This window comes from Rhodococcus sp. JVH1, from assembly GCF_000280725.2.
Taxonomy (GTDB): Bacteria; Actinomycetota; Actinomycetes; order Mycobacteriales; family Mycobacteriaceae; genus Rhodococcus_F; species Rhodococcus_F jostii_A.
Genome location: NZ_CP166289.1, coordinates 7,626,521 through 7,682,651, shown reverse-complemented (window position 1 = coordinate 7,682,651; position 56,131 = coordinate 7,626,521). Strand labels below are relative to the sequence as shown.

Genomic DNA, 56,131 nt, shown 5'->3' with positions numbered 1-56,131 from the left:
GCGCCGACAGCTGCTGCCGGATCGAGGCGAATGTCGACTCGGATCGCGCACGCCTGCCCGGGCAGGCACTCCCCGTTGGCGCGCGTGACCGTGACGAGAGTGATCGGCCCCGCACTGCCGGGGGCACCGATGTCAACGGGCGGCGGCGGCCGGCCGACATCGATCGTCGCCGGCGGTGGCTGATCAGCCTGGGGTTCCGGTGGAGGCGGCGATACGGGCCGAATCTGATTCTGCTCCGAGGGATTCACGGGATTCAGGACGGCGTCCCATCCCCGGCGCAGCTCCGACCACACCCGGGGAGCCATCCACGCTGCAGCGACGAGTATCAGGATCGCGATCAGGCCGAGTGCTCCCTGCCGCCGCGACGGCCGTCTCCTTTTGCGATGCCACGGATTCCGGACCGGCGGAAACCAGCCTGACGGTGCGAGGGTGGAACCGGCCGCCACATATGGCCAGTCCCGGACGTCCGTCCGCTCCCCCACCACCTCGGTGTCAGGACGCGGCCGTCCCGTGGTGGCCGCGACGAGCCCGGCAAGTTGGCAGCGTTTCCTTCTCTCCTCGGCCGGGTCGACATCGGGTGCGATCGCCTGACGAACCCGGTGCACCAACGCATCCAGATCTGTTGTTTCGGCGAGCGATTCGTGCAACCGGTCGGCCAGGGCCGAACCGCGACAGTTCGTCGCAATGCTTCGGAGAAGTTCGACCACCGCCTCGTTCATGTCTCGCCGGGACGCACTGCCCGCGCACTCGATCGTGAGATGACCGGCATCGGACACCGTCACGTTCCGGAGGCGGAATGGGTAGGGCCCCTCGCCGCGCGCCAGTTCGAGCTCATGGAGCGCATCCGCGACGAGTAGCGCGGCCTGCGCTGGTGTCAACGCCGCCACCGCCAGGAGTCTTCCGACTGCGACACCGCGGACACGTGCATCGTGATCGATGTGTTCGGGCGGGTCGGATCGGGCATCGGCGGGTTCGGTTCTCCTCGCAAGGAGCCCTGTCACTGCTTCGATCATCGCGCACCCCGACGCTATGCCTCCCGCACGGTCAGGACGCGACCGGAGCGGGCGGCGGCGGACCTTGAGTTGGGCTTACTCGCTGCCGAAATCCATTACGCCTGCGTCATTCCATTTAACTCCGCGGCGTGCTCCGGCGTCCGAGAAATCGCTTCGTCCGCTTCGACACATTTCGGTGTCGTCGGTCCGGACAGCTGAGTCGCACCGCTGTCTGTCAGCTCCCACTCGGCGGTGACCCGAACGCGTGCATCACGACCGCACCCCAGTCCCGCCACATCGGGCACGGTGGAGGATCCCGGTGGTCCAGGAACCGGATCACCTCGTCCTCGAAGGCAGCCGAGGTGGGCAGCGACGAGTGTGCGGCGCGGACCGGGCAGCCATTGCGTTCGACGTCGAGCCGCCAGCCGTGCGGCATCAGGGGAAGATCGGCAGCCGAGGTGATACTCAGAACACGCACCTCCCCGGGCAGCGGCTCGTCGAGAATGGCCTGTGCGCTGCCCGCGGTGCCGAGCAGCTCCCGCGCCGCGGGCGTGTCGGGGTCGAAGTGGAAGAAGACGACGTCGGTCACCGGCGCCGCCCACCGCAACAGGTCGCCGAACACCCTGCCCCGTCGATCGCCATCCGGGGGTGGAAAGCCGAGCGGGGTCTCCGGAAAGACGCCCACCAGCACCAGCACATCGACCCGCGCCCGCCCGGTGGCAACCGCGTCCCACGCAATCCACGCGGCGTGGGAATGTGCGGCAACGGTCAACGGCCGCTGCAGGTTCGCGGTCTGTTCGGCAAACAACGCGACCTGTTCCTCGACGGGGCGCTGGGTGTCGGCAGATTCGTACGGGGCACCCGATCTGATCGGACACGTCGAGTCGCGCTGCGGCTGCCCGTCGCCGGGGCCGGCGTAGGAGAAGTAGTACACCTGATCGCATTCGTAACCCAGCCGGTGCACGTCGGCCCGGTGGATGCTCCCCTGCCCCGAACGCGAATTGATTCCGGACATCAGGAACAGTGAACCGGCCTGCCGGGGCGCGGGTTCCGGATCGTCATATCCTCGTGTCCGAACAAAGATCACCGACGCCGCCGTCACCACGACGAGCACGGCAGCAAGCGCCGCGACGGGCCGGGTAACCGGTTCACGGTCCATCGCCCACACCGTCAGTCCCGTCGCCGCAGCCGAGACCGGCACGAGCAGCACGGTGAGGGCCGGGGCCCGGTCGGCCAGAACGCCGAGCCCGAGGACCGCGGCGCAGTACGGCACCATCACCTCGATCCGCAGGCCGCGGCGCCACGCCCGCGCCATCGCCCCGCGCACGGTGACCCCGCCCTGCCACGGGACCGGGCCGAGTATCAAGACCAGCAGTCCGACCAGCGCCACCGCCGGCCAGAACGCCCGCGAGTACAGCGCCGCGTAGGCGGTCGCGTCACCGAGCGTCGCAAGAAGGACCGGGCCGAACGCCGCCGCGTAGAACATCGCGGCGAAGCGGAGGCGTCGGGCATCGAGTCCACCGAGAAGCCAGGCCATCAGCATGACCCGCACGGCCGACACCACGGCCAGCAGCACCAGGAACTGCGGCCACGAGGCGGTACGCACCAGCAGAAGTCGCAGGTCCGCGAACTGATCCAGCGGCGGCAGCGCGACCAGGTGCAGCAGTCCCGGCCAGACGGGAACCATCCCGCTCGCCGCGAGCACGACGACGAACACCGCGACGGCCGCCAACGGCAACCACCGCGTCCAGTTCGTCGACGTCATACCTTTCGCTGTACTCGCTGGTCGTGGTCCTGCACAACCCATGCGCCGCCCTCGCAGGACAGGTTCCCTCCACTGGGCCCGGACTGGGAAGCACTCTCAGCGGACGCAGGACGTCGTGCCGGACAACGGGATTCCGGACCGAGCATCCTTTGCGCGCGGTTCGTCGGATGTGTGACCGCATCACGGAGGATGATCACCTCATGGAACGTGCGGAGGCCGGAAGCCGTGGGACGCTCATGACGTTCGACCAGTTCGCGGACATCTTCCGGGACGTCGCCAGTCTCGGCGTCGTCCGGGAGGACTTTCACCGATTCGACGACGTCGTCACCGCGAAACTCTACGACCTGCTCCTCGTCGCGCAGGAGAGCGCGGCCGCCCAGCACCGGCACATCGTCGAACCCACCGACCTGCCGATCACCCGAGGCCTGCAGGAGAATATCGGATTGTTCCGCGAGCTCGGCCCCGGCCTCCGGGTAGATCCGATCGTCGAACGACTGGCCGACTACCCGCCCCTCGACGGCATCCTCGCAACCGAAACCCGATCGGGGCTCGCCGACATCACCGGCGGACTCAGCGTCGCCCTCGCGCGCACCTTCCGCGTCGTCTACCCCGAGTTGAGGACCGTGCGGGCACGGACCACACACTGGTCGGTGATCAGTACCCTCGTCGACCTCTACCTCTGACGTCGCCGACCGCGGCAGACCACTGTTCTTTCGTGACTTCGGAACACCCCCCGGGGTGCAAACATCCACCCCTGGATGGACGGCCGACCACCCCTTCAGGGGGCGGTGCCGGACCCCCCTTCCGGCGAAGACTGGTGTTCGTCCACAAGGGACACGGAAATTCACACACCACACTCAGGAGAAACGCAATGAACTCGACGAAGACACGCATCGCCGCAGCAGCCGCAACGGGCGCCGCCCTCGGACTGGGAATGTTCATGGCCCAGAGCGCCACTGCTGCCGCCGCACCCGCCCAGTCGACGTTCCCGCAAGTCGTCTCCCCCGAATCCGGACTCTCCCCGTACAAGGTCGAGGTCAGGGACCGAATCGGCTGCGCAAACGCGTGGCCCATGGTCGCCTGCGACGCCCCCGACGAAGACGTGCCCCCGCAGGTGACCCTCGTCGAGCCCGGCACCACGCTGGTCGAGCCCGGCGGCACAACTCTTTACGGCCCCGCCGCCGCGACCGTTGACTCCCAGCAGGGTGCCATCATCCACCAGGTCTACTACCCCCTCGAGCCCGACGACGGGGTGATCTCCCACTCGCTCGATCCCGACATGCCCTGGATGTGACACACGGTCGACACCGACTCACTCTGGATCGACAGCACTCTCTTGCGGCCGCCGGGGCCATTGGCCTCGGCGGCCGAGACGGGTGCGCTGACGCGCCCCGTGCGCATCTCGGAGTATTTAGAGAGACGAACCATCGATGACATCCGTATCCGCGAGGAGGAGGATGAAACAGACCAGTCTCGTCCTGATCGCGGAACGGGTCTCGCTGTGACGGGTCTCTATCGCGATTCACTACCCCGCAGTTCCCGATCGAACGTGAGGCGGCCCAGATGACGGCAGAAGACGTGGTGGGCGCGCAGATCGCCGATCAAGAATGTCAGGACTGCGGTTACAAACCGGAGCTGAAGCGAACGCTGGGCTCCTTTCAGGTGTTCGCGGTCTCGTTCGCGTTCATCTCGGTGGCGGTCGGGATCTTCGGCACCTACGATGACGTACTCCGAGACGCCGGACCGGTGGGGATCTGGCTCTGGGTGATCGTGGCGTTGGGACAGACCCTGGTGGCGCTGGTGATCGCCCAATTCGCGGCCCGCATCCCACTCAGTGGTTCCTCCTATCAATGGGCCTCGCGGCTGGCCAACCCGAAGATCGGCTGGTTGTTCGGTTGGCTCACCTTCTGCTACCTGGCACTCGGCGTGGTGACGGTCGACAACGCGATGGCAAGCTCCGCGCTCATGCCGCTGTTCGGCATGCAGCCCGACGAGGACACTGCGCGCGTGATCACGCTCGTCGTGGTGCTTGTTCAGGCAGTGCTCGTCGTGTTCTCCACGCGCCTCGTCGGGCTGATCACGTCGGGCGCGGTCGGGCTCGAACTGGTGATCGTGGTGGTGCTGGCGATCGGGCTCTTCGTCGCCGTGGCGATCTCGGGCGAGGGCTCGGTCGGCAACCTGACCTCGCGCGGTATCACCGAAGGCGCCCCCAATTACTTCGCCGTCGGCGGCGGGTTGATGGCTGCGATGATCATGGGGCTCGCCACGCTCGTCGGCTTCGACTCCGCGGCGAATATGGCTGAGGAGGCCAAGGATCCGTTTCGCAGCGTCCCGCGCGCGATCGTGGGATCGGTCGTCGCGGCGGCTGTGCTGGGACTGGTGTTCCTGATCGCGCTCACGATTGCGATCAAAGATATCCCCCGGGTGAGCGCCAGTGACACCCCGGTGGCGGCGATCCTGCGCGATCAGCTGGGTCCGGTGATGGAGAGGACCCTCCTGGTCGCGATCGCGTTCGCATTCTTCGGCGCCGGGATGGTGACCCTCGCCACCTGCTCGCGGATGGTGTTCGCGATGTCGCGCGACGCGCGTTTCCCTGCCTACCGGTTGATGCGCCGGGTCAACCCGCGCACGCAGACACCCATTCCGGCGACCATCATGATCGTCGTCGTCGGGGTCGTCCTGATGGCCGTGCTGCCCGGTGGCGCACTGCTGGAGTTGCTCACGGTGGGGACGGTCATCTCGGCGGTCCTCTACGGCGCGATAATCGTCCTCTATCTTGCGGTGCGGAGGCGACTGGATCGTAAGGAGGGCGCGTTCGATCTCGGGCGCTTCGAGCTGCCGGTCGCGATCGGTGCGCTGCTGTGGTCGGCGGTCGTGCTGTTCGTGATCGTGTCGCCCTCGAGTGCACTGACCTCGATCCTGATTGCGGTCGGACTGCTCCTCGCGGGCGGGTTGTACTTCGCGTACCTGTTGATTTTCAAACGCGAGGTACTGGACACCGAGCCGGGAGACGCCGATGTCTTCTCGCACTGACCGACAGATGAAGCCCCTGACTGCCACCACCGTGCTCACCGGTGACGTGGTGCGTGCCGGCGATTCCGGCTACGAGGCGGCGCGGGTGGGCTGGAACCGCCTGTATTCCCGCTATCCCGAGGCGATCGTGTTCTGCTGTGACACGCAGGATGTGGTCAACGCGGTCCGCTGGGCTCGCACGGAGGGCATCGCCCTGCGTGCCCGCAGCGGTCGCCACAGCCTCGAGGGCTGGTCGTCGATCGACGGCGGGCTGGTCGTCGACGTCAGTCGGATGAAGAGCATCGTGATCGACGAAGCGGCGCGCACCGCGACCGTCGGGACGGGGCTGACGCAGCAGGAGACGGTCGCGGCCCTCGGGCAACGCGGCTTCGTCGTTCCGACCGGCTCCGAGGGCGGCGTCGGTCTCGGTGGCGTGATTCTCGGGGGTGGCTTCGGACTACTGACCCGCAGCATGGGCATGGCGTGCGACAACCTGCTCGCCGCGGAGGTGGTGGTGGCCGACGGCGCGCGCTCGGCGAAGGTCGTGGAGGCCACCGAGCACCGCAACTCCGACCTGCTGTGGGCGTGCCGCGGCGGGGGCGGCGGCAACTTCGGGATTGCGACGTCCTACACATTGAGGCTGCACGAGCTCTCGAACGTCACATTCCTCGTCGCGAGGTGGACCGGTCACGACGACCTGGGCGCCCTGCTTCGCGTGTGGCAGCGCGACGCGCCGGTCGCCGACGAGCGGCTGACCAGCGCGCTGGAGGTCGATTCCACCGCGGTCGAACTGTCTGCGCTGCTGTACGGCGGTGCGCGGCGGGAACTCGAGGACCAACTTCGGTCGCTGCTGGCGATCGGCAATCCCGACGTGACCGTGACGGAGGGCCCCTGGCCGACCGTGTACGGCGACGTCGACAGGGGGCCGAACGACGTCGCCCTCTGGAAGTTCTACTCGCAGTTCGTCACCCGGCCTTTCCCCGACGAGGCGATCGATCTGATCGTCCACTACATGGCCAACACGCCCAGCCCGCCGAGCAATTTCTTCTGCTCGAGCTTCGGCGGTGCCGTCCGGCACGCTCCGCCCGGCGGGTCCGCGTTCCCGCACCGCGACGCGCTGTTCTACTGCGAGCCGGGGGCCGCCTGGAACGACCCCGCCCTGAACTCGACAGCACTGGGCTGGGCGGCCGACTTCTGGCGGGCGCTGCGCCCCTATGGCGACGGCGCCTACGTCAACGTGCCCAACGCCGCCGCGTCGGACTGGGAACGCGAGTACTACGGTTCCCACCGCGAGCGGCTGCGCGAGATCAAGGCCACCTACGACCCGGAGAACGTGTTCAGCTTCGAACAGAGCGTCCCCCTGTCGCCGGTTGACCCGTCCCGAGTCCTAGGCTGGGGCGATGGCGGTCAACCGGAGTCGCAGGGCCAGGGGCGCCCGTAAACGCAAGCGTCGGATGGAGAGTGTCGAGCACGACCTCACCGCGGAGCAGTGGAGTGCGCTCACCGAGGCGTGGGGTGGCTGCGCATACTGCGGCACGACCGACAAGCCGCTGCAACGCGACTGCGTGCAGGCGCTGTCCCGCGGCGGGCGTTACACCCTCGACAACATCGCCCCGGCCTGCGGCTCGTGCAACGCCAGTAAGTGCAACGACGAAGTCACCGGCTGGCTGCGGCGCAAGCGGCTCGACGAGCGCGCCTTCCTGTTGCGTCACATCGAAATCAAGACAGCGCTCGCGCTGCGATTCCCCACACCCCCGGACACCGAACTCGAGGTGCCGGAATCCACTGCCCTGTGACGACGGCGCCTGCTACTTGGTGCCGAAGAGACGGTCGCCGGCGTCCCCGATGCCGGGCAGGATGTAGCCGTGCTCGTCGAGTTGACGGTCGACGGCGGCGGTGTAGATCGGGACGTCGGGATGCGCCTTGTGCAGGGCGGCAACGCCTTCGGGACAGGTCAGCAGGCAGACGAACTTGATGGATTTGGGGCCGCATTCCTTCAACCGCTCCACTGCCGCCACGGCGGAGTTGCCGGTGGCAAGCATCGGGTCGATCACCACCACGTCGCGCTCCTGCAGATCGCCGGGCATCTTGAAGTAGTACTCCACGGCTCCGAGGGTTTTGGGATCGCGGTAGAGACCGATATGGCCGACGCGCGCGCCCGGCACAATTGTCAGCATGCCGTCCAGGATGCCGGTGCCCGCGCGCAGAATGGAGACGAAGACCAGCTTCTTACCGTCGATGACCTTGCCGGTGGTGAATTCCAGCGGTGTCTCGACGTCGATCTCCTGCATCGGGATGTCACGGAGGACCTCGTACGTCATCAGCGCGGAGATCTCGTTCGCCAGCCGACGAAAGCTGTTGGTGGAGGCATCCTTACGGCGCATCATCGTGAGCTTGTGCTGCACCAGCGGGTGCTCGATCACGTGTACCGTGCCCATGTAGTCGTCCTCGTTTCTTCTAGAAGACCGTGCCGTCGCTGACGATGTTCAGCGGCGGCAGCCCACCCCGCGAGCGCTGTGCCAGCGCGCGGCCCGCCGCCCAGGTGCCGCCCTCCAAGACGCAGGCCAGCGGCATCTCTCCGGGATCCACGCCCAGACGTGCGCGCACCAGCGGGGCCAGTTCGTCCAGCAGGGCTACCGTCAACGCGCGCCACTCGACCACCAATTCGTCTCCGGCCGTCCAGTTTTGTGCAGCCCAGGCCGGATCGTGCAGGCGGAGCACACCGGTATCGAGAAACAGACCGCCGTTGCGGTATTCGGGCAGGCCGGTCAGCTCGTCCAACCCGACCACCCGAACGCCCGCCCATTGGAAGGGCTCCAGCAACGAATAACTCAGCCACTGCGACAGTTTGTGAAACGGCATCCAGCCCCGCGTCAAGCCCGGACCGGCCACCGCGTCGTGGCGCCAGACGTCGCCCAACGGTTCGGCGTCGATGGCGTTGCCCGTAGGCCAGATGCCCGACAGCGACGTCAGGAGCTGCGACAGGATGTCGTGGGCGGCGACCGTCGCCGTGGCGGCACCCTGTGGGGCGACCAGCAGATCGAACAGGCCACCCGGCCGGCCGTGCGTGCCGAACACTTCGGGCTGCGCGGCGAGCGCCTCGCCCAGCCGCCGAAGCAGCAGCACGCGACCTTCGAGGCCCACCAACGGGTTGGATGGGCCGGCCTGGAACACCTCGGCCAGCCGGTCCGTGTCCAGCCCGCACAGCCCGGCAGCATCGACCTGCAGCGGGTGCGCCGCGTCGCTCGAGAACAGGCCGCCGAGGAACGCGTGCCAGCTCGCGACGCCCAGGCCCTCGGAACGGGCGAAGCGCTGCCCGCCGTGCACCTCGTGGTAGTGCCAGTCGGGACCGGCACCTGCGTCGAGAAGGACGCTGACCACGGCCAGGTCGATCATGGCGCGGGCGCGGCCCGGCGCGTCCAGCGCGGTCAGCCGTGCATCCAGCGCGGCCTTGCGGTCCACGCCGCCGGCTTCGAAATGGCGCCAGCGGCTGTGGTACGGAATTTTTAGGTCGGGATAGCGGGCACGCGTGACGTCGGCGACCTCCGCCGCGGCCGCTTCCAATGCGTCGTCGTCGACGCCGAACCAGAGTGAATCGCCCTCGCGCGCACGGGACAGCAGCTGTCGCGCGCGCTCCCGCACTGCCGACGTGGTACGCAGAGCCGCGGCCGCACCCTCGGCCCGCCCGGTGTCCAGAACGGGACCGACGCCGGTCACGCTCATCCGTCCAACTCCCGGCCCTTGACCTTCGCCAATTCGTCAGCGTCCGGCACAGCGCCCGGCGTGAAGTAGCCGGCCGCCATCTTGGCGTCGATCTCCACGCGCGCGTCGGCCGGGATCAGGTCCGCGGGAAGGTCCACTCGCTCCCCGACCTCGATACCCGAGCCGGTGATGGCGTCATACTTCATGTTGCTCATGGAGACCAGGCGGTGGATCTTTCTGACGCCCAGCCAGTGCAGCACGTCGGGCATCATTTCCTGGAAGCGCATGTCCTGCACGCCGGCCACGCATTCGGTGCGGGCGAAGTACTGATCGGCGGTGTCGCCGCCCACCTGGCGCTTGCGCGCGTTGTAGACAAGGAACTTGGTCACCTCGCCGAGCGCACGGCCCTCCTTGCGGGAGTACGCCACCAGGCCCACGCCACCGCGCTGCGCACCCTGGATGCACTCCTCGATCGCATGCGTGAGGTACGGGCGGCAGGTACAGATGTCGGAACCGAACACGTCCGAGCCGTTGCATTCGTCGTGTACGCGTGCGGTCAGCTCCACCCCTGGGTCGGCCAGGTCACGAGCGTCGCCGAAGATGTACACGGTCTGACCCCCGATCGGGGGCAGGAACACCTCGAGGTCCGAGCGCGTCACGAGTTCGGGGTACATGCCGCCGGTCTCCTCGAACAGCACGCGGCGCAGATCCGTCTCGCTGCAGTGAAAGCGCTCCGCCACACCCGGCAGGTGCCAGACCGGCTCGATCGCCGCCTTGGTTACCAGCGCAGCACCGCTGGGCAGCAGGAAGCGGCCGTCCGGGTGCAGGCGACCTTTCTGGATGGCCTCCATGATCTCCGGCAGGATCACATGCGCCTTGGTGACAGCGATGCTGGGGCGAATGTCGTGACCGGCCGCCAACTCGGCGGCGAAGACCTCGGCCACCGTGGCACCCCACGGGTCCAGGCTCACGATCTTGCCGGGCTCGCTCCACTGCGGGTACGGGCCGATGATGTTCGTGGGCGCGGTGTCGGTGAGGTCGGCCTTGTGATGACGCGACAGCGCGCCCGACGCCACCGCCAGTGCCCGGTAGATGCTGTACGAGCCGCTGTGCGTTCCGATCACGTTGCGGTGGGCGCGGTTGGTGGTGGTACCGACCACCGGTCCGCGCTCGGACGGCGTGGGTGCTCCCCAGTGGATCGGCAGGGCGCCGACACCGCCGCTGTGTGAGGTCAATCGGATGTGGCCGCCGGTGGGCTCGGGGGTGGCGGCGACGGATTCAGCGGACATGACGTTCCTCCGTTAAGGAAGGCCCGGCGGCACGGGATGCCGCCGGAACGTGTCTCCGGCGCCGGATGCTGCCGACCACCGGAAACCGAAGCATAACCACTCTTTCGCCACAATGTCGTGTGGCGAGGACGGCGGCGAGCGAATGCTGACGAGGTACACGGTGACAGGGCCTGGGATAGTGTCGCCGAGGTGACGAAGAATCGAGCGCGAGCCGTCGACCTGCGAACCCAGATCGAGGCGGACGACGTCTTCGCGCGGGGCGACGCGTTGCGGGCCACTGTGCCGTCGAGTGCGCACGAGAGCGCCGCGGTCGGCGCGGGACGGCCGGATGTGCTCGATTTCGTCGAGGCCAGCAATCGAGGAAGGCTGGCTAATCTGATCCCGCTGCGAATCGGTCGGATGATCGCCTCCCCGTTCGCTTTCTTCCGCGGCGCCGCCGGCCTGATGGCGGCCGACCTCGCAAACTCTCCGGTTACCGGATTGAAGGCCCAGTTGTGCGGCGACGCGCATGCGGCCAACTTCGGCCTGTACGGCACACCGGACGGTCACATCGTCATGGACATCAACGATTTCGACGAAACCCTCCCCGGTCCGTGGGAGTGGGATCTCAAACGCCTCGCCGCGAGCCTGGTCCTCGCCGGACGCGAAGGCGGTGTGTCCGAGAACGGCTGCATCGAGGCCGCCGAAGACGCCGTCAAATCGTATCGGCGCACCATTCGCGATCTCGCCGAACTGCCATTCCTTCAGTCGTGGAACGCGCTCCCGGACAAGTCGGTGCTCGAGCGGGCCAAGGCCGACGCTCTGCTCGACGACTTCGACAAGGCCGCGCAGAAGGCGCGGCGCAATACCAGCGAGAAGGTCGCGGCGAAGTGGACCGCCCACCTCGAAGATCACGAGACCGGGATCCGCCGACGACGGTTCATCGACGACCCGCCGGTCCTCACCCACGTCGATCGCGCAACCGCCGACGCCGTGACCGACGGTCTGGAACTGTATGTCGACTCACTGCGCGAGTCCCGCAGGAACTTGATCGCCCGATTCGCCGTGTCCGACGTCGCGTTCCGGATCGTCGGAACCGGCAGCGTGGGTCTGCGCAGCTATATCGCCCTCCTGCACGGTAATCGGGACGAGGTGCTCGTACTTCAACTGAAGCAGGCCCGGCCGTCCGCACTATCGGCGTACCTACCGGTCGACGAGCCGAAACACGAGGGCAAGCGGATAGTGCACGGCGCCCGGCTGGTGCAGGCGGAATCGGACATTCTGCTGGGCTGGACGACCATCGACGGCCTCCCTTTCATCGTGCGGCAGTTCCGAAACCTCAAAGGGGACATCGATCCAACCGGTCTCGAACAAGATCATCTCGACGACTACGGCCGGCTCGCAGGCGCCCTGCTCGCGCGTGCACACACCCGCTCGCTCGATCCGCGGGTGCTCGCCGGCTACTTCGCCAACGACACGGAACTGGACGAGGTGATCGGGCGGTATGCCGTCAGCTACGCCGATCAAACCGAAGCCGACCACGCAACACTGGTCGCCGCGGTGAAATCCGGGCGGATCGCCGCCGAGCCGGCCTGATCCGGCACGGCGGAACGGCCTGAAACACGCGAGCTCGATGGTGGCGACCCGAGAGAGGTCGCCACTCCCTCGAGATACGAGGCGCGGTTGCACCTCGCATCCACCCGAGCCGGACTGCCTCGGTTACGTGAGTGTGAGTGGCGACCTCTTTCGTCGCAACGAGAACGTACCTCGCACCTCCGACATGAATTCGCGCGTCCAGTGGTAGCCGGCCGCAGCGAGAAATGAGGGACAAGCAGTTGGTCGACTCCCCTACGGCACGTAGAAGATGCCTCTTGCTCCCACGTACTCGACCAGGTTCCCCATGGCGGAGGCGGTAACAACCCCGGTACCGGTGTGGGCAACCCCAGGCTTGTCTTTGGTCACGGAAGCAACACCCGATGTTCCGTTGGACAGGTTGGTCCAGCCAACCCACAGCACGACGGTTTCCATGAGTGCTGGGTCATGAAACGTCACGACCCCCGGCGCATCGCCAGTAACCGCAACCGGGACGTCGATACAGGCGGGGAAGCAATAGCCGAAAGTCCCTGAAGCCCACACGCGGGGTATCTGAAACGGCGCCGACACCGGCGCCGCTGTGGCCGCACCAGGACACCAGACCAGTGGAGTCGCGGCGAGACCCACAACCAGAACGGCCCTACGAAGAGACCATCGGCGACGGTTCATTCGCACGAGCCTCTCGTCCGTGAAAGCGACAACTCGGCACCCTCTCCGACGCAAGTACTTGCCTCATCGTAGCGATCGTTCCTGGTCAGCACGCGGAAATACCGGCGAACGCATCGGTCCGACGCCTGGTGCCACGCCCCACTGATTGCAGCGGGACCGGCCCGCAATCGGCACTGCGTTCAGGGCGGCGGCCTTCCGACGGACGCTCGGCCGGCACCGCCGCACGCTCGATTGCCTCCTGCCAGATATTCGACCCAGGAAGTGCACCGCATGATCTCCACCCGGTCGGCTCAATACTGATGCGAGTGCGAGCGCATCGCGCGTGCCGCCTGCAGGCTCTCACAGGACTCAGCACCGGCAGAGCGTCGGCACCGCCAGGTCATCCACCGGACTGACAAATCAAGCACGCGCGGCACCACGAGGTACACCGCGGTGGGAACAACGACACCGGTGAGCGACAAAGCCCGCAGCCATGTCGGCCAGGTGCTTGTGATCGGGCCCGACAAGGTCATCACGGTCATACCCAACGTGACGAGCGGGAAGATGGACACCCAAGTGACGACCACCCGCAAGTGGATGGACGGGGCCCTCGCCGGCACGAGATCCCGAGCGCGCCCGTCGACACGTTCCGTTCGCGGAGGCCGGCGCCTCGTGGTCGTCGGAGCGAAATGTTCGAACACCGTAGATGCGAGGGCAAGAGATTCCATCCTGAGGTAGCCCTTCTCGTAACTCCAACTATTCAGTTGCCTTGACCGTAGGGGCTGGACATGCAGATTGCAACCAGACAGTTGGAGTTGTCGTAGGATGCAGCCGTGGCGTGGGATACCGAACGAACCAAGAGACTTCTCATCGAGGCCGGGGTTGCAGAATTCAGTTCGTTCGGGTTGGCCGGTGCCCGTGTCGATCGGATCGCCGCGAAAGCAGGCGTGAACAAAGAGCGCATCTACCAGTACTTCGGCAAGAAGGAAGCCTTCTTCAGCGCGGTCCTCGAACATGAACTCGCAACCACGCTTGCCGCTGTCGAGCTGTCCGGTCACGGGGTCGTCGCCATCGCCGACTACGCCGGTCGCCGATTCGACTACCAACGCGAGCACCCCACTTTCACCCGTCTGCTGTTCTGGGAAGGACTCGAACTCGAGGCACCTGTCGCGGAAGCATCGCGACAGAAGCACGCTCAGGCGATAGTCGCCAGCGCGCGGGAAGCTGTCCCCGAACTTTCCGAGAGCGACGCCCAGGAACTGCTCATCACCGTGATCACCCTCGTCGACGGCTGGGTAGCTCTCCAGACCGCAGACCGACTGTTTTCGCCACCTCTTCCGCGGGGCCGCGACCGTGACTCGCGCCGACGCGATTTCATCGTGATGACGGTTGAGGCCGCCACGCGAGCCGCACTCACCCGAAGCCAGTCGGCCCGGACCCAACCCACCGCTGGCTCGCCGCGGATGGGTGATGCGGGTTCCGCATTGCGGTCCTCCCGAGCGGATCGAGCTGGCAAGGTCTAATCATGGCGTTCGGGTGGCGTTCGGTCACTGCAGAGTGGCCGCTGGTGATTCCACCGGTCTCCGTTGCGGTGTTGGGCGTGACCTGGGGCCGGAACATCGGCACGGTTCTGGCGCTCGTCGTGGCGGTGGTGCTGGTCGGTGCAGTGCTCGCCGCTGTTCATCACGCCGAGGTGGTTGCACACAAGGTCGGTGAGCCGTTCGGATCGCTGATTCTCGCTGTCGCCGTCACCGTCATCGAGGTCGGATTGATCGTGACGCTGATGATCTCGGGTGGCCCGGCGACGGCCTCACTTGCCCGCGACACGGTATTCGCGGCTGTGATGCTCACCGTCAACGGAATCATGGGGTTGTCGCTGTTCGTAGGCGCACGAAGATACGGGGTTGCGCTGTTCAATGCGGAAGGTACGGGCGCGGCACTGGCGACCGTAGCGTCGCTGGCTACCCTGAGCCTGGTGCTGCCGACCTTCACGACGAGCCGGCCGGGCCCCGAATTCTCCTCGGCTCAGTTGATATTCGCGGCAGTGGCCTCGCTGGTTCTGTACGGGATGTTCGTCCTCACCCAAACCGGACCGCATCGACACTTCTTCCTGCCCGTCATCCCCGACGAACCTGTGAACGTCGAGGACCGGAACGCGGCACCCCCGTCGGGCAGGGTGGCGGGCATGAGCCTCGCGCTGTTGGTGCTGGCGCTGTGCGCAGTCGTGGGATTGGCGAAGGTCGAGTCCCCCACGATCGAGGACGCAGTCGAGGATGCCGGATTGCCACAATCCATCGTCGGTGTGGTCATCGCGCTGCTCGTGCTTCTGCCGGAAACCCTCGCCGCGGTCCGGGCGGCGCAGAGAAACCGGATCCAGATCAGCTTGAATCTGGCCCTGGGATCGGCGATGGCCAGCATCGGGTTGACCATTCCGGCCATTGCGGTTGCCTCGATCTGGCTGGACGGACCACTTCTGCTCGGCCTCGGTCCCACCCAGGTGGTGCTGCTCGCCATCACCGTGGTGGTGGGCATGCTGACGGTGGTCCCGGGCCGTGCCACCCGCCTCCAAGGTGGCGTCCACCTGGTGCTGCTGGCTGCCTATGTGTTCCTCTCCGTCAACCCCTGACCGTCGCCCCGCGCGTCGCCGCTCGTGCAGACGTCACCAGCGAACCTCCCCGAGATGCGTTCGGGTAAGTTTCCGCGCATGGAAACCGCATCGTGGGTCGGCGCGGCGGCTGCGGTGCTGTTCGGTGCCACCACAGCCGCAGCCTGGCGGAAGGCAGCCCTCGCCGATCAGGCCAGGCGTGAGGCCGAAGTTGCGCTGGACGTGGCGCTCGAACAGGTCACCGCGTTGACCCGGATCGCCGAAGCCGCGCAGCGAGCATTCCCACAGCCGGAGCACGTCGAGTTCGAAGTCCAGCGCATCCGTGGCCCCGTCGACCGGTTCCGGCTCCGCAACGTCGGAACGGGTATCGCCACCGACGTGCGGTTCGTCGTCGATCCAGTCGAGGAGCAGAATCGCCGGATTCCCACGCCGCAATGGCTGCAGGAAGAACCAGTCACGTTGCTGCCGAAGGAGTGGGCCGACTTCGCCGCGAGCGCGTTGTCGCCCGTCAGCGGCTCGTGGCGAATCGTGTTTCCGGCGTTCGTCACCGTGATCTGCGACGAAGCCGGCGCTCCGCAACGGGTGGACCTGCCAACGGTTGTCGTTGCCGAGGACGGCGTGATCGGCTGACTCCGAGACCCGCACCTGGCGAGCAGCGGGGCCGTCAACGACTTTCCTGCCCCAGACGGTTCCCGACGCGATCGAACCATTCGAGTACCGCACGTTCGTACACGATCCCGAAGTCGAGCGTGGCCAGTGCAAATCGGTTGGAACCGTGGACCGCGGCGTCACGCTCGTACTCGGCGAGCTGACTTTCGTGCGCTGCGCGGTGCGAGTCCAGCATCGCGGCCAACCGCTCGGGCGGAAGGTGCGCACCGAACGCGACGGTGAGCAGCATCGGATACCGGATGTTCTCCGGCCCGGGGTCGCGCTCGATCCACTCCGCGAACGCCCGGCGACCGTCCTCGGTGAGCGTGTAGGGCTTGCGCTCTCGGGCGCCCCGTTCCCCCGCCTCGATCAACCCTCCACGCTCCATTGCGGCGAGCTCCCGATACACCTGGCTGGTCGTGATCGACCAGAACTTGCCGATTCGTTCCTGCGCGGTGACCACCAGGTCCCACCCGGTTTTCGATCCCTCGTGCAGGAACCCGAGGAGCGATGCCGCAGTGGCGTTGAGGGGACGGTCAGCCATGGCACGGTCCTTCGCGCAGTCGGGGGTTGACATTCCACTGTGGCATATCGATCATAGTGGTAGCGACATTCCACAGTGGAATGTCATCGCTGAGGAGGGTCCGATGCAGTACGCGGACAACATCCGGATATCCGATTCCGAACGCGAGCAGGTCGTCGGAGAACTCGGGTGGCATCTCACCGAGGGACGACTGACCATCGGCGAGTTCGACCAGCGGGTGGCACAGGTGTACCAGTCGACGACCCAGCAGCAGGCGCATCAGGTGTTGCGTGATCTTCCGTCGGCACCCCAGGCAGTTGCCCTCGCGCCACCCAGGGCGCCGACGGCCCACCGGTCGCGTCGTCGCATCCCGGGTCACCAGCGGATCGAGTGGCTCGCCTGGTTCGCCGCCGGAGGAATCAACATCGCGATCTGGGGTATCGTCTCGCTCGCTTCCGCTGTGATGATCTACCCGTGGCCGATCTGGGTGATCGGCCCGTGGGGGTTGGTGCTGCTGGGCAGGACGGTGCTCGGCCGCGAGGGCGGGTGCGGCAGGATCACCGATGCGCTGCACGATGACCAGACGAGAGTCGCAGTGAGTCGCTGAATCTCCGCGGACGAACGGCATGTCCATGTGCCGGTTCGTCGATTCGTAGTCGGCAACGAGGTCATCGGGCTCGACTCCGGCCGCGCAGCAGGTAGATCTGGTGCACGGTATCGAGAGGCCGTGACCAGGCAGAGCGGACATTGTCCTCGCCCGACGAGGGTCGCGAGGACCAGAAGATAGGTATACCCCCCGGTGATTCGGCCGATGCGCCATCTCCCCGTAGTGGGCGACGATGTGACCTGTCTCATACTCACGAACCGGGGTCGCCCGTTGGTCCGACGCCGCCACTGACGGAGGGTGCTCCCACCGATGAATGCAGAACCGATTACCTGCGGTGATTACGTCACGGCAACCTTCGCGCGTGATTTCGTCGCCGAGGGATTCGACCACGACGCCGTCGAACGCATCTACAGCGGTCTGTTCGACGAGTGGAGTCACGCCCTTGCTCAATCGGGTCTGTTCACCAACAGAACCGTCGCGGCCGCGCTGCACTCCTGGCAGGACGACCCACACTCCCTCCTCGACGCCCTGCTCGCGAACGCGGACGAGATGACCCTCAAGCGCTACGACCTCGTCTGGGAAGCTCTGGAGCGCGCCCATGTCGGTTCGGCCGAACCCCTCGCCGAATACGCATGACGCGGCCGCCCACGGCAGTGGCGCCGCGAAGTCCACCCGAGTCGTTCAACCCCACTTTCACAGACACCACCGACCACACCGACGAACGAGAACAATGAGCACCAACACGTATCCGACCATCGAAACCATCCGCATCGGGCAGTCCGGTCACGAATGCCGCTACTGCGGGCACGCCGTCGTCAAGGACGGCCCGGGCTACCGGCACACCACGACCGGTCAGTACCGCTGCGATCCGGCCAGTCGAGCAGTGAACGAAGCCCGGCTGTCCAACAGCTTGGTTCGGAGTTGAGCACGATGAACGTGCAAGCGATGCAGGTGAGCACGGCGCCCGAGGGGCTGGGCCGGTACCGCGACGCGGTCGATGCGCTGCACGCCTTCGACAATCCCGGCCGCCGAACCGACCCTCGCACGGCGCTGCTGTTCGACAGCCTCACCGATGATCTGATCGAGGCAGCCCAGACTGCGGGAGCGGGCGACACGGTGTCACAGCGCGACATCGTCGCCGTGATCGACACCGCGATCTCCCGCCCGCGCCCGTCGCTCTGAACCTTTTACGGCACTCAGGTGCGATCGAAGCGGGCCGGCTAGAAGTGGGCAGTGACGGTCAACTCGATTCCACTTCCCCGCCTGATGGTGTTGTAGATCGGGCAGGACGACGCGAATTTCGCAGCCAGTGAGTCGGCCGTCGGCTGGTCCACCCCGTGAATCTCGATGCGCACTTCGGTGAAATCGTAGCGAGTCGGGTCGGCCGTACCCCGCCGATGGGATGCGCGGACCTCGATGTGCTCGACGCGGATGTCGTCGGCCTCGGCGTTGGACTGGATGTTCGCCATTGCGCACGAAACGATTGCCGCCAGGAGCAGTTCGCCGGCCTGGATGGCCTCGGCCGGGCCGAACCTCGAATCCGAGACGAGGTGGTTCTCGCGGGCATTGAGAACGAATCGTCCCGGCACCCCGGACACCGTGTGCCCGGACACTTCCGCGACGCCGGAACTCACAGTGCGGCCTCGGCGCCTCGACGCACCCGGTTGACCCACTCCACGCTCTGCACTCGGGGTAGTCCGAGGTTCTCGCGCAGAGTGCTCCCCTCGTACTGCTTGCGGAACAGTCCTCGCTTCTGCAACTCGGGAACCACGTGGCGGGTGAAGTCCTCGAATCCTCCCGGCTGGTACGGAGCCTGCACCATGAATCCGTCGCAGGCTTTCCGCTGTTGCTCGAAATTCTATGACTACGTCATGGTATCTACTACGTTCTGCGGCAGGCGGATTGGTGAGGCTGCGGAGTGCCTGGGCATGTCGGTGGCGGGGTGCGTTGGGCGGCGTCGGCGGGTCGGTTGCGGTCTCGGCGTACCGGTGCGGGACACCGGATATTTGATCGCGCGGATCGGGACGTCTACCCGGGCAGCCCCGTGTCCGGGTTCGGGGCGGTGGCGCCGGATCGGGTGGAGGCGCTGGATAACCGGGTGCGGGGCTCCAGGACAAGTGGCATCGCTGGAAAACCGGGTGAAGATGCTGTGGGAGAGTGCCGGTGGTGTGGAGCACCCGGTCTCCGAGGCCCGCGCCGTGTAGACCTGGGCGGCGAGCGGGGCGCGGCCGGATGCTCGATGACGCAGCCGGGGGCCGATGCACGGTGGTGCGGGTGCCGTGGCGAGACCGGGTGGCCGGGTTCATCGGCGGCGTGGATCGAGCGTTCTTTGTCAGAGGTGGGGGTTACTGTCCGGGTTGCGATCGCGGCGATGAGTGCTGGTGGCTGACTCAGGGGTGTTGGTGTGTCGCTTCCCGGCCGGTGCCGACTGCGGTCGAAGCGGGATCAGCGCAGGCACCCGGGGCGATGCCGCGGCACGGCGGGGGTAGGGGTAACCGAAGAGTGGTGTGGGGGAGCACGAGTCCGGGTTTGCGGTGGCGCGGCAGTTTTCGGTGACCACCCGCGCCCACATGGCGGTCGACGACGCGACCGGTGAGCCGATCGGCCTCGACGACGTCGACACCCGGGTGGGGTGGCTGCTGGACCTGATCACCGCGGCGGGTGCCGAGTTGGTGTCACGGTTGTGGCAGCCGGCGACCTTCGATGTGCTCGCCGCCGGTCGGGACCGCCAGGACCGCAGACTGCCCGCACAGGGTCATGTCGCCGCGGCCCGCCTCGGCTGGAACCCGACCTACCCGGACGGGGTCTATGTGCCGTCGCGGGTGACCCGGGTGGTGACCACGCACGTGCTGGCCACCTTGCGGACCCTGACCTACGGGGACACCGCGATCGCATCGCTCTCTCAGCGATTCGACCCGGTCACCGGGGTCGTGGCACCGCCGACCGGATCGGCGGACCACGTGCCGCCGGGCTTCGCTCGGGGTGTGCGGCGCCAGCTCCTCGCACACGCCCACCGCACCGGCGGGGCACCGGCCGGCCGGGTGCGGATCACCGACCTGCAGGATCCACCGCAGACGAGCGCGATGGCCCGACTCTCCGCCGCCGACCGGCAACTCGCGCAGATCACCGTCACTGGTGACGAGCTGGTGTTGACGGTGAAGCTGCCCACCAACCCCGCCCCGGCGGGGCGGGCGCAGTGGCGGCGGGTGCGGCTGACCGCGGCCATCCCCGCCCACCTGCACGGCAGGGCGATCATCGGCTGGCATCTGCCGACTTTGGTCCTCGACCACCGGGGCCTGCTCTGGCGGTGCGCCGCGACCGAACTCGTCCCGGCAGGAGACCCGAGATCGGCCACCGTCGCGGTCGGGGTCGACTGGTCCCCGTCCACCCTCGGCGCCGCCGCCATCACCGCCGAAAACCCGGAAGGGCTGTCCTCGGATTACCGGGGCTTCACCTACGACGACCGCGGCCTCGGGATCAAGCTGGCGCGCCTGCAGGCCGAGGGGCAGCTGCTGCACCGCAAGGCGGCCCGGTTGACCCGACTGGCCGCCACCGCCCCACCGGAGGTCCGCGCCGAGCTGGAGGCGAAGATCGCCGTGCTCGACGCGCACCGCACCGCGGTGGGCGCCAAGCGTGGAAAGATCAACCGAGAACTCGCGTTCCACTTCGCCCGCCAGGCCACCGACTACGCCGTCGCCGCCCAGGCGCAGCTGATCGCAGTGGAAGATCTGACCACCCTCGAGACCCGCGGACACGGGCGGGTCAACAACAACCGGGCCGCGCAGTCCGCCCGCCGCCAAGCGGCCGCCGCCCTCGCCCACACCGCCGCCGGTGTCGGGATCACGGTGGTCTCGGTGCCCGCCCGGGGATCGTCCGCACTGTGTCCGGGCTGCGACGAACCGCTCGCCCGCCCCGGCGGCTACCACGACGCGTGGTGCCCGGGCTGCCGGGTCGGTGGCAACCGCGACCACGTCGCGGGGGTGAACCTGGCCAAACGCGCGCTGCTCGGCAGAAACAACGTCACCCGGTGGCGTGGGCAGCTGCCCGCCGTCCGGGGCGCCGAGCATGCGCCGGTGCGGCCATCGCGCGACGAAAATGCTCCCACCCCGCGTCGGCCACGGCACCGACGGGTACCGCAGCCTGCCCACCGTGACACCGCGGGTGGGGGTGACTCCGAAACAGCATGTTCCTGCACCACAAGCGTCGGTGTGGGACACGGTCAAACCCACACCACCGCACGGTGATGCGGGTAGCCGTGACACACGTCCATCTCCAACATCCGCCACGCAAGTGGCAGATAGTATGAGATCTACGTAGACGCTTGCTCCGTGGCATGGCGTTCGTGCCCGGACAAGGGAACTCGGTGGAGAGAGAATCATCGGCGTACAAACAGCTGCGTGAGCGGATCACCGGCGGCGCCGACCGGCCCGGGACGATGTTGATCCCGGCGACCATCGGCGCGGAGTTGGGACTGTCCCGTACACCGGTACGGGAAGCGTTGCAGCGGCTCGACTACGAGGGCCTGGTGGTCCAGGCGCCGCGAGGGTACCGGGTGCGCGAGCGCACACCCGAGGAGGTGCTCGAGATCTGCGAGGCACGGATCGCACTCGAGTCCGCGATCGCCTACTCCGCCGCGACCCGCCGCACCGAATTGGACCTGGCGCGGTTGAGCCGGTTGTTCGAGCAGGCAATCGAATCACCCGATCCCGCGACGAGCCTCGCGCTGCACAACGAGTGGCACAACGCTCTGCGCTAGCGCGGCCCACAATCAGACCATCGCACAGCTGATGGACCGACTCGACGCTCAGTTACGGGCCTACGACGCGGAGGAAGCCCAGGCCTCCTCCAATCTGCAGCAGATCGAAACGGAACACCGCGAGATCCTGACCGCCGTGCAGAGCGGCGACGCCGAGAAGGCGCGGATCCTGATGATCGCCCACCAGGCGCGGACCCGCGATCTGCGTATCGCAGCAATGGCCCGCCGGTAGATCGCCGCGTCATCGCGGAACCGGGCGTTGCCTCACCGTCTACTACCATGCTTCGCAGATGGGGATGCGCGGTCGGGGCGCCCGGTGAGACGAAGGATCGGCAATGACGAACGACCGCAGTGTGGACCCAAAATCTCGACCGTCAGCAGGGCGGCGGCGTCTGCCCTGGCTGCTACTGGCGGTCGTGGTGGTCGTCGTGGGAGCGGTCGCCGTCGTCGCCTACCTGCTGACCTCCGGAGCCGACGACGAAGCCCGCGACTTCTCGCCGAGTGCGGACAATCCTGACCCGTCACTGGGAATCGAAGGGGTCGTCACCGTCGACTATCCGCCCGCCGCCCATGTGCAGGCACCGCAGCGGGTGGCCTACGACCAGAGTCCCCCGTTCGGCGGTGCACACGACCAGTACTGGGCAACCTGCACCGGCATTGTCTATCCCGAAGCGATCCGCAGCGAGAACGCCGTGCACTCCCTCGAACACGGCGCCGTGTGGGTGACCTACGACCCGGACCAGCTGGACGACGACGACATCGCGGCTCTGGCAGCGAACGTCGAGGGCGAACCGTACACCCTGATGTCGCCGTACCCCGGTCTCGACTCGGCGGTGTCCCTGCAGTCGTGGGGTCACCAACTGAAACTCGACGACGTAACCGATCCGCGGATCTCCGATTTCCTCACGGCCTTGCGACAGAACCCGAACACCTACCCGGAACCGGGGGCGACCTGCTCGACGGTGCGGGGTGGATTCGATCCGGCCGACCCGCCGCCGTTCGATCCCTCCGCACCGGGTCCGGACGCCGTTCCGATCGACGGCAAGTAGCCGCGTCCGCAGACATTCCCGCACCACTTCGGACGAGATCGGGTTCCCGCGGTCGAAGCTGAAATTCACCTGCCGAAAATGTGCCCGGTTTGTCGATATCGCGATCGTCGATTCGACGAGTAAGTAGGAGCACATGAGGAGGTGAGAGCGATGTTGGCGGCACATCTGTTGTCCGGACTGACCAGCGAAGAGGTCGATCTGATCGTGGCGGAGGAACTGCATCTGCTCGACGCCTCCGCATGAGGGTCGTCGGGACCGTCGAACACGGGCATTGCTAGCCGGTCGTGCCCGGCCGGGGAAGATCTGCGTCGAGCGTGGCGGTGATCCGCTCACCGATCGAACGGAAATCGAGGTCGGTCACGAATCGGTGTGCCGGACCCTGCGCCGGAGCGATGCCCCACACCGCGGCCCGGCCGTCCTCGTGGAGCACCCGGGGTCGGGCGCCGACGGCGGACAGCATCACCGTGGGGTCGAGCATCACGGCGGCCGCGACGGAATCGTGCGCGGTGTAGATCGGGTCCTCGGAGCGATATGTGCCGGTGCAGTACCGGTGATAATCCTCGGTGATGTCGCGGACGAAGGTCGCCGTCTTTGCCACCACGGAACGAGCGACGAGATCGGCCCAGGCCAATCGGAGTCGGCCGGTGACATTCATTCCCACCCACGTAATCTGCCCAGGCGCTGCAGCAACCACCCTGGCCGCGACTGGATCGTGGTTGGTATTGGTGTCACCTTTCTCGAGGAATTGTGGTTGTTCCGCGGCCTCGACCTCTCTGCGGGAGACGGGTCCCATTCCGCCCATGATGGTGACCGAACGGAAGCGGGTCAGGATCCGTGGGTCGCGTGTGACGGCGGCGGCGATGTTGGCCAGCGGACCCAGGCACAGCAGGTCCACCGCACCGGGCCGGTCCTGCGCGACGCGGAGCAGTTGATCGACGGCGGACTCGGGCGCCGGGCCCACGCCCGGTGGCGGCCGATATCCGCGATCCCCGAGTCCGTCGAGTCCGTGTGGGGAGCTGGTGGCAGGTGGTGGCCCGGGGCGTGATTGCCCGACGCACACCGGAACGTCGCGCATGCCGGCGACGGACAGAACGGTGAGGGCGTTCCGCGCGGCCTGCCGTTCGGTGCAGTTCCCGAACACGGTTCCGACACCGACGATTTCGGCTCCGGCGTGCTGTGCAATGGTGAGTAGCGCAAGAGCGTCGTCGACGCCGGCGTCGGTGTCGACGAGTACGTAGCGGTCGGTCACTGCCGGTCCTGTCCCCCGTGATCCCTGATCGAATCGACTCGATCACCCTCGCGCGCAGTGTAACTGGACCGGTTCCCGGTCGTTCCGCCGGTCAATAGCTGAAGGTCACCGCCCCTTCGTCGCCGATCCACTTCCACATCGGTACCGTCCCGGCGAGTTCGGCATTGGATACCAGCGCGTCCTTGTCGAGGTGCTTGGCCTCGAAGCAGATCGGACACACCATGTAGATGCCGCCCGCGGTCGCGAACCGCGCCGCCAGATCGGGAAGCGGCGGACAACCTTCGCAGGCCACGCCCTGAATCGTGCCGTCGAGCGCCAGCCGTACCGCTTCTTTCGTGAGAAACATCAGCGTCTCGCGCTGTTGTTCTGCCGCGCCGACCGCGACCAGAAACGCAACCGTCACCTTCTCGGCGTCCTCGAGACCGGTGGTGAGACTGACCACTGCTTTATTGCTCATGGATTCGAGTCTTCGCCGCGCGAGGACTGCCGACAAGGGGGCTCATCGAGTCACCGGATTCGCACCTCGAGATCGGTGGCGGTTTTTTGTTTCGACCGCACCCACAACGGATTCGAGCCTAACCTGAAAAGGTGTTCGAACAGCGTCCGTTTCAGCAGATTTCGATGCCGTTGCGCCTCGCCGTCCGTCACGATCGCTCCACCAGGGCATCCGCCGCCGAACGTATCGGAATTCACCCGCGGATGTTGACTCGGATGGGAGCGGAGCCGCGTCAGCAGGCTCGCGTGAGCCACGGGGGAACGACCGCACTGTTCACTTTGCTCCCGGATACCGATGTGGACGAGATCGACACCATCCGGATAACAGCGGGGGGCTGTCGTCGACTCGGCGCGGCGCCGGGACAGACGGTGACACTCGACCGACGGTGCACCGCCTCCGCGATGACCGAGGAAGAGGCCGAAATGGGGGGTGAGTTCATCGAGCGGCTCGAAGACGACGGGCGACATCACCGTCTCGTGGTCCTGGCACCGCACGGTGGCGCCATCGAAACCCGAACGGATCAGCAAGCTGAACAGGTCGTCGCTTCGCTCGGATCACGCGATTCGACACTGTGGGTGTGTAAAGGGTGGCGACCGGTAGGCAATGCCTATCGTGCATGGCACATTTCCTCGACTGATCTCAGCGTGCACAGCTTTCCGCTTCTACGCTCCCTGTCGGCGAGACGATTCCGGTGGGCGCTGTCGTTTCACGGCTACCGAGGAAACGACGTCCTCATCGGCGGCCGCGCTCCCGCGCGGCTCAAGTCGGACGTCCGGAACGCGATCGCGAAGGCACTCGACGGAAGCGGTATCTGTGTTCGCGTAGCCGAACGCGGAGAACGACATAGTGGTGAATCCGCATCCAACCTGGTCAACCGCCTGACCATCGACGCTGCCGGCGGAATCCAAATCGAACAATCACGAGCCGCGCGGACACTGCACGGTCCGGCGATCGCTGCAGCGGTCAGCGAGGTCTACGACACCTGGATCGCCGCCGACAATCTTCGGTGAGACTTCACGGGCCCGCGGGAGCCCAGCACGGCCCGTCCGGGGGCGGGGTGTGCTGGTAACCGGGATAGCACGGCAGCACCTGCGGGGCTGGGGCGGGCGCTGGTGCCGGGGCAGGCACGGGTGCCGGGGCAGGCACGGGTGCCGGGGCATTCGCCGGTGGCGAGCCGGGTGGGAGGCACGGGCCGTCCGGGGGCGGGGTGTGCTCGTAACCGGGATAGCACGGCAGCACCTGCGGAGCGGATGCTCCCGGAGGGGGTGCGGGTGCCGGCACTACCGGTGGTGATTGCGGCGCCGGAGTCGGTATCGGTATGGCTTCCTCCTGAATGGGAGCCTCCGCAACCGGTGTTTCCGTCGGTGGTGGTGCTTGGACCGGCGGCTCCTGTTCGGCAGCGGTCGGGTTCGCCATGGCGGACGGTGACGATGACGGCGATGCCGGCCTTGCCGCGCTCGACGACGGCGTAGGCACGGCGACGTGAGGCGATGACGTTCCCGATCCGATGATCACGCCCCCGACAATCGCGGCAGCGACGATCGCGGCGAGCGCAAGTCCGGCGACGATCAGGCGGCGGTTCCGGTCGATCGGAGGGGTCGCAGGAGCGGGCTCGACGGCAGGCTGTTGCGGTGGCGCCGCGACACGAGCGGCGGCGGCGAGTTCGCCCACCGACCGATAGCGCCGCGCGGGGTCAGCCGCCGTTCCGCGTGCGATCACGGCAGCCATGCCGACCGGTGGCGTCGGGATCGCCGAGGTCGGGAACACCTCCCCGGTGAGGCACTCGTACAACACGCAGGTCAGACCGTAGACGCCCGACGCGGCCCCGAGAATCGTGGGGAGCCCGACGTCCGTGAGCTGGACCAGTCCCCCGTCCTGCACGACGACGTTCGCCGACGACACTTCCTGCTCGACCAGCCCGGCCACGCGCACGGCCTCCAGCGCCGACGCCAGTTGCTCGACAACGCCGACCGCGCGCGATACCTCCATCGGTCCGGTGGACTGAAGGATCGTCCGCAAGTTCGTGCCCTGGGTGACCGGCGTTGCGAGAAAGAGCCGGTTTCCGACCTGCCCGAAGTCGTGGATCGGCACTATGTGCGGGTTCCGGATCTGCGCCGCGATCCCGGCTTCCCGTTCGAACCGATCGCAGTATTCGTCGTCCTCGGTAGCATCCGGCGGCAGCACCCGCACCACGACCTGCCGGAACATGACGGTGTCGAACGCCGCCCAGACCTCGCCGCTCACATCCACCGTCAGCGAACGGTCCAGCCGGTATCTGCCGAATAGCGCTCCAACTTGCATTGCCACTCTCCGCCGATCGAAATTACCGCGTCTGCGGGTCCGTGCACCCGAAATTCTAGGCGGTGGGGGCCATAGGTTCTCGTTGGAGCCCGGTAGTGTGCTCGTATGCGCAGAACGCACCTAGGCTAGTCCCGGTCCGGGACCGCCCCGACTCAGGAGAAACCTGATGCGTACTGCATTCTGCAATGCCCTCTATTCCGTGTTCGATCACCGGATCTGTTGTGGGCGGATTCCCGAATGGACCGCACACGTCGGTCAGCCGTGGGATACCTACGACGTCGCACCGTGGAATCTGTACAACGTGATCTGGCGGATCCAGCACTGGATTCGCGGCGGCGTCGACGCTGATCGGTAACCTGATTCCGCTCTTCGGCGGCGCCCGATTTCGACTCGGGCGCCGCGGAAGGTACCCCGCCGGTCTTTAGTTCGCGTGGTTCGCGCGGGCGACGAGAACGTCGTCGCCTACATCGATGCGGGTGCCGAAGTCGCGGCTGATCCCGTCGAGAACCCGCCGCAGCCATTCGGTGTCACGTCTCGACGCGCGGTGCAGTTGCATCTGCCGAGACCTCATCGGCACCATTCGTAGCTCGAGCAGTTCGTGCGTGCGCGCGTCGAGCGTCACCAGATAGAGCAGCCGCAGATGGTCGCGGAAGCGTTCGTGTCCCCCGATGCCCTCGTAGTCGTTGATCAGGTCGCCGCAGCCGTACAAGATCGGGTGGCCGCGGTAGATCTCGACCGGCCGCGGGTGGTGAGACGAGTGCCCGAAGACAACATCGACACCACCGTCGACGAGCCGATGCGCGAATTCGACATGCGTGTCCGGCACGTCGTATCCCCAGTTCGAACCCCAGTGCAGAGAGACCGCCACCACGTCCGTGTTCCTCCGTATCAGCCGCGTCCGGTCGAGGACATGGTCTGCCTCGGCGGGCGTGGGTTCCGGAAGGTACGCGACACCCGGCCGACCCCGGCGTGCCGCCCCGTGCGACGAGACCCCACTCGACGGCAGTGCTGCGGCCCAGATCAGCAGCCGACGACCCCGTCCGGTCTCCACGACCACGGGACACCACGCCTGTGCCACGGTGCGCCCCGCTCCGACGGTCCGCACGCCGTTGCGCGCCAGCACGTCGAGGGTCTCCACGAGACCATCGGCACCGAAGTCGAGTAGGTGATTGTTCGCCAGTACGCAGACGTCGATCCGCGCAGCGGTGAGCACCCCCAGGTTCGACGGATGCATTCTGTAGTTGATTCCCTTGGACGCGAATCGAGCACACGTGGTGACGGTCGTTTCGAGATTGACGACGCGGGCCTCGGGCTCCGCAGCGTCGAGGATCGGCAACGCCTCACCCCACGGCCACCCGAACCCGACGGGGCCGGGGATCGGACCATTTCGCTTCTCCGCCAACGCGACGTACTCGCGGGCATCGCGGACGCAACGCTCCCTCAACTCCGGGTCGCCGGGAAAGGGGAGGATCTGGTCGACGCCCCTACCGGTCATCACGTCGCCGGCGAGGAACATCCTGATGGTGTCGGACATCGAAATCCTCAGCGACAGCACGAGTACCGGGACCATACTCGGAGACCGACATCACGGCCCGGAGTATGCACCCGCCGCTCGCACTGTCATCGAGTACGAGCGTCTGCTCGGTCGAGCTGAGAGACCCGTTGCGGGCTCAGCTCAAGGATGACACCGATATCACGCACCGACAGCCCCGATCGGCGCAGATGCGCCACCGCGGCCCGCGAGGCCCGCGCTGCACATTCCTGCGCGTGAGCGGCGGACTCGATCTGCAAGTGGGCCGCTCGGGCCTCCATGAGCGCCGCCGAATCCCCGATCTCGTAGTCGAGGACCACCTCGACGTCCTCGGCCGGCACATCCTCGACCAGATGCACAGCATCCGCCACCATGGCAGAAACCTGATCGAGCCGCCGCGCCTGGGTGAGAGCCGCCTCGACTCCCGGGACCTCCACCACCCACCAGCCGCCACAACGGGTGGCCTTCGCCGTCACCTTCATCACGAACCACTTCCTACCCGGCCCGCATCCTGCGAACCTCGCCCCTCCAACGACAAGTCTAGTCCCCCTCTACTGAGCACAACTACACGGACAGAAGACATTCAGCGTGCGTGACCGGTGGACGATCGACCCGTCGACGCCGGCACTCTCACCAGAAATCCAGTGCCTGTGCAGTCGCGGTGGACTCCGCATGGGTGGGCCGTAACGCACCGCCGATGGCGTAGACGGTGTGACCGACCGTTGCAACCGACATCCCGTGAGCTCCCGTGGGCATGGGCGGTAATGATGACCAGGTTCCCGAGTCGACGTCGTAGGCCTCGACGGTTGACAGCACCTTGGTCGGCTGTTCACCACCGACCGCGACGATGCGGCCGTCGATGAACGCCGCACCGAGCCCGCCGCGAGGAGTGGGCATGGCGGGCAACGTCGTCCACGTTGCCGCGGCGGGATCGAACCGTTCGACCGCGGCGGTGTTCTGGTCCGACGCCAGATCCCGCCCACCGATCGCATAGAAGTACGTACCATCCGACACCCCGGCCAGATGCTCCCGTGGAGTCGGGATGTCCGAGACGGTCGTCCACTTCGTTCCGTCGAACACCTCGGTCGTCGCCACCAATGCGCCGTCCGCCTGTCCCCCGGCGACCACGATCTTGTCGCCGACCACGGCCGCGGCCCCCGCCGCCCGCGGCTCGTTCATCGGCGCCAAATCCATCCACTTGCCGTTCCGCAGCGTGAGCACCCGGTCCGACGTGATCCCGGTGAGGTTCGGACCTTCCGGCACCCAGCCTCCGAGGACCACCAACTCGCCCCCGTACTCGACGGCCATCGCGTGATTGAGGGGAACCGGAAGGTCGGGGCCCGCCTTCCAGGTGTCGATGGCGGGGTCGTTCCCCTCGACCTTCGGGGTCGACCCCGCATTGTCGAGTCCGCCGAGCACCCAGATCGTGCCGTCCGCGACGGCCGTCGCCGTCTGCTGACGGGCGATCGGCGCATCCTTCAGCGGACGCCACGCCGGCGCCCACTGGGTCTTGCGTGGCGCGAGCTGGAGGGCCTCGGACACAGCAGTGGATTCGGCGTGTGTCGGTTTGATACCGCCGCCGACGGCATACACCGTGTTGCCGACCGCGCCGACCGCCATCCCGTGCCGCGGTGTGCGCAGAGCCGGCAGTTGCGACCACGTTCCCGCGACCACGTCGTAGGCCTCCACGGTCGACAGCACCCGAGTCGGTTCTTCACCACCGACCGCGACGATGCGGCCGTCGATGAACGCCGCACCGAGCCCGCCGCGAGGAGTGGGCATGGCGGGCAACGTCGTCCACGTTCCCGCGGCAGGATCGAACCGTTCGACCGCGGCGGTGTTCTGGTCCGACGCCAGATCCCGCCCACCGATCGCATAGAAGTACGTACCATCCGACACCCCGGCCAGGTGCTCGCGTGGTGTGGGGACAGGCGCGACCGTCGTCCACTTCGTGCCGTCGAACACCTCGGTCGTCGCCACCAGTTGACCGTTCGCCTGTCCGCCCGCGACCACGATCTTGTCGCCGACCACGGCCGCGGCCCCAGCTGCCCGCGGTGCGTTCAGCGGCGGCAGGTCCACCCACCGGCCGTCGCGCATGGCCATCACCCGATCGGAATCGACAGCGGTCAGGTTCTGACCTTCCGCTTTCCAACCGCCGATCAGCACGGGTTCGTCGTTGTAGGTGACAGCCATCGCATGATTGAGCGGGACCGGAAGGTCGGGGCCGGCCTTCCAGGTGTCGATGGCCGGGTCATAGCCCTCCTGCTGGGCGGAGACGCCGTTCTCGTCCAACCCTCCGAAGACCCAGATCGTCCCGTCCGCGACGGTCGTTGCCGTCTGCTGGCGGGCAACACGGGCATCCTCGACCGGTCGCCACGCCGCGGTCGGGTCGACGGCAGGAGAAGCGCCGGCGTCCTGCACGGTAGGTCGTGCGGTGCCTGGGCCGGTGGTTTCTCGAAGCACGAGGTACCCGCCGCCGGCCAGCACCAGCGCGACGACCAGTGCCAGGACGGTCAGGACCGCGCGCCGACCTGTGCGGGACTCTCCGATGCTGCCCGATTCTCCGGTCGGTGGCCAGGGCGGCGGGCCATTCGGCGGCCAGAACGGCGGTCCCGACGGATGGGAATCCGGCTGGAGCTGCTGGGTCGGTTCGCCCCACGGACGCTGACCGCTGTCCGAACCTTCGTAGCGGATTCGACGGTATCCATCGGCACCGGAATCCGACGGGTGCTCCTCAGTCGTCTGCGCGGCCTCCAGGGGTGCCAGCGCCATCGCGTCCGAACGCAGACCGATGTGTCGCTGAGCGGCTTGGAGTTCGTGTCCGAACTCCTCGGCGGACCCCGGCCGAGCAGCGGGATTCGTCGCCATTGCCCTCTCGATCACGGCGCACACGCCGTCCGGGATGCCCTGGGCGCGCAGGTCCGGCACCGGTTGGCTGCTGATCCTCACGAATTGCGCAACGAGTTCCTCCCCGGTCTTCCGCTCGAACGCCGCCCTCCCCGCGATCAGTGAAAAGATCGTCGCGCCCAGTCCGTAGACGTCGGACCTCGCGGTCGGCGATTCCCCGTTCAGCACCTCCGGCGCGGTGAATGCCAGTGACCCGGTAAACCCGCCGGTGGCCGTTTCGTACCCGCCGGCGATGTGCGCGATGCCGAAATCGGTGAGCTGCGGCTCGCCGTAGGCGGTGAGAAGGATGTTCGCGGGTTTGATGTCGCGATGCAGCGTACCGGTGCGGTGCGCCGTCTCCAGGGCTCCCGCCAGCTTCACCCCGATGCTGATCGCCTCCGGCCAGGGCAGCGGACCTTCCCGGCGTATCTGGACCGCCAGTGAATCGCGGGGGTGATAGTGCATGACGATGTACGGGCGACCGGCGTCGGTCACGCCGACCTGCAGTATGTTGACGATGTTCGGGTGACCGGAGAGCCCACCCATCGCGTACCCCTCCCGCAGGAAGCGTTCGCGGTTCTCGGGGTCCAGGTCCGAGGTCAGCACCTTGATCGCGACGATTCGCCCCAGTGAACGCTGCAGGCAGCGGTACACGACACCGAACCCGCCCCGGCCGACTTCCTCTGCACCTGCGAACCCGGCAGCGTCCAACTCGGCCACGATCCCGTGGCCGACTGCACGGACCGCCGCCGCCTGGGTCGCATCTGGGTCGAAATCGGCCATCGGGCGCCTCAATTCCGTCCGACGTCCACGACGTCGCGGCGACGCCCGCCGAGCCGGGCAGGCTTCGTGCCCACGTGCACACTCGTGTTCATCGCTTTCACCTCTGATGCAGGTCGACCAGACACGCCGATGCGTTCACCAGCAGTCGACGACGCGAATATCTTTCTGTCACAAGGGCGAAGCGGAGTCTTTTCGTCGTAGGTCGACGGGATCCGCCCTGTCCAGAAAGTATTCGACGGGCCGGGATCCGCGTCAAGATGACAATTTCCCCTCCCTAGGGTGCCTATCGGCGGCCGCGACTTCCTGCCACGTCGGCCGCTGTGCACCGATCGGGCTCTGCTGCCGTCCTAGAAGGTGCCGTCGTAGAGCGCGTAGCCGCCCGGCCCCGCAGCTTTCGCCCGATACATCGCCGAGTCCGCCCGGCGGACGAGTTCTTCGCGGGTGCACTCCGGATCGGACAGTGCGACACCGATACTGGCACTGATCGGCCAGTCGAGAGATTCGGCCCGGTTCAGGTCGGCGAGGCTTCCCGTGATCCGGGCGGCAATTGCCACCGCCTCCGGTGCACCTGCGACGTCCTCACACACCACCACGAATTCGTCACCGCCGAGGCGGGCAACGGTGTCGCCCGGGCGCACCGCCGACTATGCCTGGCGAGAACGATCAGTGCGTCGTCGCCGGCATGGCCGAGGCGCTCGTTGACGACCTGCACCAACGCGGCTTCGGCCTCGATGCGGCGGATGGCGGCGGCATACCCGGGTTGCGAACCCCTTCCCGGGGCGAACGTCGTCGGCGAGGGCTCGGGTCCCCGATAGGCCAGCACGGCGAGTTCGCCGCCTTCTGACCCGTCCCACACCGCCTGTGACCCCATCCACGATAAGCGGCGTCGACAACACCGCGGCGCTGCGGGCGTGGCACGTTGATTCCGCCTCGATGGAGGTGCACGATCGTGGGCATGCGCAGAGTGCGTTGGCCGGCATTCGCGCCGCCGGCAGCCAGTGGGACCGCAGTGCACGGTCCCACCATTCTCGCGTCCAAAACGCACATCACCCTCGACTTGCTGGGAATCATCGCTTTCTCGTCCGGAATCCATATCCGGCTCGCGCTGACCGCGACCGGGCGCGCCGCCGAACGTGCGCATCACGAGACACGAACGCTGTCCGATCCGACCGATCCCGACACCCAGTGGTCGTACTTGTCGGTGCTGCTGCAGCTGGGTTCCGTGGCGGGCGAAGCCGACCCCTACCTTCCGCGCTCCGGCTCGCCGCTGAAGTGGGGTGGGGTGCCTGCGTACCGCACGGAGCCGAATTATTGGCTCGGAACGTGTACACGCCCGCACGACATCATGATCTCGGCGGGGTGGCCGGAGATCGGTCTCGGTCCGACCTGTGTCACGGCCCTCCTCGAACCCAGCCCGTCCGCTGTCACATCCGATTGATCCGAAAGGTTCGGTCCTCTCCCTTTCCGAAGTGGTTGCGGCTAGCGTCGGAACGACGTGCCCCGACATGGAGGTTCACGATGCGTTTGTCCACGAGGAACCAGCTCGCCGGAACGATCACCGAGGTCACCCTCGGCAGTGTGATGGCCACGGTGAAAGTGAAGCTCGACGGAGGCGAGCAGATCGTCACTGCATCCATCACGAAGGAGGCGGTCGAGGAACTCGGCCTGAAGGCGGGGGTGGCTGCGACGGTGCTCGTGAAATCCACCGAGGTGATGCTTGCCGTCGAGTAGCCCGAATCCCGGCCTCAGCGCCCCGCGATCTGCTAGTGCGCCGAGGTGGTGAGGGAGTCGGGTGCTGTCACGATCTCGAACGGCATTTCGATGTGCGCAACCGTTCCGGATCGAGGTCCGGGGTGGACGGAGAAGCTGCCTCCCGCCGCGACGACACGGAGTTCGTGCGATGTCAATCCGATGTGGCCTCTACTGAGGCTGCGGTCGATCGCCTCTCGGGAGATGCCGCACCCGTCGTCGGTGACATCGAGGACGGCATGCTCACCCCACTGCGCCAGCTCGACCCGAACGGTACTGGCTTGCGCGTGTTTGACCACGTTGCTGAGCAATTCGCGTGCCGCGCTGAACAGCACATCATCAGCCGACGTGCGAAGGTCGTCGACCCATTCCGAGGTCAGGAGCTGAACCTCGAAACCGCCACGCGCCTGGGCCGAGCGGGTGAGATCGCCGAGGGCGCGAGCGAGACCGACGCGATCGAGCACAGTGGGATGCAGCTCGGAGACGGTCGCCCTGAGCAGGGTTGCGGATTCGGTGAGTGCGTGGGTGATGCGAGCGACCGCCTCCGGGTCGGCACTGCCGGTGAGGTCGTCGAGGTCCATCTTCGCGGCCAGGACGAATTGGAGCGCCCCGTCGTGGAGTTGCTCTGACAACGCACGTCGTTCGCGTTGTTCGAGACCCATCAACTCCGCGAGCAGGGCGGTGCGGTCGCGCACCAGGTGACCGATCGTCAGCACCCTGGACCGTTGAATTCTGCTGAGCATCACGGCGCCCGCACCGAGGACGGCGAGGGCCATCGTGCTGAGCAGGATGGAGGACCAGGGCTCTTCGTTCGACGCCATCGTCGCCCAGCTCGCGGCCAGGAACACCAGGACCGTCGGCACGACCACGGACGCACAGACCCCCGGGCGCAGCTGCGTGGAGGCCAGTAGCGGGATCACGAATAAACCGTTGCTCAGAATGTCTGCGGTCCAACTTTGTTGTGCCGCAATACCAGTCAACAGGGTGAGGCGACCGAGGACCGCGAGGTCGACGAACAGGGCGAGCCACATCGCGTTCACCGGCCCGGGACCGCCTCGCCGAGTCCACAGCGCGAGCCCGCCGGACCAGAGTGCGTAGCAGATCAGGACCGCGACGCACACGCCCGCGTCGTTCATGGGCGGGACGAACGCCAGCGTCAACGCGATGAAGAGCACCAGAACACCACGAAGTGCGAGCTGGAGATACGCGCCGCGATAGGCGTGCTCGAGGATGATGCGTTCGAGATCTGGGCTGCCGCCGAGATCCGCGGGTAGTACCGATGACTCAGCCATGGGACGGCCTCCTCGGCCGGGCGACTCCGACAGGAAGATGCGAGGACATCAACTGCCGGACCTGCGACAATGCCCAAGATTCTAGCACCGGCGAGTGCTAGGACCCCTGGCACTCGGCGGTCTACTCGCGGGCCCTGCGGACCTCGGCGAACTGCGCCTCGAGTTCGCCGTGCAGTCGCTGATTGTCCAGCGCCAGGGTGGTCGCGGCCCGCACGGCCGCCAGCAGCCTCGGCAGGTCGGCGACCGCCCGGTCGTACACCAACGCCCCCACCAGGACGCCGTCACGGATGAGGGCAGTGGCCTCGCGGGGATCGTTCCTCGGTGGCAGAACCTGGGGACGCCCCTGCGCGTCCACATACCCGTCGCGGGCGCGGGAGAACGACCACAACGCCAGGTCCGGGTCGCGTAACGCCGCCCGCAGCGCTTCGATGAAGCCGTCACCGAGTGGAGCGGTACCGATCTCGATCATCAGGTTGCGCACCGCGGCTCGGGCGACTCGGTAGCGCCACATCCCGGCCAGCACCGCAAGCGGGATCAGCGCAGTCGACGGATAGCGCAGAAGCAGCGTCCACGCATGCTGCGGGCTGTGCACCCACACGGAGACCAGCGGTGTCCAGGCGGTGGCGGCGGTCCCGAGCAGCGCGGCAATCCACAGTGGCGCCACGGCGGCCCGGTAGGCCGGTGAACCCGACCTCCACCGGGCGACCACCACCCCGATCAGAACGACACCGAGGGCGATCCCGACCGCACCGAAGATCACTTGCAGCGCCGCGAAGACCCTCGGGTCGTCACGCACCAGGAGCAGGTTCAACGACGGCGGATGGGCCGGGCTGACGCGGTGGGTGTCGAGGAATGCAAGCTCGGAGACGACGGCGACCGCGTAATACGCATAACTTCCGCCGACGAACCATCGCTCCCACCGGTGACGCAACCGCCCCCAGGGAAAACTGAACACGAGTTGGATCAGTACCGGGATATACATGTTGGTCAGCGCCGCGCCGGCCGTGAACAGGGCCGGGACCGTCGACAGCCGAAAGCCCTTCACCAGCCACAGCAGCCCGGCGAAAACCAGCAGCCACCCCAGGTTGTCCTGCGGCCGGTGCCACTTGGCGACCAGGCCGGCCGACACGAACACCACTCCGACGATCACGAACAACGCCAATTCCGTCGGACTGAACACGCCCCGGCACAACTGCCAGTCGACGGATGCCACCACCGCGACAGCCAGTGCGGCGGTCACCAAGGCGGTCGCGCTCTGCGCGCGAAGACTCACCGGGTGCCGCCCGCGAGTCCGGACAGTTCGAGGAACACGGGATCGATCCTCGCGGGGATCCGGATTCGGCACCATCACCACAGGGTGGGGTGATGCGACACCTGGGTGGACCTTCTCGACACCTCCGGCCCCTTATCGCCTGCAGTGGTCGACGCGGATCGATCGATGCCACGCGGCACACCGGTATTCGTGGGAACATCTCATCCGATCGATCCGGCAGACTGAGGAGAAAGGGGTGTGGTGCATGACCAGGATTCGACTTCGGCCCGCGGTGGCGCTGGCATCGATCGCCGGTGTCTCGTCCCTGTTTCTCGCGGCCTGCACCCAGGACGCATCGTCGACCGAGGGCACCGAATCGGCCGCGCCGAGTGCCTCCAGCGAGGCACCGCCAACGGAGGCACCGGTCAACGGTGTCGATGCGAAGGAGTACGCCTCCAGCGACGCAGAAGCCGATTCCTACGGCTTCGTCACTCCGTCAGGGAAATGGCTGTGCGCGATCATTCCCACGAAGAATCTGGCCGGATGCGCCTCTCATCCCACAGCGGGGCCATTGGGAGTGCCGGGGACTCCACAGATCGCCTCGCCGGACGGCGGCCCGCTGGCGGAGGCGAACCTCATCGCGGTCGAGGCGGGGAAGGAGCCGAGCTTCCAGAACTGGAACCAGGCTGTCTTTCCCGGCAACGCCAACGTCCTTCCCTATGACACCACGCTGGCGATCGACGGATTCAGTTGCAATGTGCAGTTCTCCGGCGTCTCCTGCAGGGAGGATGCGACGGACAAGGGATTCACCATCTCCACCAGCGGCTACGCGTTCGAGTTCACCCCGTTACCCGTGAGCCTCCCCAGCGCGAGCCCACCGCAGATCGCGCCCACCCCGGCCCCGCTCCCCCAGCAGGCCCGCGGATCGAATCAGTGTGGCCCCGTTGTCTATCCGGAGACGGGTAAACCTGCGACCGTGGTCATTGTGAGGGGCACACTCCGCTGCGACGAGGCGCACACGATGCTCACGAAGTACTTCGCGGCACCGGACAAGAGGGAACCGGTGTACAGCTTCGACGGGTGGGAATGCCGCCTCGCGGGAGACCCGGAATCCGCGGAGATCGGTTACACGATCAACTGCTCCGACGACAACGGGAACACCGTGGTCGCACAGCCGTAGACCGATCAACCCATGATTTCAGGTCAGTCGCCGCGAGACTCGACGCACGATGTCTACGCTGACGCTATGCACCCACCGAATGACCAGGCAGGTACCTGGGAAGGTTCGTGGCTCGCGGCGATGACGGTGGTCAAGAGCGCTCAGCGGGTTTTCACGCCTGAGAACCGCCCTCCCTCCGAGCTGATCCCTCTCGTCGAACCCCTGAGCCGGTTGGGTGATGCGCTCCGGGCAACACCGCCCGACCCCGAAGAATCCCGCCGTCGCGCCGCCGACCTGGTGGCCGATCGAGACCTGATCGAATGGGCATGTCAGCCGGACCAGCCCAGCGAGATCCGAGAGTTCGGGGCGACCTTGGCCTTCCTGTCCATGAAACTGACCACCTGAGTCTCCGGCTGTCCTCGCCGTGCGAGGAGCCCGGGCCGCTCAGAAGTCGTAATCCACGACGACCGGAGCGTGATCGCTCATCCGGCGGTCGGCCACCGGATCCCGATCGGTGCCGGCCGTGACCGCCGCCCGAGCCAGGTCCGGCGTCGCGAGGTGGTAGTCGATGCGCCAGCCGATGTCGTTCACGAACGACTGCCCCAGCCACGACCACCACGAGTACGGGCCGTCGACGCCTGGATGCTGCCGCCGAACGACGTCGACGAGGGTGCGCGGCGACAGGATCGAGTCGAACCACTCGCGCTCCTCCGGCAGAAACCCCTCGGCCTGATTGCTGCGCCGCCAGTTCCGCACGTCGCTACGGGTGTGCGCAATGTTGAGGTCACCCATCAGCAGAAGCTCCCTTCCCCGTGCGCGTGCCGTGCGCCGCGAGCGGGTCAGCTGTCGCGCGAACGCGGAGAGGAAACGCATCTTGCGGTCGTAGCGTGCTCCGCCGTCGGGCGCCTCCCGCATGCGTCCGGGCTTCTGCAGGTGGGCCGGAAGACCGCCCTTCGGCAGGTACATCGATGCCACGGTGATCGGCGCCTCGGCCAGGTCGACCTCGACGTACCGGCCCTGGTTCGCGAACTCTCCCAGACCCCGAGCCAACGGCTCCGGATCCAATTCGACTCTGTCGGTGTGCATTTCACCCGGCGCACGCATCAGCGCTGTACCACTCCACGTCCGAACTGCGACGGGCGCACGCCGGGTCAGAACCGCGACACCGTTGCGGCCCGCGACGTCGCCCTCGTCGTACGTGAGGTGATAGTGGCCGAACACCCCCGGCGGGATGGCCTCGGCACGAGCGCGCACCTCCTGAAGCGCGACCACATCGGGGCCGCGGTCGCCCAGCCAGTCCTCGAAGCCGCGCCGCTGCGCCGCGCGGATCCCGTTGACGTTGAAGGTCGCGATTCGCACGACTGACAGTGTAGGGATCCGACCGACGCATCGAATCTCGCCATAACTTCCACTCGCCGTCCGCCAGTTCTGCGGAGTTGGCCAATTTGTATGTGAACTCGAGTACGGGTTGCTAGCGTTCCCGTGATTGAGACCACACTGCAGGGGGAGATCTCGATGAGGATCGCGCGGATGCGACCAGGAAGTGCCCGGCGAGGTGTGGCTACCGCGGCCCTCGCGGTATCGGTCGTTCTCGGCGTCGCGACAAGCCCGATGCCTGCCATCGCGTCAGCCGAGACGTTCTTCTTCGACGACGTCGGTTCGACGGCCGTTCCGCGGGCGAACTGCGGTCCTGGTTCGCTGCCGGAGACCGGTATGCAGGGCGACGTTCCGGCCGAGGACCGGAACAACGGCCGTAGCACCCAGGGCTATCGATGCAACATGTCGTTGGTCGGAGGCTTGCAGGATCGCGGTGGCGGCCTGCTGTCCGTGACCTACGACCACTGCTCATACACCAGCACGTTCTTCCCCGGGAACCTGCTCAACCCCACAACGCCGGGCGTACAGGTGCTCGACGTGTCGAACCCCGCGCAGCCGGCGTTGTCCACGACCCTGAACGAACCGGCGATGCTGGGCGGAACCTGGGAAAGTCTGAAGGTCAACAAGGCACGCAAGTTGCTCGCGGCCACAGCGGTGCCGATCGCTGCCGGCACCGGCTACTTCTCCGTCTACGACATTTCCGACTGCGCCCACCCCCGGTTGCTCAACCGGGGTGCCGGTACCGACGTCACCATGCCGCTGCCGTTCATCTCCCACGAAGGCGGCTTCTCCCCGGACGGCAACACCTACTGGGTGTCCGGCCCCGCACCGGGATTCCTCACCGCCATCGACATCAGAAACCCGGCCGAGCCGCGGATCATCTGGCAGGGATTGCACGGACTCGGCGGACATGGATTCGGCATCACCCCGGACGGGAACCGGATGTACCTGTCGAATCTCGGTGGGATCACCGTCCTCGACATCAGCGCGGTGCAACGAGGCGACCCATATCCCACCGTCCCGCAGATCGCCACCTATCTGTGGACCGACGGCTTCTTCAATCAGCACAGCATCCCGGTCACATATGGGGACAAGCCCTACATCTTCACCGTCGACGAAACCGGCGGCGGTGGGATCAAGGTCTTCGATGTCGCCGACCCGGCGCACGCCGAGATCGTGCAGAAGATCAAGCTCGAGATCCAGATCCCGGCCAATACCGCCGCGAACCTTCGGTCGTCGCAAGGCGGCTCGGTGTTCTCCTACGATCCGCACTACTGCGTGGTCGACCGCCCAGCCGACCCGACCGCGCTCGCGTGCTCCTGGGAATCGTCCGGGATCCGCGTGTTCGATATTCGCGATCTGAGCCGCATCAGCGAGATCGCCTACTACAACCCGCCGGCACAGACCGGTAAGAACGTTCAGCTCACCAACTCACCGCACGCACTGTCCTCGCTGATCGGTGTCTCACTCTTCAATTTCGTTCCGCTCGCCCGCGCCGTCTTCGAGGGCAAGACGGATCCGCGGGTCGCGTTCGGCCCGCGCGCCGGAATGGTGGCGTTCGGCGACCTGTCCGCGGACTGGTGCTTCTCGCCTCCGGAGTTCCACGGCAACCAGATCTGGACCTCGTGCAGCGACAACGGTTTCATGGCGTTGCAGCTCGACGACGCCGTTTATCAACCACCGGTGAATCAGGTTTCGACCTATGGGCAGTGACACCACGCCTTCGTCGTTCCGCCGTCCGCTCGTCCTGTTGCTGTGCGCCGTCTTGGTCGGTGCCGCCGGGGTCGCCGCCGGAATGTGGCTGCAGTCGGAGCGCGCCACGAACCCCGGCGGGGTCCAATTGTCATCAGCGGACATCGGTTTCGCACAGGACATGTCGGTGCACCACGAGCAGGCCGTCCTGATCGCCCAGACGCTGCCGCGGGACGTCGATCCGCAGATCCGGGTCATCGCCGACCAGATCGTCGTCTCACAGACCTCCGAGATCGCGGCGATGCGCGGCTGGCTCAACCTTTTCGACGAGCCGTTCACCACCCCGCATCCGATGCAGTGGATCCACGGATCTGATCACGCCATGGGTGACCAGGGCGGCGCGCCCATGCCGGGAGCAGCGAGTATCAGCGAGATCACCCGGCTCGCCGGCCTGCGCGGCTCAGATGCCGAGACACTGTTTCTGCAGCTCATGATTCGGCACCACCAAGGGGGCGTCGACATGGCCGAGGCCGCCACCGACGCGGTTGCATCCGAACCGATCCGCCGCATCGCACGCGGGATGATCCGTGACCAGAGCAATGAAATCGCAGTAATGACTGCCATACTCGACACCCGAAACGCGAGACCGCTCCCCCACCCGTGAGGCGTCGAGGCTCTCGACCTCCCCACACCCGGAAGCCCATCCCACCGCGCGACGACGGTCGTCGCATCCACCCACTCCGCGTCCACCCTTGCCCGGCCGCGACGACTGTAGAAGCATTTCCGTAGACGGACGCCGACCAGCGGCCGCTGTCGCGACGGTGTCCCCTGAGGTCGCGATCAGTCCTGCCGACGGCTGCGGCAGGTCCGAGGAGGAAGCGTGGGAGCTGTGCTCGCAAGCATCCCGGCCATCGGCAGCCGACGCTACCGACGGAGAAACTATGACCACCGAAACCACTCCAGTCTCCATCCAGCGCGAACCGGAACTGGCCGGACAAACCGTCGTCGTGATCGGCGGCAGCGCAGGCATCGGGCTCGAAACAGCTCGCCGCGCCCGGGCCGAGGGCGCCGAGGTCATCCTCACCGGCCGCAATTCTGACCGGCTCGCCCAAGCAGCGACAGAGGTCGGCACGCGACGCACCGCGGCCTTCGACGCCAACGACACGGCCTCCTTGGCCAGGTTCTTCCACGACCTGCCGACACCGATCGACCATGTGTTGGTCACGGCCGGGGGCCCGCGCTACGCGCCCCTGCTCGAGATGGACTCCGATGAGGTGCGCGAACAGCTCAGCGGTCACGTGGTGCTGGGGCTCGAGGTCGCGCGCAACGCGGCGAGCAAGATGAGGCCCGGCGGCACGCTGATACTCATGGGCGGAACCGGCGGCCGGCGCATCGGTCACGGACTGGGGATCGCCTCCGCCGCCACCGCGGCACTGCCCCCGTTCACGGCGGCCCTCGCGCTCGAGCTCGCGCCGGTTCGCGTCAACCTCATCGCCGCCGGCTTCGTCGACACCCCACTGTCGGCATCGCTGCTCGGAGATCGACTGGACGAGCGAAGGAACGAATTGCGGACAACGCTTCCGATCGGCCGGGTCGTCGGCCCCGCCGACGTCGCCGCACTGGCCGTCCACATCATGAGCAACACCGCGCTCACCGGCGCGACATACGACATCGACGGTGGGCAGCAGTTTGTCTCGTGATGACCACACGACGAAACGTGGGTGGCTCGAAGGACCCACCCCGATCAATTCCCGACACAACCAGAGAGGCAACCCGTGAGCACAAACGAAGTTCAGACCAACGATTCGACCCGCACGCATGTCGCGCCGGTCGACATGAAGCTGGAGGTCGTCGTCATTCCTGTCACGGACGTCGACCGGGCCACCGAGTTCTACACCAGGCTCGGTTGGAGACAAGACGTCACACCGCCGGGCTCCGGCGTCGTCCAGTTCACCCCGCCCGGTGCTGACGCCTCGATCCACTTCGGCGCCGACCTCACCACGGCCGCACCCGGTTCCGCCAAGGGATACCTCATCGTCTCCGACATCGAGGCTGCCCGTGACCAGCTGGTCGCCGCCGACATCGAGGTGACCCTGTTCCACCTCGGCCCGGACGGCCCGGGCGACGGGCTGGACCCGGACCGTCGCAGCTACTTCTCGCTGGCGTCGTTCAGCGACCCCGACGGCAACACCTGGGTGCTGCAGGAGGTCACCACCAGGCTTCCCGGGCGTATCGACACCGCCGTCACCTCGTTCGGCTCTGCACGCGACCTCGCGACGGCGCTCCGGCGCGCGGCGGCCGCCCACGGCGGGCACGAAGAGCGCACCGGCGAAGAAGACCCGAACTGGCCCGATTGGTACGCCGAGTACATGGCCGCCGAACAGTCCGGGGCGGAGCTACCCACCTGAGAAGTTGGGGGCGACGGCCATCGGTACTGTGTCCCGCGCAAGGCAGGGCCATCTCGGAGCTCAGGACGGTTCGGCGAGGATCTCGTCGGCGGCGCGGCGGCCGGAGCGGATTGCGCCGTCCATGTAGCCGTTCCAGATGTCGGAGGTTTCCGCGCCTGCCGAAGTGATGCGCCCGACCGGCGCGGCCAGTGCCGTGCCGTACTGGGTTCCGCTACCGCGTGCGTCACGAACCAGGTATTCGCTCGTAGCTTCGCCCGAGTCACACCTCGTCGGCGGCGGGCGAATACCAGACCATGAGGGGCAAAACGCGCACACGGACCCCACTCGTGGCAATGATGGCATGCATCGCCCTGGCAGCGGGCTGCCAGTCGACCAGCGAGCACACGGGATCCGTCGAGGGAACAACGATCCCGTGGAGCAGGGTCCCCGGCGCACGGTCGGGCGGAGGTGCCCCGCCCCAACGACCGGATCCTCCCCCACCGACGGACCCGACTTCGGCGGCACTTACGCGCCGCCCTGGCGCGCCGAATACGTCGCCGAGGCAACACAACGCGGCAAGGAGACCGCGACACGAATCAACGGTCGATCGATCCTGCAGATCTATTTCTTCGACACGGACTCCTCGGCCGAGAGCGGGATCGCTGCGTACAACGGACCGAACCCGTTGCCGGAGCCCTCGGCGCACAGCGTCGTGGAGGTACACCTCACACCGAACTACGAAAGGGGCACCCAGTGGTTCGTCGGCCTCGGTACCGACTACCCGCAGTTCCAGGTCACGACACTCACGGAACCGGCGAGGATCGCCGTCGACATCCACGACTAGTGCCACATCCGGGCACTCGCTTCCCCGACAGAGATTGCATTCCTGGGGCGACACGAGCCTACTTTCGTGACAGATCGTCAAACTCGTTGACATACTTGAAGTGATGACTATCCGGATAACGTTAGACGGCTTTCACAAGGATGCGATCTCGATGCGAGATAACAGGCCCGCAGCCTCAGCCCTGCAGCTCTACCGCGCTTTTCAGCACCAGCACCCCCGAACTCCGGTCCCTGCCGACTACGTCACCGAATGCGGTTTCCGACTGGGACGTTGGCAGGACCGCCAGCGCATTGCCCGCATGCTCGGCACACTGCCGCCCCAGCGCATCGAGCAACTCGACGCGATCGGGTTTCTGTGGAGCGATGACGACGTCCCACTTCCGGCCGTGTCACGTACCGACGCCAAGCGGAGACGGATGCTCACCGCCATCGCCGCCTACCGCGAAGAGCACGGCAACGCACTTGTTCCCGCGAACTATGTCACCGCAGACGGTGAACAGGTGGGCCAGTGGCTCTACCGGGCGGTGAAGAAGTGGAGGGCCGACGCGTTGCCGGACAAAGAGCGTCGCACACTCTCCGTCCTCGGGGTGTCCCCCGGTCCACGACCACGAGGACCCCGGACATCAGCACACCTCGTCGGACAGGTGATGTGAGGCAGACTGCCCGTAGGCCGAATAGTCTTGCTGTACAGATGTTCGAGTATCACCGGCAACACTCGATAGCCCCCCCCAACGTGTCGGTGGCGGGTCCGCGCCGGCGGTCCATTGAGAACATGATGCGAGGAAGATGAGCTCATGGATGTGCCCCACCGTGTCGGTGTGCTCGTGTTCGACGGCGTGAAGATGCTCGACGTCGCCGGTCCATCCGAGGTCTTCACGGAGGCCAATCGACTCGGCGCCACGTATGAGTTGGTGTTGTGCTCGGTCGGGGCAGTCGACGTGACCGCGTCCACCGGGATGCGGATTTCCGTCGATGTCGATGCCGCAAACACAGGTCGTCTGTCGACCGCGCTGGTGATGGGTGGCGACCTTTTTCCGTCGACGCCGGTGAGCCCCGAACTCGCCGGTGCGGCCACCACGCTGGCCGGCAACGCCGACCGGATGGCCTCGATCTGCACTGGTGCGTTCATCCTGGCGGCGGCCGGGCTCCTCGACGGTCGGCGCGCGACCACCCACTGGCAGCACGCCGATACCCTCGCGCGCGGATATCCCCGGATCACCGTGGAACCCGACGCCATCTTCGTCGAGGACGGCACCATCTTCTCCTCGGCAGGTGTCACCGCCGGCATCGACTTGGCCCTGGCTTTCGTCGAACGCGATCACGGCACCGAACTGGCACGAGCGGTCGCCCAGTCACTCGTGGTGTTCCTGCAGCGACCGGGCGGTCAGTCCCAGTTCTCCCCCAGCCTGCGCGGGCCGCGGCCACGCACCGGACAGCTCCGCGAGGTGGTCGATGCCGTAATCGCGGATCCCACCGGTGACCACTCCATCACCCGGCTCGCCGCGCGCGCCAACGTCAGTCCTCGGCATCTGACCAGGCTGTTCCAGGACGAGCTGGGGACCACCCCGGCCAAGTACGTAGAGCTGATCCGATTCGACACCGCCAAAGCCATGCTCGATGCAGGACACACCGTGACTTCCACGGCGCAGCACAGCGGATTCGGCAGCCCGGAGACCTTGCGACGCAGTTTCATCCAGCATCTCGGGGTGTCGCCGCGGGCGTATCGGCAGCAATTCCACTCCACCCGTCGCTGAGAGCAGCCGACCGGACATGTCCCGATCTGTGCGGAAGTGGGCCGGAACGGCGGTTTCCGCCGCGCCTGACAATGTCACTGTGAAGTAGATCAGCCGCACCCCGCGGACCAGAGCTTCCGGAAGCGAGAAACGCATGACCGACACCGTCGCAGGCATCGAGATTCCCGACACCGTCGTGGTCAACGAGGCAACGGAACTGGTGCGGGAGGCCGCGAACCCGTTGATCTACCACCACTCCCGGCGTGTGTTCCTGTTCGGCTCACTCCGAGCCCGACATCAGAAACTCGCGTTCGATCCCGAGCTGTTGTACGTCGGGGCCATGTTCCACGACCTCGGCCTCACGGCGAAGTACCGCCGCGCGGATCAGCGATTCGAGATCGACGGCGCCGACGAGGCCCGCACCTTCCTCCGCTCCCACGGAATCGGCGAAGACGACGCAGACACGGTGTGGACGAGCATCGCACTCCACACCACCCCCGAGATTCCACTGCATATGGCACCGGAGATCGCGCTGCTTACCCGCGGCGTCGAACTCGACGTACTCGGTATCGGCTACGACGCGATCACCGACGAGGAACGCGCCGCCGTCGTTGCCTCCCACCCGCGGCCGGACTTCAAGAACGAGATCCTCGCTGCCTTCACGGACGGACTCGAAGACCGCCCGGACACCACGTTCGGCAACGTGAAGGCCGATGTGCTGGCACACTTCGTTCCCGGCTTCGTCCGGGGTGACTTCGTCGATGTGATCCTGAATTCCGCTTGGTCGGAATGATGTCCGTACCGGTTCTTCAGTTGACACCGCCCGGCAGATGACGTCGCAACAATGCCGCTGCCGAAACCCAGTCCAAGTTCACCATCTCGGCCGCCCGTTCATCACCGACACACCCTCGAACTTTGGCTTCGAAATCTGCGACGGATGCAGGTCGGCGCGGATGCCCCACGGGCAGGTCGACCACGGCCTCGAGTTGTGATCCGTCGCGGAGTTCGACGACTACCGTGCAGTCTCCATCGAGCACCCCCTCGCCCACGGGCTCGGCGACCAGACTGACGCGGTCGAGAATGCTCCGCACTTCCGGCCGCTGCACAGCAGCGTCGGTGAAACTCCCGATATCGGGGAACCCGTCCAGCAGGGCTGCCGCAATGCCGTAGTTCAGCGAGAACTTACCTTCCAGACCCGAACTCGGAAAGTTGTGTATCAACGGCAAGACCGCGCTGTTCGGAGTGTGCACCCGTATGCGGGCGATGTCGTCGATCGATAACGACCCAAGCGACCGAACCGCCGCGATTGGACGCTGGAGCGCGTAGCAACATGGGTGAAGCTTCAGCCCGAGACCATCCGGAATGATGGGACCTTCGACGTGCGGGGACAGCCGCCCGCCGACGAGCCGGAACCATTCACCGACAGCACGAGGGTCGGCAGTCGCGCCGGCAGCGGCGAGTCCGGCCGCACGCACACCAGCCTGGGCAGCGAATCCGACCTGAATCGACTTGCCTGCGGTGCCGAAGGCCTGGCGGACGCCACCTGCGGCGGGGACGGCGTGCGCCATCGCAGTAGCGATACCCTCGGAATCGAGCCCGAACGACAGCCCCGCCGCGACAGCAGCCGAGATGGCACCGACCGTCGCGGTGGTGTGCCACCCCTGTGTGTAGTGGTTCCAACCGAGCGCGGTACCCAGACGTGCCATCACCCCCGCCGCAGCCAGGTACTCCCGCCCACCGCCGCCCGCCGCCAACGTGGCGGGAACGCACACCACACTGATGTGGGTCGTGGAGGGTATGTGCAGATCGTCGAAATCGAGCACGTGCCCGACCGCTGCCCAGCGCAGCGCAGCCGGCAGACCATCCGTCCACGCAGCTGCCGGATCATCCAGTGCGGCAAGGGTTACTGCAATGGTGTCGACCAGAGCACGTCGAGCGAGATCGAGATCCCCGGCGCCTGGCTCGATACCGACGGCCCACCCTGCGAGTTCGTGCGCGATGGCATCGGTTGATTCGTGCGGCGCAATCGTCATAGCCCACTCCTTCACCCCACCGGTGCGCCCAGTGCGCCCAGCTCCATAGTTCGTGGCACACCATACCGTTCGTCGGCACAGCGTTCAACGAGTCGCCACCACGTCTCCCTGATGCCGCCTGCACGTTCACTACTTACTCATTCCTACTGGCCTGTAGCGCAGAACACTTCGACCGTGGGCGAACGCGATGAGGCACCCTTGACAGAGTGTGATCCGAAGCACGATACTCATTTTCCGACACACTGTGCCGATATGCAGCACACCCGATATCGGCTTCACTGTCTACGCCCCTGTGACGGGCTCGCACCGATCGCAGATTTTCCCGATGCGATGGTCGAGTCACGGGTCCGGGGTCAGGCCCCTCCCACGAATGGAACGCCATCGGGCCACAGGCAGCCATTGCCCTCCACAATCACGAGCAACGCCTTCACAGAAAGACGCTTCGCAATGAAGATAGAAACATCCGATAAAGCGGCCATCTCGAACCCGAGGCGACAGCTGATCGCGGGCACTGTCGGACACTCGGTCGAGTTCTTCGATTTCCTCGCGTACTCCTACCTCGCGGTCTACTTCGCACCTTCCTTCTTCCCCTCTTCGGAGTCGGGACTGGTGCCGCTCCTGAGCGCATTCGGCGTCTTTGCCGTCGGGTTCCTCGCACGTCCGCTGGCAGGGCTTTTCATCGGACTGTTTGCAGATAGGTACGGCCGGCGGCGAGCCTTGAGCCTCACCATCAGCCTCATGGCCGGCGGCAGCCTGCTTGTCGCCATCTGCCCCACGTACAGCCAGATCGGTGTCGCCGCGCCCATAATCCTCACCGTTGCACGCATCCTGCAGGGATTGTCCGCTGGAGGCGAATACACGACGGCGGGTGCCTTCATCGTCGAATCCGCACCCGCCGGCCGACGTGGTTTCTACTCGAGCTTCATGTTCGTCGCCTCGGGTATAGGAAAGTTGACATGTCTCGCCTTCATCACGCTGTTCGTCGCACTCATCGGTGAAGATGCGATGCGGGACTACGGTTGGCGAATCCCCTTCGCGGTCGGCGCCCTGGCTGCGATCGTGGCCTGGTACATTCGCCGCGGGACGCAGGAAACGCTCGAGACCACCGCCTCCGACGAGGGCGCGGCACCGGTTAGCCGCAACCCGCTCAATGCCCTGCAGCGTTACCCCAGACAGTCCCTGATCGTGTTTGCTATCGCCACCGGAATGGGTGTTGGACAATATTTTTGGGCGACGTACCTGACTACGTACTTCCAGATCCAGAACGGCGCCTCTGCCACCACCGCAATGACGGTCGGCATCATCACGCTGATCCTCTACACACTCGCACAGCCGGTGGCCGGGTTGATCTCCGACAGATATGGACGTAAGCCGTGCATGTACGCATTCGGCGTCGGCACCGTCATCGTGACGCCTTTCCTGCTCTCGATAACAAGCTCGAACTTTTCGGTTCTGATATGCATTCAGCTCGTCGGGCTACTGCTGTTGAGCCTTTGCACATCGATCACGTCAGCTGTGATGGTCGAAAACTTCCCACCGCACGTACGAGTGAGCGGCCTAGGCTTTCCCTACTCGCTCTCGGTGGCAATCTTCGGCGGAACGGTCCCGCTTGTAGCCACTAGCCTAGCCAATGCCGGTTACTCCCAATATTTTCCGTGGTACATCGTGGCCACCGCGATTATTACGCTCCTGGGGGCCATAGCGGTACCGGAAACGTTCCGCAGCGACATTTCGGGCGAAGATTCCTGATCGACATTTCTCCCCCTGTTCACGGGATTCGCTCCTTCTCGGGCCGCCACTGGCGGCCCGAGAAGAACCCCTCAACTTCTGCCAATGGTGTTTCGGTAGGTGTAGTGCTCGGGCAGGTAGTAGCCGACCGCCAACTCGACTGCCCGACTGTCCGAATCGAGATACACGCGATCTGCGCGCAACAGCGGATGTCCGACGGGGCAGTCGAGGTGATGGGCGGTCTCCTCGGACGCCGGCGCCACGGTGATCGACTGCACGAGTTCGACAACGGGAGACGCCAGGTGGGGTTCCAGAAGACCGATGATCGTGTGCGCTCCGATCGCGCCCGGTTCCGTCCCCGCGCCGCCACACAGGTGCTGCGCGTGAAGATCCGGAAGATGGACGGTCGTCACCGCGAACACGATCCCCGCGTAACGGCGTACGTACGCGATCGTGGAGACGAAGTCATTGTCGAGGCGTAAACGGCTTGCAGCTTCGATATCGGCCCTACGTCGCAGAGGCGCAACGATTTCCGTGGTGGTACCCGCGGGGAGATTGGTCAGTTCTTCAATCGGTCCGAGCCGCCGGAGGCGCCTACTCCCCAGTTCGGAGACGAACGTGCCCCTCCCCGGAACGCGATACACCAGGCCATCCGCCACGAGATCGTAGAATGCTCGCCTCACCGTCTGCCGACTCAATCCATACTGTTCGGCAAGTTCGAGTTCGGTGGGAAGCTGGCGACCACCGTGGAAGTGGCCTGCAGCGATTTGCTCGCGCAGCGCGTGGGACATCCGCCGATGTGCCGGTGCTTGTTCGTTGTCACGGCCACCCATGAGCCCACACCGATCCGTTCCTGTCGCCCTTCGGCATCATCCATCGCCGCGACGTGCTGTCTTCGCAGGCCGATCCATCTGGATCGGCCGCGAACCATGGTAGTCGATTTCGGCACGACATTCCATCTATCGGCACACAACCTTGAGTCACTGCGTACCAGACAACCCGCTCCCCGCGTGAGCCCTAGCCGACATCGGAGAACACGGACCGGACCTGGCGTCACTTGAATACGGCTTCCACCTGCACTGACAGCGTTCTCGCTTCCCCTCGCCGGAGGGAGGGTTGACCAATACGGCTTCAGTGGGGCATCCTGATTCATATCGGAACACTGTGCCGAATAGAGGCACGGATGAAGGGTTGAAGCCTCATGACTGCTGTAGTTGACGACGTCGGTTCGTCAGGAGCCGGGTATCTCACCGACGAGCGCCTCGCGATCCAGGCGATGGCGCGAGAGTTCGCCGCCAAGGAAGTATTGCCCGTGGCGAACGAACTCGATCCGGTCAAGGGTGAGATTCCGATGGAACTGCGCCAGAAGATGGCCGAGCTGGGCTTTTTCGGTGTTCTGATTCCCGAGGAATACGGCGGGCTGGGCCTCGGGGTCTTCGAATACGCCCTGATCGTCGAGGAACTTGCCCGCGCGTGGATGAGCGTGTCGAGCCTGATCGCTCGCGGACAACAATTCACCGCAGGTTTCACCGAGGAACAGCGCCGCGAGTACCTGCCGCGGATGGCTACGGGCGATTTCCTCAGCGCCTTTGCCTTGTCCGAGCCCGATGCAGGATCCGATGTGGCAGCGCTGTCGACTCGGGCCCGCAGAGAAGCCGACGGGTGGCGGATCAGCGGCCAGAAGATGTGGTGCACGTTCGCCGACGGAGCCGACTACCTTCAGGTATTTGCCCGTACGTCACCCATTGACCGCGACCACCGATCGCGCGGTATCAGCTGTTTCATCATGCCGAAGCCTCGGGGTGAGCTGCCCCCGGGAGTGACGGGCACGCCGGTACGGAAGATCGGATATCACGGATGGAAGACGTGGGAGCTGTCCTTCGACAACGCCTACGCCGCTGGTGACTCCATGGTCGGCCCCGAAGGCGAGGGCTTCAAGGTCGCCATGGGCGATCTCGAGACCGCCCGGATTCATACCGCCGCCCGCGCCATCGGCGTGGCACGCGGAGCGCTCGAAGACTCCGTTGCCTATGCGCGGCAACGCGTCCAGTTCGGCCGACCGATCGGCGAGAACCAGGCGATCCGATTCAAGATCGCGCACATGGCCACCGAGGTGGAGGCGGCCCGATCGCTGATGTACCGGGTGTGCACCGAGGTCGACGCCGGCCGGCGCAACACCGTGGAGGCATCGATGGTCAAGTACCTCGCCACCGAGATGGCCGAACGAGTGACCAGTGAGGCCCTGCAGATTCACGGCGGTGCCGGATACACCACGGATTTCGCCGTCGAACGGTACTGGCGGGATGCCAAGCTCACCAAAATCTTCGAGGGCACGTCGGAAATCCAGCTGAAGATCATCTCGGATTCGATCCTCGGAAGGCAGACACGATGACATCGCCGGTCGCCGGGCCACTGAACGATGTCGTGGTGATCGACCTGACGACCATGCTCGCGGGGCCCTTCGCCACTATGGTCCTCGGAGATCTGGGCGCCGACGTGATCAAGATCGAACCCCCTCATGGTGACTTCATCCGAGAGCAGGGACCGTTCGCACCGGATGACGAACTACGCGCATTCGGCGGGTATTTCCAGAGCGTCAATCGCAACAAGCGCAGTGTCGTTCTCGACCTCACCACCGAGGAGGGGCGCGCCTCGCTGCTCGAACTGGTCGCGCACGCCGATGTCGTCGTGGAGAACTTCCGCCACGGGGTCATGGACCGGCTGGGGCTGTCCTACGAGCGACTCCAGGAGAAGAATCCCCACCTGGTATATGCGGCGATCCGCGGATTCGGTGACGAACGCACCGGCAGCAGCCCGATGCGGGACTGGCCGGCGTACGACATCACCGTCCAGGCCGTCAGCGGCTTGATGGAAATCACCGGCGAGCCCGACCGCCCCCCGATCAAGACCGGTCCCGGTCTCGGTGACACCGTGCCGGCGCTCTTCGCGGTGATCGGCCTGCTGTCGGCCGTGCACCGTGCACGCCGCGACGGAGTCGGCGGCTTCGTCGACGTGTCGATGTACGACGCCATGCTGGCCATGTGCGAACGCGCCGTCTACCAGCACTCCTACACCGGCGACGTACCGACCCGGCAGGGAAACAGCCATCCCCTGCTCTGCCCCTTCGATGTCGTGCCCGCCGCAGACGGGTGGGTCAGTATCGCCGCGCCGGGCAACAAACATTGGCAGCAACTCTGCGCGGTAATCGGGCGCCCCGAGTTGGCTACGGACGAACGCACAAGGGACAACGTCAGCCGACTGGTCAATCGTGACTTCACCATGTCTGCGGTGACCGCGTGGACAACCACCCGGACCAAGGACCAGATCGTGGAAACACTCGGCGGCAAGGTCCCGGTGGCACCGGTCAACACCGTCGAGGACATCTATGCGGATCCCCACGTGCGTGCCCGCAACATGTTGGTCGAGGTCGATCATCCCGGCGTGCCCCACCCGGTGACGATCGCCAACTCTCCGATCAAGTTCGCGGATGCGCCCTCGACGCATGTCCGGCGAGCACCGCTACTCGGTGAACATACCGATGAAGTGCTGGCCCAGTTCGACAACGCAACAGCTGCCTTCCAGCTCGAAGAAACAAGATAGGGAGATCATGTCCAGAACACAACGACCGCGGCGTTCCTGCCTCGCGGTTCCCGGTTCGAACCCGAAGATGATCGAGAAGGCGAAGGGTCTCGATTCCGACCAGGTCTTCCTGGATCTCGAGGACGCGTGTGCTCCACTCGCGAAACCTGGTGCGCGCAAGACCATCGTCTCGGCACTCAACGAAGGCGGGTGGGGATCGAAGATTCGCGTGGTGCGGGTCAACGATCTCACCACCCACTGGACCTATCGTGACGTGGTCGAGGTCGTCGAAGGTGCCGGTGAGAATCTTGACTGCATCATGCTTCCGAAGGTGCAGTCGGCCGCCCAGATCGCCTGGCTCGACTTCACTCTGACCCAGATCGAGAAGACCATGGGTTTCGAGGTAGGCCGAATCGGAATCGAGGCGCAGATCGAGGACGCCGCCGGATTGATCAACGTCGACGAGATCGCGGCCGCGTCGCCGCGTACCGAAACGATCATCTTCGGCCCCGGCGACTTCATGGCGAGCATCAACATGAAGTCGCTCGTGATCGGTGAGCAGCCGCCGGGTTATGGGGTCGGCGACGCGTTCCACTACCCGCTGATGCGGATCCTGATGGCCGCCCGAGCGAACGGGCTGCAGGCAATCGACGGACCCTATGTTCAGGTCCGTAACGTCGATGGCTTTCGCCGGGTTGCCGGACAGGCCGCCGCACTCGGCTACGACGGGAAATGGGTGCTGCATCCGGCCCAGATCGACGCCGCCAACGACACCTTCAGTCCCGCCCAGGCCGACTACGACCATGCCGAGAACATCCTCGCCGCGTACGAGTGGTTCACCTCCGACCAGGGCGGCCGCAAGGGCGCCGTGATGCTCGGCGACGAAATGATCGACGAGGCGTCCCGCAAGATGGCGTTGGTCATCGCAGGCCAGGGCCGCGCGGCCGGCATGGAACGACTCGATGTGTGGAAGCCGGAGATCGAGACCGTAGAGAGCGGTGTGTGAACAGTGACGACCACGGAGAAAGAGCAGAACATGCAGTTCGGACGGTACTTCGAGGATTTCGAAGTCGGAGCAATCTACAGGCATTGGCCAGGCAAGACCGTCACCGAATACGACGATCACCTGTTCTGCCTGCTGACGATGAACCACCACCCGTTGCACATCAACTCCCACTTCGCTCAGGAGACAACAGAATTCGGGCGCAACGTGGTCGTGGGCAACTACGTCTACTCGCTTCTGCTCGGCATGTCCGTACAGGATGTGTCCGGCAAAGCGATCGCCAACCTCGAAATCGAATCGTTGCGGCACGTCAAGCCGACGTTCCACGGCGACACGATCTATGGCGAAACCGAGGTCCTGGAAGTCACGCCCTCGAAGTCCAAGGACGACCGAGGCGTCGTGTACGTCGAGACCCGCGGCTACAAGCAGGACGGGCAGATCGTCTGCATCTTCCGACGCAAAGTTCTCGTACCCAAGCGAAGCTACGGCGACGCACGCGGCGGCGAACAGCCCGCTCGCCCGCTGCCGCACGTGTAGTCGACCCCGGCTGGGAGGGTTCCCGCCTACAACGCCCACAGCCGTTCTCACCGAAGCCGGATGGGATCTGCGGGTCGGCTGCGTGGTCCGCGGATCGACGAGTTCGTCCCTCCGATCTTCGATCCGGGCCGGGTGTTCCTCCGCTGGTGGGAGGACACCCGGCCCTTGACAGAGATCGCGCGAACGAACCAAGCTATCAACAGAAACACTGTGCCATATATCGGCACGATCTCGGTGCGGCCGGTTACCCGGGTGCACCACTCGGAATAGGAAGCACAATGCGAGAGCGTTACGAAACGTTCGTCGGCGGACATGACGAGCGCAGTAAGAGTGGGCAGTACTTTTCCACTCGTGATCCCGCCACAGGCGACGTCATCGCCGAAGTCGCGCTCGGCGGCGCGGAGGATATCGAGGCAGCAGTTGCCGTAGCGCAGGGCGCCTTCCGCTCGTGGCGTGACACCCCGGCCGCCACTCGCGGTCGCATCCTCCTCGAGGTCGCCCGCACACTGCGTGAACACGCAGACGAACTGGCCCGAATCGAAACACTGGATACCGGTCAGACGTTGTCGCAGTCGAACGTGGACATCGAGACTGCCGCACGATACTTCGAGTACTACGGCGGGGCGGCAGACAAGGTACACGGCGAGACGATTCCGCTGGGACCCGACTACCTCTCGTACACCCGCAACGAACCGTTCGGCGTGATCGGCGTGGTCACACCCTGGAATGCGCCGATCAACCAGGCCGCGCGGGCCATCGCACCCGCATTGGCGATGGGCAACGTGGTGGTCCTCAAACCCGCCGAGGACACGCCACTGTCGGCACTGGAGATGAGCCGTCTCGCCGTCGAAGCGGGACTGCCCGCGGGCGTTCTCAACGTCGTCCCCGGATTCGGTGCTGATGCGGGAGCTGCGCTGACCGGCCACGACAAGGTCCGCAAGATCGTCTTCACCGGCTCGGTGGAGACCGGCCGGGCGATCATGCGGGCGGCCGCCCAACGACTGATTCCGCTGACTCTCGAGTTGGGCGGGAAGTCCCCCAACATCGTCTTCGACGACGCCGATCTCGACGCGGCCGCGACAGGCGCCTGGACCGCGTTCACCACCAAGGCGGGGCAGGTATGTTCTGCCGGCAGCCGGTTGCTGGTGCATTCTTCGGTGCACGACGAGTTGGTCGATCGGCTCGTCCAGCACGCGAAGACCACGGTCATCGCGCCGGGCATCGAGGACCCGGATATCGGATCCCTGGCCACGCGAGGGCAGTTCGACAAGGTCCGCTCGTATCTTGAACTCGGGCCCAGCGAGGGTGCGCGTGTCGCGACCGGTGGACACGTCGCCGATACCGGGCGGCTGG

The 56,131-nt window shown here is 66.2% G+C and carries 57 protein-coding genes and 3 pseudogenes (2 of these 60 cut by a window edge); 37 read left to right on the top strand and 23 right to left on the bottom strand.

Features of this window, described 5'->3' with window-relative positions; all coding sequences use genetic code 11:
• Together JVH1_RS36210 and JVH1_RS36205 are read right to left on the bottom strand one after the other, a co-directional pair.
• Positions 1–1,013, bottom strand: the 5' portion of a protein-coding gene (locus JVH1_RS36210; RefSeq protein ID WP_009472805.1) for a hypothetical protein. Its footprint begins 220 nt before the window's first position; the window shows 1,013 of its 1,233 coding nt (coding positions 1–1,013); the start codon lies at positions 1,011–1,013; its stop codon lies beyond the left edge, outside the window.
• A 214-nt stretch (positions 1,014–1,227) separates the two neighbouring features.
• Positions 1,228–2,757 carry a membrane protein gene (locus tag JVH1_RS36205; RefSeq protein ID WP_009472806.1) on the bottom strand — a complete coding sequence of 510 codons (1,530 nt, stop codon included), beginning with the start codon at positions 2,755–2,757 and terminating at the stop codon, positions 1,228–1,230.
• 200 nt (positions 2,758–2,957) lie between these two features.
• On the opposite strand from JVH1_RS36205, the gene JVH1_RS36200 reads away from it, so the two are divergent.
• The 5 genes from JVH1_RS36200 to JVH1_RS36180 all read left to right on the top strand — a co-directional run bounded on the left by JVH1_RS36200 (position 2,958) and on the right by JVH1_RS36180 (position 7,565).
• Positions 2,958–3,440, top strand: a complete 483-nt coding sequence (locus tag JVH1_RS36200) for a DUF1931 family protein (protein WP_009472807.1) — start codon at positions 2,958–2,960, stop codon at positions 3,438–3,440.
• Positions 3,441–3,628: 188 nt separating this feature from the next.
• Complete coding sequence (locus JVH1_RS36195; RefSeq protein WP_009472808.1) at positions 3,629–4,051, top strand: hypothetical protein; 423 nt, start codon at positions 3,629–3,631, stop codon at positions 4,049–4,051.
• A 269-nt stretch (positions 4,052–4,320) separates the two neighbouring features.
• The gene (locus tag JVH1_RS36190) at positions 4,321–5,790 is read left to right on the top strand and encodes an APC family permease (protein ID WP_009472809.1); all 1,470 of its coding nucleotides are present in this window, start codon (positions 4,321–4,323) and stop codon (positions 5,788–5,790) included.
• A 7-nt stretch (positions 5,791–5,797) separates the two neighbouring features.
• Complete coding sequence (locus tag JVH1_RS36185) at positions 5,798–7,210, top strand: FAD-binding oxidoreductase (protein WP_009472810.1); 1,413 nt, start codon at positions 5,798–5,800, stop codon at positions 7,208–7,210.
• Between the two features lie 13 nt (positions 7,211–7,223).
• Complete coding sequence (locus tag JVH1_RS36180; protein WP_009472811.1) at positions 7,224–7,565, top strand: HNH endonuclease; 342 nt, start codon at positions 7,224–7,226, stop codon at positions 7,563–7,565.
• Between the two features lie 12 nt (positions 7,566–7,577).
• Here the strand turns inward: JVH1_RS36180 and upp are convergent, their stop codons facing one another.
• From upp to JVH1_RS36165, 3 genes are read right to left on the bottom strand one after another with little or no spacing between them, the layout of a single operon-like run.
• Positions 7,578–8,207: a uracil phosphoribosyltransferase gene (gene upp, locus JVH1_RS36175; protein WP_009472812.1), complete on the bottom strand. Its 630-nt coding sequence runs from the start codon at positions 8,205–8,207 to the stop codon at positions 7,578–7,580.
• Between the two features lie 19 nt (positions 8,208–8,226).
• Positions 8,227–9,492 carry a URC4/urg3 family protein gene (locus JVH1_RS36170; protein WP_009472813.1) on the bottom strand — a complete coding sequence of 422 codons (1,266 nt, stop codon included), beginning with the start codon at positions 9,490–9,492 and terminating at the stop codon, positions 8,227–8,229.
• Positions 9,489–10,760, bottom strand: a complete 1,272-nt coding sequence (locus JVH1_RS36165) for a GTP cyclohydrolase II (protein ID WP_009472814.1) — start codon at positions 10,758–10,760, stop codon at positions 9,489–9,491. Before JVH1_RS36165 ends, JVH1_RS36170 begins: the two co-directional genes overlap by 4 nt.
• Before the next feature lie 189 nt (positions 10,761–10,949).
• Between JVH1_RS36165 and JVH1_RS36160 the strand changes: the two genes are divergently transcribed.
• A complete protein-coding gene (locus JVH1_RS36160; protein WP_009472815.1) occupies positions 10,950–12,335 on the top strand; it encodes a DUF2252 domain-containing protein in 1,386 nt (461 codons plus the stop codon).
• Between the two features lie 252 nt (positions 12,336–12,587).
• Here JVH1_RS36160 and JVH1_RS36155 read toward each other — a convergent pair whose 3' ends face one another.
• The gene (locus tag JVH1_RS36155; protein WP_009472816.1) at positions 12,588–12,767 is read right to left on the bottom strand and encodes a hypothetical protein; all 180 of its coding nucleotides are present in this window, start codon (positions 12,765–12,767) and stop codon (positions 12,588–12,590) included.
• Between the two features lie 1,046 nt (positions 12,768–13,813).
• Here JVH1_RS36155 and JVH1_RS36150 point away from each other — a divergent pair.
• The 3 genes from JVH1_RS36150 to JVH1_RS36140 all read left to right on the top strand — a co-directional run bounded on the left by JVH1_RS36150 (position 13,814) and on the right by JVH1_RS36140 (position 16,215).
• Positions 13,814–14,503 (top strand): TetR/AcrR family transcriptional regulator, encoded by a 690-nt coding sequence (locus JVH1_RS36150; RefSeq protein WP_009472819.1) that lies wholly within the window; start codon positions 13,814–13,816, stop codon positions 14,501–14,503.
• 2 nt (positions 14,504–14,505) lie between these two features.
• Positions 14,506–15,606, top strand: a complete 1,101-nt coding sequence (locus JVH1_RS36145) for a calcium:proton antiporter (protein ID WP_009472820.1) — start codon at positions 14,506–14,508, stop codon at positions 15,604–15,606.
• 78 nt (positions 15,607–15,684) lie between these two features.
• Positions 15,685–16,215: a hypothetical protein gene (locus JVH1_RS36140; protein WP_237726824.1), complete on the top strand. Its 531-nt coding sequence runs from the start codon at positions 15,685–15,687 to the stop codon at positions 16,213–16,215.
• 34 nt (positions 16,216–16,249) lie between these two features.
• Here the strand turns inward: JVH1_RS36140 and JVH1_RS36135 are convergent, their stop codons facing one another.
• Positions 16,250–16,777 (bottom strand): PadR family transcriptional regulator, encoded by a 528-nt coding sequence (locus tag JVH1_RS36135; protein ID WP_009472822.1) that lies wholly within the window; start codon positions 16,775–16,777, stop codon positions 16,250–16,252.
• Positions 16,778–16,880: 103 nt separating this feature from the next.
• Between JVH1_RS36135 and JVH1_RS36130 the strand changes: the two genes are divergently transcribed.
• From JVH1_RS36130 to JVH1_RS36115, 4 genes are all read left to right on the top strand, one after another.
• Positions 16,881–17,363 (top strand): DUF1707 domain-containing protein, encoded by a 483-nt coding sequence (locus JVH1_RS36130; protein WP_009472823.1) that lies wholly within the window; start codon positions 16,881–16,883, stop codon positions 17,361–17,363.
• Between the two features lie 309 nt (positions 17,364–17,672).
• Positions 17,673–17,999: a hypothetical protein gene (locus JVH1_RS36125; RefSeq protein WP_009472824.1), complete on the top strand. Its 327-nt coding sequence runs from the start codon at positions 17,673–17,675 to the stop codon at positions 17,997–17,999.
• A gap of 94 nt (positions 18,000–18,093) precedes the next feature.
• Positions 18,094–18,288: a hypothetical protein gene (locus JVH1_RS36120; RefSeq protein WP_009472825.1), complete on the top strand. Its 195-nt coding sequence runs from the start codon at positions 18,094–18,096 to the stop codon at positions 18,286–18,288.
• 5 nt (positions 18,289–18,293) lie between these two features.
• The gene (locus JVH1_RS36115) at positions 18,294–18,545 is read left to right on the top strand and encodes a hypothetical protein (protein ID WP_009472826.1); all 252 of its coding nucleotides are present in this window, start codon (positions 18,294–18,296) and stop codon (positions 18,543–18,545) included.
• 38 nt (positions 18,546–18,583) lie between these two features.
• Here JVH1_RS36115 and JVH1_RS36110 read toward each other — a convergent pair whose 3' ends face one another.
• Together JVH1_RS36110 and JVH1_RS36105 are read right to left on the bottom strand one after the other, a co-directional pair.
• The gene (locus tag JVH1_RS36110) at positions 18,584–18,997 is read right to left on the bottom strand and encodes an OsmC family protein (RefSeq protein ID WP_009472827.1); all 414 of its coding nucleotides are present in this window, start codon (positions 18,995–18,997) and stop codon (positions 18,584–18,586) included.
• Positions 18,994–19,200, bottom strand: a pseudogene (locus JVH1_RS36105) (nitrilotriacetate monooxygenase); the annotation flags it as partial. The pseudogene JVH1_RS36105 and the gene JVH1_RS36110, both read right to left, overlap by 4 nt.
• A gap of 733 nt (positions 19,201–19,933) precedes the next feature.
• Between JVH1_RS36105 and JVH1_RS36100 the strand changes: the two are divergent.
• The 4 genes and pseudogenes from JVH1_RS36100 (at position 19,934) to JVH1_RS36085 (ending at position 23,168) form a co-directional block, all read left to right on the top strand.
• Positions 19,934–21,680 (top strand): annotated as a pseudogene (locus JVH1_RS36100) (zinc ribbon domain-containing protein).
• 46 nt (positions 21,681–21,726) lie between these two features.
• Positions 21,727–22,119 carry a GntR family transcriptional regulator gene (locus tag JVH1_RS36095; RefSeq protein WP_009472830.1) on the top strand — a complete coding sequence of 131 codons (393 nt, stop codon included), beginning with the start codon at positions 21,727–21,729 and terminating at the stop codon, positions 22,117–22,119.
• Between the two features lie 31 nt (positions 22,120–22,150).
• Complete coding sequence (locus JVH1_RS36090; RefSeq protein ID WP_009472831.1) at positions 22,151–22,351, top strand: FCD domain-containing protein; 201 nt, start codon at positions 22,151–22,153, stop codon at positions 22,349–22,351.
• 103 nt (positions 22,352–22,454) lie between these two features.
• Positions 22,455–23,168 (top strand): DUF3105 domain-containing protein, encoded by a 714-nt coding sequence (locus JVH1_RS36085; RefSeq protein ID WP_009472832.1) that lies wholly within the window; start codon positions 22,455–22,457, stop codon positions 23,166–23,168.
• A gap of 274 nt (positions 23,169–23,442) precedes the next feature.
• Here the strand turns inward: JVH1_RS36085 and JVH1_RS36080 are convergent, their stop codons facing one another.
• From JVH1_RS36080 to JVH1_RS36070, 3 genes are all read right to left on the bottom strand, one after another.
• Positions 23,443–24,417, bottom strand: a complete 975-nt coding sequence (locus tag JVH1_RS36080) for a nucleoside hydrolase (RefSeq protein ID WP_009472833.1) — start codon at positions 24,415–24,417, stop codon at positions 23,443–23,445.
• 91 nt (positions 24,418–24,508) lie between these two features.
• Positions 24,509–24,874 (bottom strand): peroxiredoxin, encoded by a 366-nt coding sequence (locus tag JVH1_RS36075; RefSeq protein ID WP_011593566.1) that lies wholly within the window; start codon positions 24,872–24,874, stop codon positions 24,509–24,511.
• Positions 24,875–24,924: 50 nt separating this feature from the next.
• On the bottom strand, positions 24,925–25,440 hold the full coding sequence (locus JVH1_RS36070) for a hypothetical protein (protein ID WP_237735076.1): 516 nt from the start codon (positions 25,438–25,440) through the stop codon (positions 24,925–24,927).
• On the opposite strand from JVH1_RS36070, the gene JVH1_RS36065 reads away from it, so the two are divergent.
• Positions 25,336–25,923: a poly-gamma-glutamate hydrolase family protein gene (locus JVH1_RS36065; protein ID WP_237723916.1), complete on the top strand. Its 588-nt coding sequence runs from the start codon at positions 25,336–25,338 to the stop codon at positions 25,921–25,923. The two genes, JVH1_RS36070 and JVH1_RS36065, sit on opposite strands and share 105 nt — an antisense overlap.
• Before the next feature lie 4 nt (positions 25,924–25,927).
• Here JVH1_RS36065 and JVH1_RS36060 read toward each other — a convergent pair whose 3' ends face one another.
• Positions 25,928–27,214, bottom strand: coding sequence for a serine/threonine-protein kinase (locus tag JVH1_RS36060; RefSeq protein WP_009472837.1), 1,287 nt, complete (start codon positions 27,212–27,214; stop codon positions 25,928–25,930).
• Positions 27,215–27,380: 166 nt separating this feature from the next.
• Here JVH1_RS36060 and JVH1_RS36055 point away from each other — a divergent pair, with 166 nt between their 5' ends.
• Complete coding sequence (locus tag JVH1_RS36055) at positions 27,381–27,569, top strand: hypothetical protein (protein WP_009472838.1); 189 nt, start codon at positions 27,381–27,383, stop codon at positions 27,567–27,569.
• 66 nt (positions 27,570–27,635) lie between these two features.
• Here JVH1_RS36055 and JVH1_RS36050 read toward each other — a convergent pair whose 3' ends face one another.
• From JVH1_RS36050 to JVH1_RS36035, 4 genes are all read right to left on the bottom strand, one after another.
• A complete protein-coding gene (locus JVH1_RS36050; RefSeq protein ID WP_009472839.1) occupies positions 27,636–28,748 on the bottom strand; it encodes a CapA family protein in 1,113 nt (370 codons plus the stop codon).
• An 86-nt stretch (positions 28,749–28,834) separates the two neighbouring features.
• Complete coding sequence (locus tag JVH1_RS36045; protein WP_043777539.1) at positions 28,835–29,227, bottom strand: hypothetical protein; 393 nt, start codon at positions 29,225–29,227, stop codon at positions 28,835–28,837.
• A 148-nt stretch (positions 29,228–29,375) separates the two neighbouring features.
• Positions 29,376–32,414: a serine/threonine-protein kinase gene (locus JVH1_RS36040; protein WP_009472841.1), complete on the bottom strand. Its 3,039-nt coding sequence runs from the start codon at positions 32,412–32,414 to the stop codon at positions 29,376–29,378.
• 347 nt (positions 32,415–32,761) lie between these two features.
• Entirely contained in the window at positions 32,762–33,052 is a 291-nt protein-coding gene (locus tag JVH1_RS36035; RefSeq protein WP_043777540.1) for a diguanylate cyclase domain-containing protein, read from the bottom strand.
• Between the two features lie 317 nt (positions 33,053–33,369).
• Between JVH1_RS36035 and JVH1_RS36030 the strand changes: the two genes are divergently transcribed.
• Together JVH1_RS36030 and JVH1_RS36025 are read left to right on the top strand one after the other, a co-directional pair.
• The gene (locus JVH1_RS36030; protein WP_063720682.1) at positions 33,370–33,852 is read left to right on the top strand and encodes a hypothetical protein; all 483 of its coding nucleotides are present in this window, start codon (positions 33,370–33,372) and stop codon (positions 33,850–33,852) included.
• Between the two features lie 80 nt (positions 33,853–33,932).
• Positions 33,933–34,145 carry a molybdopterin-binding protein gene (locus tag JVH1_RS36025; RefSeq protein ID WP_009472846.1) on the top strand — a complete coding sequence of 71 codons (213 nt, stop codon included), beginning with the start codon at positions 33,933–33,935 and terminating at the stop codon, positions 34,143–34,145.
• 32 nt (positions 34,146–34,177) lie between these two features.
• On the opposite strand, the gene JVH1_RS36020 is transcribed toward JVH1_RS36025, so the two are convergent.
• Both JVH1_RS36020 and JVH1_RS36015 read right to left on the bottom strand, forming a co-directional pair.
• Positions 34,178–35,455 (bottom strand): sensor histidine kinase, encoded by a 1,278-nt coding sequence (locus JVH1_RS36020; protein ID WP_009472847.1) that lies wholly within the window; start codon positions 35,453–35,455, stop codon positions 34,178–34,180.
• 121 nt (positions 35,456–35,576) lie between these two features.
• Positions 35,577–36,728, bottom strand: coding sequence for a hypothetical protein (locus JVH1_RS36015; RefSeq protein ID WP_157173908.1), 1,152 nt, complete (start codon positions 36,726–36,728; stop codon positions 35,577–35,579).
• Between the two features lie 244 nt (positions 36,729–36,972).
• On the opposite strand from JVH1_RS36015, the gene JVH1_RS36010 reads away from it, so the two are divergent.
• Positions 36,973–37,887 carry a hypothetical protein gene (locus JVH1_RS36010; protein WP_043777543.1) on the top strand — a complete coding sequence of 305 codons (915 nt, stop codon included), beginning with the start codon at positions 36,973–36,975 and terminating at the stop codon, positions 37,885–37,887.
• 66 nt (positions 37,888–37,953) lie between these two features.
• A complete protein-coding gene (locus JVH1_RS36005) occupies positions 37,954–38,271 on the top strand; it encodes a hypothetical protein (RefSeq protein WP_009472851.1) in 318 nt (105 codons plus the stop codon).
• Between the two features lie 39 nt (positions 38,272–38,310).
• On the opposite strand, the gene JVH1_RS36000 is transcribed toward JVH1_RS36005, so the two are convergent.
• The gene (locus tag JVH1_RS36000; RefSeq protein ID WP_009472852.1) at positions 38,311–39,225 is read right to left on the bottom strand and encodes an exodeoxyribonuclease III; all 915 of its coding nucleotides are present in this window, start codon (positions 39,223–39,225) and stop codon (positions 38,311–38,313) included.
• A gap of 156 nt (positions 39,226–39,381) precedes the next feature.
• On the opposite strand from JVH1_RS36000, the gene JVH1_RS35995 reads away from it, so the two are divergent.
• The 4 genes from JVH1_RS35995 (at position 39,382) to JVH1_RS35980 (ending at position 43,343) form a co-directional block, all read left to right on the top strand.
• Positions 39,382–40,956: an LVIVD repeat-containing protein gene (locus JVH1_RS35995; protein ID WP_009472853.1), complete on the top strand. Its 1,575-nt coding sequence runs from the start codon at positions 39,382–39,384 to the stop codon at positions 40,954–40,956.
• Positions 40,946–41,599, top strand: a complete 654-nt coding sequence (locus JVH1_RS35990; RefSeq protein WP_009472854.1) for a DUF305 domain-containing protein — start codon at positions 40,946–40,948, stop codon at positions 41,597–41,599. The genes JVH1_RS35995 and JVH1_RS35990 overlap by 11 nt, the downstream gene beginning before the upstream one ends.
• Positions 41,600–41,876: 277 nt before the next feature.
• Positions 41,877–42,635 carry an SDR family oxidoreductase gene (locus tag JVH1_RS35985; protein ID WP_009472855.1) on the top strand — a complete coding sequence of 253 codons (759 nt, stop codon included), beginning with the start codon at positions 41,877–41,879 and terminating at the stop codon, positions 42,633–42,635.
• 75 nt (positions 42,636–42,710) lie between these two features.
• The gene (locus JVH1_RS35980; RefSeq protein WP_009472856.1) at positions 42,711–43,343 is read left to right on the top strand and encodes a VOC family protein; all 633 of its coding nucleotides are present in this window, start codon (positions 42,711–42,713) and stop codon (positions 43,341–43,343) included.
• 60 nt (positions 43,344–43,403) lie between these two features.
• Here the strand turns inward: JVH1_RS35980 and JVH1_RS35975 are convergent.
• Positions 43,404–43,559, bottom strand: a pseudogene (locus JVH1_RS35975) (FAD-dependent oxidoreductase); the annotation flags it as partial.
• A gap of 196 nt (positions 43,560–43,755) precedes the next feature.
• Between JVH1_RS35975 and JVH1_RS35970 the strand changes: the two are divergent.
• The 4 genes from JVH1_RS35970 (at position 43,756) to JVH1_RS35955 (ending at position 46,691) form a co-directional block, all read left to right on the top strand.
• The gene (locus JVH1_RS35970; protein ID WP_009472858.1) at positions 43,756–44,166 is read left to right on the top strand and encodes a hypothetical protein; all 411 of its coding nucleotides are present in this window, start codon (positions 43,756–43,758) and stop codon (positions 44,164–44,166) included.
• Positions 44,167–44,317: 151 nt separating this feature from the next.
• Positions 44,318–44,818, top strand: a complete 501-nt coding sequence (locus tag JVH1_RS35965) for a helicase associated domain-containing protein (protein ID WP_009472859.1) — start codon at positions 44,318–44,320, stop codon at positions 44,816–44,818.
• Between the two features lie 141 nt (positions 44,819–44,959).
• Positions 44,960–45,919, top strand: coding sequence for a GlxA family transcriptional regulator (locus JVH1_RS35960; RefSeq protein WP_009472860.1), 960 nt, complete (start codon positions 44,960–44,962; stop codon positions 45,917–45,919).
• 133 nt (positions 45,920–46,052) lie between these two features.
• On the top strand, positions 46,053–46,691 hold the full coding sequence (locus tag JVH1_RS35955; RefSeq protein WP_009472861.1) for an HD domain-containing protein: 639 nt from the start codon (positions 46,053–46,055) through the stop codon (positions 46,689–46,691).
• A 16-nt stretch (positions 46,692–46,707) separates the two neighbouring features.
• On the opposite strand, the gene JVH1_RS35950 is transcribed toward JVH1_RS35955, so the two are convergent.
• Positions 46,708–47,931: an MmgE/PrpD family protein gene (locus JVH1_RS35950; RefSeq protein WP_009472862.1), complete on the bottom strand. Its 1,224-nt coding sequence runs from the start codon at positions 47,929–47,931 to the stop codon at positions 46,708–46,710.
• A gap of 447 nt (positions 47,932–48,378) precedes the next feature.
• Between JVH1_RS35950 and JVH1_RS35945 the strand changes: the two genes are divergently transcribed.
• Complete coding sequence (locus JVH1_RS35945) at positions 48,379–49,680, top strand: MFS transporter (RefSeq protein WP_043777544.1); 1,302 nt, start codon at positions 48,379–48,381, stop codon at positions 49,678–49,680.
• Positions 49,681–49,751: 71 nt separating this feature from the next.
• Here the strand turns inward: JVH1_RS35945 and JVH1_RS35940 are convergent, their stop codons facing one another.
• Positions 49,752–50,492, bottom strand: a complete 741-nt coding sequence (locus tag JVH1_RS35940) for a GntR family transcriptional regulator (protein ID WP_009472864.1) — start codon at positions 50,490–50,492, stop codon at positions 49,752–49,754.
• Between the two features lie 368 nt (positions 50,493–50,860).
• On the opposite strand from JVH1_RS35940, the gene JVH1_RS35935 reads away from it, so the two are divergent.
• The 5 genes from JVH1_RS35935 to JVH1_RS35915 form a co-directional block, all read left to right on the top strand.
• Positions 50,861–52,051, top strand: coding sequence for an acyl-CoA dehydrogenase family protein (locus JVH1_RS35935; protein ID WP_009472865.1), 1,191 nt, complete (start codon positions 50,861–50,863; stop codon positions 52,049–52,051).
• Positions 52,048–53,259: a CaiB/BaiF CoA-transferase family protein gene (locus tag JVH1_RS35930; RefSeq protein ID WP_009472866.1), complete on the top strand. Its 1,212-nt coding sequence runs from the start codon at positions 52,048–52,050 to the stop codon at positions 53,257–53,259. Before JVH1_RS35935 ends, JVH1_RS35930 begins: the two co-directional genes overlap by 4 nt.
• Positions 53,260–53,266: 7 nt before the next feature.
• Positions 53,267–54,244, top strand: coding sequence for a CoA ester lyase (locus JVH1_RS35925; RefSeq protein ID WP_009472867.1), 978 nt, complete (start codon positions 53,267–53,269; stop codon positions 54,242–54,244).
• 30 nt (positions 54,245–54,274) lie between these two features.
• Complete coding sequence (locus tag JVH1_RS35920; RefSeq protein WP_029538478.1) at positions 54,275–54,778, top strand: MaoC family dehydratase; 504 nt, start codon at positions 54,275–54,277, stop codon at positions 54,776–54,778.
• A 278-nt stretch (positions 54,779–55,056) separates the two neighbouring features.
• On the top strand, positions 55,057–56,131 hold the 5' portion of the coding sequence (locus JVH1_RS35915) for an aldehyde dehydrogenase family protein (protein ID WP_009472870.1). It continues 362 nt past the right edge of the window; 1,075 of the gene's 1,437 nt are visible here — the first part of the coding sequence; its start codon is at positions 55,057–55,059; its stop codon lies off the right edge, out of view.

Bases quoted from the DNA above. Each gene is read 5' to 3' on its own strand.
- JVH1_RS36205 (WP_009472806.1), bottom strand. From the start codon at position 2,757: ATGACGTCGACGAACTGGACGCGGTGGTTGCCGTTGGCGGCCGTCGCG.
- JVH1_RS36200 (WP_009472807.1), top strand. From the start codon at position 2,958: ATGGAACGTGCGGAGGCCGGAAGCCGTGGGACGCTCATGACGTTCGAC.
- JVH1_RS36195 (WP_009472808.1), top strand. From the start codon at position 3,629: ATGAACTCGACGAAGACACGCATCGCCGCAGCAGCCGCAACGGGCGCC.
- JVH1_RS36190 (WP_009472809.1), top strand. From the start codon at position 4,321: ATGACGGCAGAAGACGTGGTGGGCGCGCAGATCGCCGATCAAGAATGT.
- JVH1_RS36185 (WP_009472810.1), top strand. From the start codon at position 5,798: ATGAAGCCCCTGACTGCCACCACCGTGCTCACCGGTGACGTGGTGCGT.
- JVH1_RS36180 (WP_009472811.1), top strand. From the start codon at position 7,224: ATGGAGAGTGTCGAGCACGACCTCACCGCGGAGCAGTGGAGTGCGCTC.
- upp (WP_009472812.1), bottom strand. From the start codon at position 8,207: ATGGGCACGGTACACGTGATCGAGCACCCGCTGGTGCAGCACAAGCTC.
- JVH1_RS36170 (WP_009472813.1), bottom strand. From the start codon at position 9,492: ATGAGCGTGACCGGCGTCGGTCCCGTTCTGGACACCGGGCGGGCCGAG.
- JVH1_RS36165 (WP_009472814.1), bottom strand. From the start codon at position 10,760: ATGTCCGCTGAATCCGTCGCCGCCACCCCCGAGCCCACCGGCGGCCAC.
- JVH1_RS36155 (WP_009472816.1), bottom strand. From the start codon at position 12,767: ATGGAAACCGTCGTGCTGTGGGTTGGCTGGACCAACCTGTCCAACGGA.
- JVH1_RS36145 (WP_009472820.1), top strand. From the start codon at position 14,506: ATGGCGTTCGGGTGGCGTTCGGTCACTGCAGAGTGGCCGCTGGTGATT.
- JVH1_RS36140 (WP_237726824.1), top strand. From the start codon at position 15,685: ATGGAAACCGCATCGTGGGTCGGCGCGGCGGCTGCGGTGCTGTTCGGT.
- JVH1_RS36135 (WP_009472822.1), bottom strand. From the start codon at position 16,777: ATGGCTGACCGTCCCCTCAACGCCACTGCGGCATCGCTCCTCGGGTTC.
- JVH1_RS36130 (WP_009472823.1), top strand. From the start codon at position 16,881: ATGCAGTACGCGGACAACATCCGGATATCCGATTCCGAACGCGAGCAG.
- JVH1_RS36125 (WP_009472824.1), top strand. From the start codon at position 17,673: ATGAATGCAGAACCGATTACCTGCGGTGATTACGTCACGGCAACCTTC.
- JVH1_RS36120 (WP_009472825.1), top strand. From the start codon at position 18,094: ATGAGCACCAACACGTATCCGACCATCGAAACCATCCGCATCGGGCAG.
- JVH1_RS36115 (WP_009472826.1), top strand. From the start codon at position 18,294: ATGAACGTGCAAGCGATGCAGGTGAGCACGGCGCCCGAGGGGCTGGGC.
- JVH1_RS36090 (WP_009472831.1), top strand. From the start codon at position 22,151: ATGGACCGACTCGACGCTCAGTTACGGGCCTACGACGCGGAGGAAGCC.
- JVH1_RS36085 (WP_009472832.1), top strand. From the start codon at position 22,455: ATGACGAACGACCGCAGTGTGGACCCAAAATCTCGACCGTCAGCAGGG.
- JVH1_RS36075 (WP_011593566.1), bottom strand. From the start codon at position 24,874: ATGAGCAATAAAGCAGTGGTCAGTCTCACCACCGGTCTCGAGGACGCC.
- JVH1_RS36065 (WP_237723916.1), top strand. From the start codon at position 25,336: ATGGGGGGTGAGTTCATCGAGCGGCTCGAAGACGACGGGCGACATCAC.
- JVH1_RS36060 (WP_009472837.1), bottom strand. From the start codon at position 27,214: ATGCAAGTTGGAGCGCTATTCGGCAGATACCGGCTGGACCGTTCGCTG.
- JVH1_RS36055 (WP_009472838.1), top strand. From the start codon at position 27,381: ATGCGTACTGCATTCTGCAATGCCCTCTATTCCGTGTTCGATCACCGG.
- JVH1_RS36050 (WP_009472839.1), bottom strand. From the start codon at position 28,748: ATGTCCGACACCATCAGGATGTTCCTCGCCGGCGACGTGATGACCGGT.
- JVH1_RS36045 (WP_043777539.1), bottom strand. From the start codon at position 29,227: ATGAAGGTGACGGCGAAGGCCACCCGTTGTGGCGGCTGGTGGGTGGTG.
- JVH1_RS36040 (WP_009472841.1), bottom strand. From the start codon at position 32,414: ATGGCCGATTTCGACCCAGATGCGACCCAGGCGGCGGCGGTCCGTGCA.
- JVH1_RS36030 (WP_063720682.1), top strand. From the start codon at position 33,370: ATGCGCAGAGTGCGTTGGCCGGCATTCGCGCCGCCGGCAGCCAGTGGG.
- JVH1_RS36025 (WP_009472846.1), top strand. From the start codon at position 33,933: ATGCGTTTGTCCACGAGGAACCAGCTCGCCGGAACGATCACCGAGGTC.
- JVH1_RS36020 (WP_009472847.1), bottom strand. From the start codon at position 35,455: ATGGCTGAGTCATCGGTACTACCCGCGGATCTCGGCGGCAGCCCAGAT.
- JVH1_RS36010 (WP_043777543.1), top strand. From the start codon at position 36,973: ATGACCAGGATTCGACTTCGGCCCGCGGTGGCGCTGGCATCGATCGCC.
- JVH1_RS36005 (WP_009472851.1), top strand. From the start codon at position 37,954: ATGCACCCACCGAATGACCAGGCAGGTACCTGGGAAGGTTCGTGGCTC.
- JVH1_RS35995 (WP_009472853.1), top strand. From the start codon at position 39,382: ATGAGGATCGCGCGGATGCGACCAGGAAGTGCCCGGCGAGGTGTGGCT.
- JVH1_RS35990 (WP_009472854.1), top strand. From the start codon at position 40,946: ATGGGCAGTGACACCACGCCTTCGTCGTTCCGCCGTCCGCTCGTCCTG.
- JVH1_RS35985 (WP_009472855.1), top strand. From the start codon at position 41,877: ATGACCACCGAAACCACTCCAGTCTCCATCCAGCGCGAACCGGAACTG.
- JVH1_RS35965 (WP_009472859.1), top strand. From the start codon at position 44,318: ATGCGAGATAACAGGCCCGCAGCCTCAGCCCTGCAGCTCTACCGCGCT.
- JVH1_RS35960 (WP_009472860.1), top strand. From the start codon at position 44,960: ATGGATGTGCCCCACCGTGTCGGTGTGCTCGTGTTCGACGGCGTGAAG.
- JVH1_RS35955 (WP_009472861.1), top strand. From the start codon at position 46,053: ATGACCGACACCGTCGCAGGCATCGAGATTCCCGACACCGTCGTGGTC.
- JVH1_RS35950 (WP_009472862.1), bottom strand. From the start codon at position 47,931: ATGACGATTGCGCCGCACGAATCAACCGATGCCATCGCGCACGAACTC.
- JVH1_RS35945 (WP_043777544.1), top strand. From the start codon at position 48,379: ATGAAGATAGAAACATCCGATAAAGCGGCCATCTCGAACCCGAGGCGA.
- JVH1_RS35940 (WP_009472864.1), bottom strand. From the start codon at position 50,492: ATGGGTGGCCGTGACAACGAACAAGCACCGGCACATCGGCGGATGTCC.
- JVH1_RS35935 (WP_009472865.1), top strand. From the start codon at position 50,861: ATGACTGCTGTAGTTGACGACGTCGGTTCGTCAGGAGCCGGGTATCTC.
- JVH1_RS35930 (WP_009472866.1), top strand. From the start codon at position 52,048: ATGACATCGCCGGTCGCCGGGCCACTGAACGATGTCGTGGTGATCGAC.
- JVH1_RS35925 (WP_009472867.1), top strand. From the start codon at position 53,267: ATGTCCAGAACACAACGACCGCGGCGTTCCTGCCTCGCGGTTCCCGGT.
- JVH1_RS35920 (WP_029538478.1), top strand. From the start codon at position 54,275: ATGCAGTTCGGACGGTACTTCGAGGATTTCGAAGTCGGAGCAATCTAC.